The 46,441-nt window shown below is 70.4% G+C and carries 36 protein-coding genes, 1 tRNA gene and 2 pseudogenes; 10 read left to right on the forward strand and 29 right to left on the reverse strand.

What is annotated here, in order from left to right:
* Positions 1–72: 72 nt before the first annotated feature.
* Positions 73–1,374, reverse strand: coding sequence for an ABC transporter substrate-binding protein (locus ACWDX9_RS22545; RefSeq protein ID WP_449957019.1), 1,302 nt, complete (start codon positions 1,372–1,374; stop codon positions 73–75).
* Positions 1,375–1,562: 188 nt separating this feature from the next.
* On the opposite strand from ACWDX9_RS22545, the gene ACWDX9_RS22550 reads away from it, so the two are divergent.
* Positions 1,563–2,405: a hypothetical protein gene (locus ACWDX9_RS22550; protein ID WP_449957021.1), complete on the forward strand. Its 843-nt coding sequence runs from the start codon at positions 1,563–1,565 to the stop codon at positions 2,403–2,405.
* On the opposite strand, the gene ACWDX9_RS22555 is transcribed toward ACWDX9_RS22550, so the two are convergent.
* The 3 genes from ACWDX9_RS22555 to ACWDX9_RS22565 form a co-directional block, all read right to left on the reverse strand.
* Complete coding sequence (locus ACWDX9_RS22555) at positions 2,402–3,706, reverse strand: ABC transporter substrate-binding protein (RefSeq protein ID WP_449957023.1); 1,305 nt, start codon at positions 3,704–3,706, stop codon at positions 2,402–2,404. The genes ACWDX9_RS22550 and ACWDX9_RS22555 overlap by 4 nt on opposite strands.
* Before the next feature lie 229 nt (positions 3,707–3,935).
* On the reverse strand, positions 3,936–5,276 hold the full coding sequence (locus ACWDX9_RS22560; protein WP_449957025.1) for an ABC transporter substrate-binding protein: 1,341 nt from the start codon (positions 5,274–5,276) through the stop codon (positions 3,936–3,938).
* A gap of 153 nt (positions 5,277–5,429) precedes the next feature.
* Positions 5,430–6,014 (reverse strand): ANTAR domain-containing response regulator, encoded by a 585-nt coding sequence (locus tag ACWDX9_RS22565; protein WP_350726309.1) that lies wholly within the window; start codon positions 6,012–6,014, stop codon positions 5,430–5,432.
* A 113-nt stretch (positions 6,015–6,127) separates the two neighbouring features.
* Between ACWDX9_RS22565 and ACWDX9_RS22570 the strand changes: the two genes are divergently transcribed.
* Positions 6,128–6,201 (forward strand) — tRNA-Leu (locus tag ACWDX9_RS22570).
* Between the two features lie 63 nt (positions 6,202–6,264).
* Positions 6,265–7,026 (forward strand): helix-turn-helix domain-containing protein, encoded by a 762-nt coding sequence (locus ACWDX9_RS22575; RefSeq protein WP_449957028.1) that lies wholly within the window; start codon positions 6,265–6,267, stop codon positions 7,024–7,026.
* 4 nt (positions 7,027–7,030) lie between these two features.
* Here the strand turns inward: ACWDX9_RS22575 and ACWDX9_RS22580 are convergent, their stop codons facing one another.
* Positions 7,031–7,759 carry an SDR family oxidoreductase gene (locus ACWDX9_RS22580; protein ID WP_449957030.1) on the reverse strand — a complete coding sequence of 243 codons (729 nt, stop codon included), beginning with the start codon at positions 7,757–7,759 and terminating at the stop codon, positions 7,031–7,033.
* Positions 7,760–7,830: 71 nt separating this feature from the next.
* Here ACWDX9_RS22580 and ACWDX9_RS22585 point away from each other — a divergent pair, with 71 nt between their 5' ends.
* The 3 genes from ACWDX9_RS22585 to dapD are packed head-to-tail and all read left to right on the forward strand — an operon-like array spanning position 7,831 to position 10,168.
* Positions 7,831–8,835: a LysR family transcriptional regulator gene (locus tag ACWDX9_RS22585; RefSeq protein WP_449957032.1), complete on the forward strand. Its 1,005-nt coding sequence runs from the start codon at positions 7,831–7,833 to the stop codon at positions 8,833–8,835.
* Positions 8,771–9,181 (forward strand): pyridoxamine 5'-phosphate oxidase family protein, encoded by a 411-nt coding sequence (locus ACWDX9_RS22590; RefSeq protein ID WP_449957034.1) that lies wholly within the window; start codon positions 8,771–8,773, stop codon positions 9,179–9,181. Before ACWDX9_RS22585 ends, ACWDX9_RS22590 begins: the two co-directional genes overlap by 65 nt.
* 24 nt (positions 9,182–9,205) lie before the next feature.
* Positions 9,206–10,168: a 2,3,4,5-tetrahydropyridine-2,6-dicarboxylate N-succinyltransferase gene (dapD, locus tag ACWDX9_RS22595; protein WP_350726299.1), complete on the forward strand. Its 963-nt coding sequence runs from the start codon at positions 9,206–9,208 to the stop codon at positions 10,166–10,168.
* A gap of 359 nt (positions 10,169–10,527) precedes the next feature.
* On the opposite strand, the gene pyk is transcribed toward dapD, so the two are convergent.
* The 5 genes from pyk to ACWDX9_RS22620 form a co-directional block, all read right to left on the reverse strand.
* Positions 10,528–11,958 (reverse strand): pyruvate kinase, encoded by a 1,431-nt coding sequence (pyk, locus tag ACWDX9_RS22600; RefSeq protein WP_355191838.1) that lies wholly within the window; start codon positions 11,956–11,958, stop codon positions 10,528–10,530.
* Between the two features lie 35 nt (positions 11,959–11,993).
* On the reverse strand, positions 11,994–12,344 hold the full coding sequence (locus tag ACWDX9_RS22605; RefSeq protein ID WP_449957036.1) for a DUF2784 domain-containing protein: 351 nt from the start codon (positions 12,342–12,344) through the stop codon (positions 11,994–11,996).
* Complete coding sequence (locus ACWDX9_RS22610; RefSeq protein WP_449957038.1) at positions 12,341–13,993, reverse strand: S8 family peptidase; 1,653 nt, start codon at positions 13,991–13,993, stop codon at positions 12,341–12,343. Before ACWDX9_RS22610 ends, ACWDX9_RS22605 begins: the two co-directional genes overlap by 4 nt.
* 154 nt (positions 13,994–14,147) lie before the next feature.
* On the reverse strand, positions 14,148–15,662 hold the full coding sequence (locus ACWDX9_RS22615) for an MDR family MFS transporter (protein ID WP_449957040.1): 1,515 nt from the start codon (positions 15,660–15,662) through the stop codon (positions 14,148–14,150).
* A gap of 86 nt (positions 15,663–15,748) precedes the next feature.
* On the reverse strand, positions 15,749–16,330 hold the full coding sequence (locus tag ACWDX9_RS22620) for a TetR/AcrR family transcriptional regulator (protein WP_449957042.1): 582 nt from the start codon (positions 16,328–16,330) through the stop codon (positions 15,749–15,751).
* A 73-nt stretch (positions 16,331–16,403) separates the two neighbouring features.
* On the opposite strand from ACWDX9_RS22620, the pseudogene ACWDX9_RS22625 reads away from it, so the two are divergent.
* Both ACWDX9_RS22625 and ACWDX9_RS22630 read left to right on the forward strand, forming a co-directional pair.
* Positions 16,404–16,541 (forward strand): annotated as a pseudogene (locus ACWDX9_RS22625) (MmyB family transcriptional regulator); the annotation flags it as partial.
* 85 nt (positions 16,542–16,626) lie between these two features.
* Positions 16,627–16,797 carry a hypothetical protein gene (locus ACWDX9_RS22630; RefSeq protein ID WP_449957071.1) on the forward strand — a complete coding sequence of 57 codons (171 nt, stop codon included), beginning with the start codon at positions 16,627–16,629 and terminating at the stop codon, positions 16,795–16,797.
* A 40-nt stretch (positions 16,798–16,837) separates the two neighbouring features.
* Here the strand turns inward: ACWDX9_RS22630 and ACWDX9_RS22635 are convergent, their stop codons facing one another.
* Both ACWDX9_RS22635 and gltB read right to left on the reverse strand, forming a co-directional pair.
* A complete protein-coding gene (locus tag ACWDX9_RS22635; RefSeq protein ID WP_449957044.1) occupies positions 16,838–18,316 on the reverse strand; it encodes a glutamate synthase subunit beta in 1,479 nt (492 codons plus the stop codon).
* Positions 18,317–18,329: 13 nt separating this feature from the next.
* Positions 18,330–22,835 carry a glutamate synthase large subunit gene (gltB, locus tag ACWDX9_RS22640; protein ID WP_449957046.1) on the reverse strand — a complete coding sequence of 1,502 codons (4,506 nt, stop codon included), beginning with the start codon at positions 22,833–22,835 and terminating at the stop codon, positions 18,330–18,332.
* Positions 22,836–24,508: 1,673 nt separating this feature from the next.
* Here gltB and ACWDX9_RS22645 point away from each other — a divergent pair.
* A complete protein-coding gene (locus tag ACWDX9_RS22645) occupies positions 24,509–26,053 on the forward strand; it encodes a bis-aminopropyl spermidine synthase family protein (RefSeq protein WP_449957047.1) in 1,545 nt (514 codons plus the stop codon).
* A gap of 677 nt (positions 26,054–26,730) precedes the next feature.
* On the opposite strand, the gene ACWDX9_RS22650 is transcribed toward ACWDX9_RS22645, so the two are convergent.
* The 6 genes from ACWDX9_RS22650 to ACWDX9_RS22675 form a co-directional block, all read right to left on the reverse strand.
* Complete coding sequence (locus ACWDX9_RS22650) at positions 26,731–27,318, reverse strand: hypothetical protein (RefSeq protein ID WP_449957049.1); 588 nt, start codon at positions 27,316–27,318, stop codon at positions 26,731–26,733.
* A gap of 334 nt (positions 27,319–27,652) precedes the next feature.
* A complete protein-coding gene (locus ACWDX9_RS22655; RefSeq protein ID WP_449957051.1) occupies positions 27,653–28,393 on the reverse strand; it encodes a hypothetical protein in 741 nt (246 codons plus the stop codon).
* Between the two features lie 1,910 nt (positions 28,394–30,303).
* Positions 30,304–31,008, reverse strand: coding sequence for a VIT1/CCC1 transporter family protein (locus tag ACWDX9_RS22660; RefSeq protein WP_449891907.1), 705 nt, complete (start codon positions 31,006–31,008; stop codon positions 30,304–30,306).
* Entirely contained in the window at positions 31,005–32,108 is a 1,104-nt protein-coding gene (gene lgt, locus ACWDX9_RS22665) for a prolipoprotein diacylglyceryl transferase (RefSeq protein WP_449957052.1), read from the reverse strand. Before lgt ends, ACWDX9_RS22660 begins: the two co-directional genes overlap by 4 nt.
* Before the next feature lie 110 nt (positions 32,109–32,218).
* Complete coding sequence (locus ACWDX9_RS22670; protein ID WP_449957054.1) at positions 32,219–32,977, reverse strand: DsbA family protein; 759 nt, start codon at positions 32,975–32,977, stop codon at positions 32,219–32,221.
* The gene (locus ACWDX9_RS22675) at positions 32,964–33,449 is read right to left on the reverse strand and encodes a MauE/DoxX family redox-associated membrane protein (protein WP_192792298.1); all 486 of its coding nucleotides are present in this window, start codon (positions 33,447–33,449) and stop codon (positions 32,964–32,966) included. The genes ACWDX9_RS22670 and ACWDX9_RS22675 overlap by 14 nt, the downstream gene beginning before the upstream one ends.
* 175 nt (positions 33,450–33,624) lie before the next feature.
* On the opposite strand from ACWDX9_RS22675, the gene ACWDX9_RS22680 reads away from it, so the two are divergent.
* Positions 33,625–34,194: a TetR/AcrR family transcriptional regulator gene (locus tag ACWDX9_RS22680; RefSeq protein ID WP_449957056.1), complete on the forward strand. Its 570-nt coding sequence runs from the start codon at positions 33,625–33,627 to the stop codon at positions 34,192–34,194.
* Between the two features lie 39 nt (positions 34,195–34,233).
* On the opposite strand, the gene ACWDX9_RS22685 is transcribed toward ACWDX9_RS22680, so the two are convergent.
* The 11 genes and pseudogenes from ACWDX9_RS22685 to ACWDX9_RS22735 form a co-directional block, all read right to left on the reverse strand.
* The gene (locus ACWDX9_RS22685; protein WP_449957058.1) at positions 34,234–38,118 is read right to left on the reverse strand and encodes an endo-alpha-N-acetylgalactosaminidase family protein; all 3,885 of its coding nucleotides are present in this window, start codon (positions 38,116–38,118) and stop codon (positions 34,234–34,236) included.
* A 136-nt stretch (positions 38,119–38,254) separates the two neighbouring features.
* On the reverse strand, positions 38,255–39,049 hold the full coding sequence (gene trpA, locus ACWDX9_RS22690; RefSeq protein WP_397366082.1) for a tryptophan synthase subunit alpha: 795 nt from the start codon (positions 39,047–39,049) through the stop codon (positions 38,255–38,257).
* A gap of 73 nt (positions 39,050–39,122) precedes the next feature.
* On the reverse strand, positions 39,123–40,328 hold the full coding sequence (gene trpB / locus ACWDX9_RS22695) for a tryptophan synthase subunit beta (protein ID WP_449957069.1): 1,206 nt from the start codon (positions 40,326–40,328) through the stop codon (positions 39,123–39,125).
* A 38-nt stretch (positions 40,329–40,366) separates the two neighbouring features.
* Positions 40,367–41,206: an indole-3-glycerol phosphate synthase TrpC gene (gene trpC / locus ACWDX9_RS22700; RefSeq protein ID WP_192792295.1), complete on the reverse strand. Its 840-nt coding sequence runs from the start codon at positions 41,204–41,206 to the stop codon at positions 40,367–40,369.
* A gap of 130 nt (positions 41,207–41,336) precedes the next feature.
* Positions 41,337–41,768 carry a DUF2752 domain-containing protein gene (locus ACWDX9_RS22705; RefSeq protein ID WP_449957060.1) on the reverse strand — a complete coding sequence of 144 codons (432 nt, stop codon included), beginning with the start codon at positions 41,766–41,768 and terminating at the stop codon, positions 41,337–41,339.
* A gap of 23 nt (positions 41,769–41,791) precedes the next feature.
* On the reverse strand, positions 41,792–42,346 hold the full coding sequence (locus ACWDX9_RS22710) for a CD225/dispanin family protein (RefSeq protein WP_449957062.1): 555 nt from the start codon (positions 42,344–42,346) through the stop codon (positions 41,792–41,794).
* Between the two features lie 160 nt (positions 42,347–42,506).
* Positions 42,507–43,142: a DUF4190 domain-containing protein gene (locus ACWDX9_RS22715; RefSeq protein ID WP_449957063.1), complete on the reverse strand. Its 636-nt coding sequence runs from the start codon at positions 43,140–43,142 to the stop codon at positions 42,507–42,509.
* A 111-nt stretch (positions 43,143–43,253) separates the two neighbouring features.
* A complete protein-coding gene (locus tag ACWDX9_RS22720; RefSeq protein ID WP_449957065.1) occupies positions 43,254–43,856 on the reverse strand; it encodes a Trp biosynthesis-associated membrane protein in 603 nt (200 codons plus the stop codon).
* 8 nt (positions 43,857–43,864) lie between these two features.
* Positions 43,865–44,212, reverse strand: a complete 348-nt coding sequence (hisI, locus tag ACWDX9_RS22725) for a phosphoribosyl-AMP cyclohydrolase (protein ID WP_185073053.1) — start codon at positions 44,210–44,212, stop codon at positions 43,865–43,867.
* Positions 44,213–44,280: 68 nt separating this feature from the next.
* Positions 44,281–46,062: an ABC transporter ATP-binding protein gene (locus tag ACWDX9_RS22730; protein ID WP_449957067.1), complete on the reverse strand. Its 1,782-nt coding sequence runs from the start codon at positions 46,060–46,062 to the stop codon at positions 44,281–44,283.
* A pseudogene (locus ACWDX9_RS22735) lies at positions 46,059–46,346 on the reverse strand (ABC transporter ATP-binding protein); the annotation flags it as partial. The pseudogene ACWDX9_RS22735 and the gene ACWDX9_RS22730, both read right to left, overlap by 4 nt.
* Positions 46,347–46,441 lie beyond the last annotated feature (95 nt).

Below are 46,441 nucleotides of genomic sequence, written 5' to 3' on the forward strand. Positions count from 1 at the left end.
GGGGGGGGGTGATGGTAGCGAAGAGTTGGGCGCGGGGGTGGCGGCCGGGCCCTTCCGTGTGAGGCGGCGGTTCTAGCCGGCGATGTTGCCGGTGCGGTACTCGAGTGCCTTGGTGGCGTACTTGTTGTTGGCGCCGTACTGGTAGATGCCGATGGTGGCCACGGACGGGTCACCGGCCTCGTTGAACTCGACCGGGCCGCTGACGCCCTCGTAGTCGATGTCCTTGCCGGCCTTCAGCAGGTCCACGCACTCCTTGAAGCTCTTGCACTTCTCGCCGCCCTTGCTCACCTCGGCGAGCTTGGCAGCGACGTCCGTGCCGGCGTCGCTCTTGGCGGCCTCGGCGGCCAGCGCGATCAGGTTGGTCGCGTCGTAGGACTCAGGAGCGTAGCTGAAGTCCTGGAGCTTGGGGTTGATGGCCAGGAGCTTCTTCTCGAACTCCTCGGGGGCCGCGGCACCCGGGATCGTGCCCTTGACGCCGTCGAGCGTGCCCTTGGGCATCTTCACGTAGTTCGTGTTGGACGTGTTGCCGTCCACCATGTACCACTTGTGCTTGTCGGCGGGCAGGCCCTGCTTGACCAGCTCGGCCACGACCTTCGCGGTCTCCTCGAACCCGATCAGCACGATGCCCTTGGGGTTCTTGGCCTTGATCTTGGCCACGTCCGCGGAGAAGTCGGCCGCCTTGGGGTCGTAGTCGACGCGCTCGACGACCTCGCCACCGCCGTCGGTGACGGTCTTCTGGACCTGGTCGGCCAGACCCGTGCCGTAGGAGTCCTGCATGGCCAGGATGCCCACCGTGTCGTTGCCGTCGGCCACCACGAGGTCACCCAGCACGCGCCCCTGCAGCTTGTCGGGCGGAGAGGTACGGAAGTACAGGCCCTTGTCGCTGATCGTGGTGAACTTGTCGGAGGTGTTGGCCGGTGAGAACTGGATCACGCCCGCACCGGTGATCTTGTCGATCACCGACTCCGACACCGACGACGACGCGGCGCCGATGATGGCGTCGGCCTTCTGCGCCAGCAGCTTGTCCACCGACTGCGAGGCGATGTTGGTGGTGGTGTCACCCGAGTCGGTGTCGTACTTGGTGATCGGCTTGCCGAGCACGCCACCGGCCTCGTTGATCTCCTTGACGGCGGCGTCGACTCCCGCGATCTCGGGCGGGCCGAGGAAGGCCAGCGAACCGGTCTGGGGCAGCAAGGTGCCGATGGTGAGAGTGCCATCGCCCTTCGCCGCGGCGGGCGCCGACGACGACGGCGCGGCGGCAGACTCTGACGTCTGCGTGGCGGTGTTGCCGCCGCCACCGCCGCAGGCTGTCAGGGCGAGGCTGGTGGCAGCCACGACAGCCAGCGCCCGCCCCACGGGAGCAATGCGGATCATGAAGTGTCTCCTTCATTTCCAGGCCGGGATCGGTCAGCACCGCCGAGCGTTCCCGAACGAATGCAGGAAACGTATAAAACTGCTGCGTGCTCCAACCAGATGCACTGGGGAACTGTCGGCACTTGGATGCGGAGTCGTAATCAGTCCTCAACTTACGGACCTGGGCAAGCGCGCTTAATCTGCATCGAGTGAAGCGCTTTACGGTCCCCCTCGCCATGGTGCTCCTCCTCGCCGGTTGCGCCGCCTCCGAACGGCCTTCGCCGCCACCCACGACACCCCCGGCGGGCGTATCCGTCTCACTGGCGCAGTGGCGTTCGGACGAGCCCGTGCACGCGCTGGAGGTGGCCGTCCGCAATACCACGGACACACCGGTCTATTTCGCCGACGTCCAGCTGGTCACGCCGTCATTCAAAACCCTGCCGGCGCAACGGACCGACACCACCCTCAAGAAGACCGAGCGGACGGACCTGCGCATCACGTACGGGCCCGCCAACTGCCTCCCCCAGGGGCTGCCCGAGGTCCAGCCGGCCACGGTCGTGGCGCACGTCAGCACCGGCTCCGAGCAGCCGCGCAAGGTGGTCTTCACCGTCCCCCACCCCGACCCGCTGCTGGCCAGGCTGCTGCGCGACGAGTGCTCGGAGTTCCTGATCAAGGAGACGGCGGACATCGAGTTCGGGCCGGAGTGGAAGGACATCGACAAGGCCATGCGGGGCAACCTGGTGATCACCCGGCGCGGGAACGGCGCCGTCACCGTGACCGACATGGGCGGGACCACCCACTTCATCGTCACGCCCGAGCACCGGCCCCTGGGCGTGCTGGCCGCCGGTCAGCAGCGGCTGGAGGTGCCGATCGCGCTCACCCCCGGCCGCTGCGACCCCCACGCGTTCGCCGAGGCCAAGAAGGCCTTCCAGTTCCCCGTGCGGGCCAGCATCGACGGGGGTCAGGAGCGCGTGGTCATCGTGGTGCCGCCCAAGCCGCTGCAGGACCGCCTCATCCCCTGGGCGATGAAGACGTGCGGCCTGGGCTCCTAGCCCTCGATCTTGCCGGTGCGGTACTCCAGCGCCTTGCCGGGGTACTTGTTGTCGTCGCCGTACTGGTAGACGCCGATCGTGGCCACCGCCGGGTCACCGGCGTCGTTGAACTCGACCGGGCCGCTGAGGCCGTCGTAGTCGATGTCCTTGCCGGCCTTGAGCAGGTCGACGCACTCCTTGAAGCTCTTGCACTTCTCGCCGCCCTTGCTCACCTCGGGCAGCTTGGCGGCGATGGACGCGCCGGAGTCGTCCTTGGCCGCCTCGGCGGCGAGGGCGATCAGGTTCGCCGCGTCGTACGACTCGGCCGCGTACGTGAAGTCGCTCAGCTTGGGGCTGAGCTCGACGAGCTTCTTCCTGAACTCCTCGGGCGCCTCGGCGCCGGGGATGGTGCCCTTGACGCCCTTGAGCGTGCCCTTGGGCATCTTCTGGTAGTTGGTGTTCGACATGTTGCCGTCCACCATGTACCACTTGTACTTGTCCGTCGTCAGGCCCTGCTTGACCAGCTCGGCCACGACCTTGGCGCCCTCCTCGAAGCCGATCAGCACGATCGCCTTCGGGTTCTTCGCCTTGATCTTGGCCACGTCGGCGGAGAAGTCGGCCGCCTTCGGGTCGTAGTCGACCCGCTCCACGACGCTGGCGCCGGCCTCCTCGGCGGTCTTGGTGACCTGGTCGGCCAGGCCGGAGCCGTAGGAGTCCTGCATGGCCAGGATGCCGATGGTGTCGTTGCCGTCGGCGGCGATCAGGTCGCCGAGCACGCGGCCCTGGAGCTTGTCCGGCGGCGCCGTACGGAAGTACAGGCCCTTGTCGCTGATCGTGGTGAACTTGTCGGAGGTGTTGGCCGGCGAGAACTGCACCACGCCCGCACCCGTGATCTTGTCGATGATCGACTCCGACACCGACGACGACGCGGCGCCGATGATGGCGTCGGCCTTCTGGGCCAGCAGCTTGTCCACCGACTGCGAGGCGATGTTCGTGCTCGTGTCACCCGAGTCCGTGTGGATCTTGGTGATCGGCTTGCCGAGCACGCCGCCGGCCTCGTTGATCTCCTTGACGGCCTGGTCCACGCCGGCGAACTCGGGCGGGCCGAGGAACGCGAGCGAGCCCGTCTGCGGCAGCACGGTGCCGAGGGTCAGCGTGCCGTCGCCCTTCGCCGCGGGCGCCGAGGAGGCCGCCGTGGACGGGGCCGCCGACTCGGACTGCTTCGCGGCCGTGTCGCCGCCGCCACCGCCACAGGCCGTCAGAGCCAGGCTCGCCGCGGCCGCGACGGCCAGCACGCGCCCCGTTGGTGCAATGCGGATCATAAAAGAGACTCCCCCTATCTCAACGAAGGAACGATCACCTTCGCTGGGTTTTCCGAGCTCAGCATGCCTGTTCGAACAGGTGATGGGGAGTTCTTACGCGGCTTTTATGCGGATTCGTAATGTCATAAACACTGATGGTAATGATGTGTTTCGTGTGAGTTACGGTCCTGTCAGACACGACACACCCCAGATCCGGAAATTTACGGATCTGGGGTGCAATGGGCGCTCCTCAGCCCGCGATGTTGCCCTGGCGATATTCGACCGCCTTCGCCGCGTCGAACGTGTTGTCCGCCCCGTACTGGTAGACCCCGATCGTCGCCACCGACGGGTCGCCCACCTCGTTGAAGTCGACCGGCCCGCTGACACCCTCGTAGTCGATGTCCTTACCGGCCTTCAGCAGGTCCACGCACTCCTTGAAACCGGTGCACTTCTCGCCGGACTTGCTCACGGCCACCAGGTTCGCCGCGATGGCCGCCCCCGAGTCGTCCTTGGCCACCTCGGCCGCCAGCGCGATCAGCGTCACCGCGTCGTACGACTCCGCCGCGTACGTGAACTCGGTCAGCTTGGGATTGACCGCCAGCAGCTTCTTCTGGAACGCCTCGGGCGCCGCCGCACCGGGCAGCGTGCCCTTGACGTCCTTGAGCGTGCCCTTCGGGGCCCTGACGAAGTTGGTGTTCGACATGTTGCCGTCCACCATGTACCACTTGTGCCTGTCCGCTGTCAGACCCTGCTTGACCAGCTCCGCCACGACCTTCGCCGTCTCCTCGAACCCGATCAGCACGATGCCCTTCGGATTCTTCGCCTTGATCCTGGCCACGTCCGCGGAGAAGTCGGCCGCCTTCGGGTCGTAGTCCACCCGCTCCACGACCTCGCCACCGCCGTCCGTGATCGTCTTCTGCACCTGATCCGCCAGACCCGTGCCGTACGAGTCCTGCATGGCCAGAATGCCCACCGTGTCGTTGCCGTCGCCCACCACCAGGTCACCCAGCACCCGGCCCTGCAGCTTGTCCGGCGGCGCCGTACGGAAATAGAGCCCCCGGTCGTTGATCGTGGTGAACTTGTCCGACGTGTTCGCCGGCGAGAACTGCACGACCCCCGCCCGGGTGATCTTGTCGATGATCGACTCCGACACCGACGACGACGCCGCGCCCACGATCGCGTCCACCTTCTGCGTCAGCAGCTTGTCGGCCGACTGCGAGGCGATGTTCGTGGTGGTGTCACCCGAGTCCGTGTCGTACTTGGTGACCGGCTTGCCCAGCACCCCGCCCGCCTCGTTCACCTCCTTGAGCGCCAGGTTCACACCCGTGAACATGGGCGGGCCCAGATACGCGAGCGAACCCGTCTGCGGCAGCACCGTGCCGATCGTCAGCGTGCCGTCCCCCTTCTTCGCGGCCGTGGCCGACGAGGACGAAGCCAAGGCGGACCCGGCGGGGGCGGCGGTCGTGCCTCCGCCCGAACACGCGACCAGCACCAGACACGCCGCCGCGACGGCGACCGGTAAGCGGGCAGCGGCGAGCACCGGTACGCGGATCGCTGTGGCGGCGACCGGCGCGCGGGAAATACGGATCATCGAAAGCGTCTCCGTTCGAGATGAGCGGACCTTCCGTCCGCCCATCAGTTACGCGCCGGGACACCTCCCACGAAAAGCACTCGAAGCCGGTTGGATGCCCACTCGTGACCACACCACAACCCACCGGCCCAAAAGACTTGATATAGGCCTTATTCAGCCCCGCTCGGCCGCGTCATCTATAACGATCTGAGCAACCTCACGCATGCTCAACCGCCGATCCATCGACGCCTTCTGGATCCACCTGAACGCCTGCGGCTCACTCCAGCCGTGCTGCGTCATCAGCTGACCCTTGGCCCGCTCCACCAGCTTCCTGGTCTCCAGCCGCTCCGACAGGCTCGACACCTCGGACGCCAGCGCCACCATCTCCTCGTGCCTGCTGACCGCCATCTCGATCGCCGGCACCAGATCCGCCTTCGTGAACGGCTTGACCAGATAGGCCATCGCCCCCGCGTCCCTGGCCCGCTCGACCAGGTCACGCTGGGAGAACGCGGTCAGGATCAGGCACGGGGCGATCCGCTCGGCCGCGATCCGCTCGGCCGCCGAGATGCCGTCGAGCACGGGCATCTTCACGTCCAGGATCACGAGGTCCGGCCTCAGATCGGCGGCCAGCCGGATCGCCTGCTCACCGTCCCCGGCCTCGCCCACGACGACGTAGCCGTCCTCCTGGAGCATCTCCTTGAGGTCGAGGCGGATCAGGGCCTCGTCTTCCGCGATCACTACTCGCCGCTGCGTACTCACGAGCAGAAGAGTACCGATGTCCGGTAGATTAGATCCACGCCAGGTCGGAGCAGCTTCTGGTTGGGCTAAGATTCGACCAAGCGACACCCATGAGTCCGATAATCCGGACTCCTGCCCCGGTATTCCAACTGGGAGAGAAAGCGGATTCAAAACCCGCACAGTGTGGGTTCGAATCCCACCCGGGGCACGATCAGCCGCCCGGTCCTTTCGGCCGGGCGGTTTTGTCGTACCCAAGTGCGACACTCTCCGCATGTATGATCTCGCTGTCCGTGACGAAGCGCTTCGCCTGCTTGGGTCGGGACTTAGCATCAGCGAGACCAGCCGCCAGACCGGCGTCAGCCTGAGCACCATCCGCCGGTGGCGCGAGGCGCCCGAGAGCCGCTCCCCCACGGCCCGCGGTTGCGCCCGTTGTGCGCCGATTCCGCTCTCTCCGACGCCCGCCGACGGCTATGCCCAGCTGCTCGGCCTCTACCTCGGCGACGGCCACATCGTGCGCTGCCCCAAGGGGGTCCATCTGCTTACCGTCTACTGCGACGACAGCTGGCCCGGCCTCATCGAAGAAGCCGCCGCGACGATGGCACGGGTGATGCCGGCCTCGGTCGTGAGCCGGCGCAGGCGCAACGGCTGCACCGAGGTCAAGAGCCTCTCCAAGCACTGGCCGCACCTGTTCCCGCAGCACGGCCCCGGCAAGAAGCATGAGCGCCCGATCGTCCTCGAGCCATGGCAGCGGGAGATCGTCTCCGCGCATCCCGGGAGGTTCGTCAGGGGCCTCATCCACTCCGACGGCTATCGCGGCATGAACCGGGTCCGCCGTGTCCTCCCCAGCGGCGTCCGCTGGTACGAATATCCGCGCTACCACTTCAAGAACGAGTCCCCCGACATCCTCGCCCTCTGCGGAGAGGCGCTCGATCTGCTCGGCGTGGCCTGGCGGTTCAACAACCGCAACGAGCTCTCGGTCGCCCGTAGGGAGGCGGTGGAGCTGCTCGACCTTCACGTCGGCCCGAAATACTGACCGGTCACCAGGGCACGGCCCCGGCGTCGTCGTAGAAGCCGCCGGTCGGGCCGTCGGGGCCGAGGGTGGCCAGCCGGATGATGACGGCGGCCCCGTCCGCGGCCGTGCGGGTGGGTTTGTACGGCAGGTCCTTGGTGAGGTCGGTGGCGCAGGCGCCCGGGGCGGCGGCGTTGACGAGGATGCCTTCCTCGCGCAGTTCCTTGGCGTACTGGACGGTCAGGGAGTTGAGCGCGGTCTTGGACACGGGATAGGTGGCCGAGGGCGGCAGGGCGGACATGTAGTGGCCGGGGTCGGTGTGGTGGGCGAGGGAGCCGACGCCGCTGGAGACGTTCACGATGCGGGCCGCCGGTGAGCGTCTGAGCAGGGGGAGCATGGCGTTGGTGACCATGAGGACGCCGACGACGTTCGTCTCGAGCACCTCCCGGAGGGTCCGCGGGGACATGGCGCTGGGCGGGTCGCCCATGGGGCCCGCGAGGCCGGCGTTGTTGACCAGCACGTCGAGGCGGGTCAGCGTGGCGGCGGCGGCGTCGATCGTGGCCGGGTCGGTGACGTCCAGCAGGACGGGGCGCACGTCGCCGCCCTCGGCGCGGAGCCGGGCGACGGCCTCCTCCCCGCGTGCCCGGTCGCGGGAGGCGAGCAGCACTGTCATGCCCGTGCGCGCGAGTCCGGCGGCGACCTCGTATCCGATGCCCTTGTTCGCCCCGGTCACCAGGGCTGTGGTCTTGTCGGTCATGTCGGGAAGCACACCATCGCCGGCGGTTCCGGGGCCAACACCGGGTGGGTCATGGGCCATACCCTGAGGGTATGGAAACGCGCGAGCTGGCCTATTTCGCCGCTGTCGCGGAGGAACTGCACTTCGGGCGGGCGGCCGAGCGGCTGGGCATGGCGCAGCCGCCGCTGTCGAGGGCGATCCAGAAGCTGGAGCGGCGGCTCGGGGTGACGTTGTTCGACCGGTCGGGGCGGCGGATCTCGCTGACTCCGGCGGGCGAGGTGCTGGCCAGGGAGGCGGCCAAGGTCCTCGACGCGGTGGCCGCCGCGACGGTGCGCACGCAGCGGGCGGGGCACGCGGTGCCCCGGCTGGTGGTGGCGATGAAGGCGGGCGGCGACGGCGGCCTGCTGCCGGAGATCCTCGCCGCCTACCGTGCCCATCCGGACGCCGTCGAGGTGGATCTGGTCCTGTGCGCGGTGACGGAGCGGGCGCGGATGCTGCGTGACGGCACGGCCGACGTGGCGTTCCTGCACAGCCCGTACGAGGATCTGACGGGTTTCGACAGCGAGCCGCTCCGTGAGGAGGGCAGCGTGGCGATCGTGCGGCCCGGGCACCGGCTGGCGGGGCGTCCCTTCGTGCGCCGGGCCGAGTTGGCGGAGGACCCGGCTCCGTGCTGGCCGGGTCAGCATCCGGAGCCGCATGATCCGTCCATGGCGATGCAACTGGTGGCGTTGGGGCGGTTGATCGCGGTGGCGCCGGAGTCGGTGCGGGATCATCTGCGGCGGGATCTGGTGTGCGTTCCGGTGCTCGACGGCGCTCCGACGACGGTGGTGCTGGCCTGGCCGGAGGGGGTCCGGTCGCGGGCGCTGGCGGGGTTCGTGCACACGGCGACGACGGTCGCGGCCCGGAACCTGGCCGCCGCAGATGGGGATCACCTGGGCAAAACCGCGATCGAGGAGCTTTCGGGATCGCTCCCATCGGGAATATCGGTCTCAAGATCGATGAAGACGGGGGTGGGGCGGCATGCCGTTGAGCGTGGCGGCGAGGGAGGCGTTCCTGGCGGAGCCGCACATCGCGAGCCTGGCGGTGGAGACGGGTGACGGGCGCGCGCCGCTGATCGTGCCCGTCTGGTACGACTACGTCCCCGGCGACGAGATCCGCTTCCTGACGGACGGCGGCTCGCGCAAGGCCAAGCTGATCGCGAAGGCGACCAGGTTCTCGATGCTGGTGCAGCGGGTCAGCCCGACCTACCGGTACGTGTCCGTCGAGGGGCCCGTCGTGCGCTCCGGGCCCACGACGCTGGAGGACCTGACGCGCATCTCCTCCCGCTACCTGCCGCCGGACGCGGTGGAGGGATACGTGCAGGGCTCGGACCTGCACGTGCTCATGACGTTCCGGATGCGACCCGAGCATTGGCTCTCCGCCGACCTGGGCGCTCTCGGCTGACCCGGAAACGGTATTTTTGGGCCCGTGACTGCTATCGATCCCACCTCGACCGGCGCGTTCGGCGTCGGCCTCGCGACCATCGCCGCCGACGGCACCGTACTCGACACCTGGTTCCCCGCCCCCGAGCTGGGCGACGCGCCCGCGACGGGCACCGAGCGGCTCTCCGCCGGCGAGGCCGGTGAGCTGGCCGAGCTGACGGGTCCCGACGCGGCACGGGGCGTGGAGGTGGTGGCGGTGCGCACCGGCATCGCCAAGCTCTCCGAGGCGCCCGTGGACGCCCACGACGTCTACCTGCGGCTGCACCTGCTGTCCGCGCGCCTGGTCAGGCCGCACGGGGTCAACCTGGACGGCGTCTTCGGCCTGCTCGCCAACGTCGCGTGGACCAATTTCGGTCCGTGCCCGGTCCCGGACTTCGAGCGGACGCGCCTGCGGCTGCGGGCGAGGGGCGCGGTGACGGTGTACGGGGTGGACAAGTTCCCGCGGATGGTGGACTACGTGCTGCCTTCCGGCGTGCGGATCGCCGACGCGGACCGGGTGCGCCTGGGCGCCCACCTGGCGAGCGGCACCACGGTCATGCACGAGGGCTTCGTGAACTTCAACGCCGGCACCCTGGGCGCCTCCATGGTCGAGGGCCGCATCTCGGCCGGCGTGGTCGTCGGCGACGGCTCCGACGTGGGCGGCGGGGCCTCGATCATGGGGACGCTGTCCGGCGGCGGCAAGCAGGTCATCTCGATCGGCGAGCGCTGCCTGCTCGGCGCCAACGCGGGCATCGGCATCTCGCTGGGGGACGACTGCGTGGTGGAGGCCGGGCTGTACGTGACGGCGGGCACGAAGGTCGCGCTCCCGGACGGCACGGTGGTGAAGGCGGCCGAGCTGTCGGGCTCGAACGGGGTCCTGCTGCGCCGCAACTCGCAGTCGGGCGCGGTGGAGGCGGTGCCGCGCACGGGCGGCGGCATCGAGCTGAACGCCGCCCTGCACGCCAACTGACCCCCTGACCAACCCGACGGGCGGCGCCCGGCCACCGGCGCCGCCCGCGCTGGGGCACACGGTGGGGCCGCCCATCAAGACGCGCGGGCGCCCTCAGGCCCTTCGCGCGATCAGGTCGGAACGCGCGGGCACCGTGGGCGTGCCCCGTCTCCCCCTGGCGCGCCGGTCAAGCGAGAACCACGGAGATGGCCCACGGCGCGCCGTTGCGGCGGCGCGCCGGTGAGGCGGGTAAGCGTCTCCCTGGAGGGCCCTCAGCCACGGTCGGCGGGTGGTGCCCACCGTGCGCAGCCGTAAAGAATCCAAAGAGCGCCATGGTCGGCGGGTCGTGCCGACCGTGCGCAGCCGCAAAAAACTGAAGGTTAGTGCGTGTGGGAGACGGCCGAGCCGACGGTGTGGACCCGCAGGGCGTTGGTGGAGCCCGGGGTGCCGGGAGGCGAGCCGGCCACGATGACCACCTTGTCCCCCTTCTCCAGCCGCCCGGACGACAGCAGCGAAGCCTCCACCTGCCGCACCATGTCGTCGGTGTGGTGCACGAACGGCACGTGGAACGTCTCCACCCCCCACGTCAACGACAGCTGTCCCCGCACGTGCGGCGACGACGTGAAGGCCAGCAGCGGGATCGGCGAGCGGTAGCGGGCCAGGCGGCGCGCCGTCTCCCCCGACATCGTGAACGCCACCAGTGCCTTGGCCCCCACGATGGCCCCCACCTCGGCCGCCGCCCGCGCGATGGCGCCGCCGGTGGTCTCCGGCATGCGCTCCAGCGTGTGCGTGGCGTGCAGGGACGTCTCCTCGGCGGCGCAGGCGATGCGGTCCATCGTGGAGACGGACTCGATCGGGTAGTTGCCGACCGACGTCTCGCCCGACAGCATGACCGCGTCGGCGCCGTCCATGACCGCGTAGGCCACGTCGGAGGCCTCGGCCCGGGTGGGGCGCGGGGCGTTCATCATCGAGTCGAGCATCTGGGTGGCGACGATGACCGGGTGGGCCTTCTCGCGGCACAGCTCGATGATGCGCCGCTGCACGATCGGCACCTGCTCCAGCGGCAGCTCGACGCCCAGGTCGCCGCGGGCGACCATGATGCCGTCGAAGGCCTCGACGATCTCGGGGAGGCGGTCGACGGCCTGCGGCTTCTCGATCTTGGCGAGCAGCGGCAGGCGTACGGCCTCCTGCTCCATGATGTTGCGCACCACGTCGGCGTCGGACGGGCGGCGGACGAAGGACAGGGCGATCATGTCGAAGCCGGTGCGCAGCGCCCAGCGCAGGTCGGCCTCGTCCTTGTCGGTCAGGGCGGGGGCGCTGACGTTGACGCCGGGCAGGTTGAGGCCCTTGTTGTCGGAGATCATGCCGCCGATGACGACGCGGGTGGTGATGCGCTCACCGTCGACGCGGGTGGCCTCGAGCACGAGGCGGCCGTCGTCGACGAGGATCGTGTCACCGGGGCGCACGTCGTTCGGCAGCCCCTTGTAGGTGGTGGAGACCTGCTCGCGGTCGCCCGGGACGTCTTCGGTGGTGATGGTGAAGACGTCGCCGAAGCCCAGCCTGACGGGGCCCTCCTCGAACGTGCCGACGCGGATCTTGGGGCCCTGCAGGTCGGCGAGCATGCCTACGCCGCGGCCGAGGTCGGCCGCCACCTCCCTGACCCGGTCGTAGACCTCTCTGTGCATGTCATGAGTGCCATGGCTGAGGTTGAACCGTGCCACGTCCATGCCTGCGGCGATCAGCTCGCGGAGGCGTTCTTTGGAGGAGGTGGCGGGGCCTAGGGTGCAGACGATTTTCGCGCGACGAGTCACGAGTCCTACCTTAATTGGTACAGACCACTTGGCAGTCACTGACGACGGAGAACGTAGCCTATGTAAGAGAACAGAACGAGAACGGCGACCCCCAGACGTACCAAGTTCGTGTACTGCTCCGGGTAGATCACGCCCTCGATGTAGTTGTCGATGAATCCGCCGCGGGGCAGCTCGGGCAGCCCCGCGTTCCGGCGTCCCCAGTCTTCGATCACGGTGAGCGGGCACTCGACGCCGGTCGAGAGCGATAGCAGGCCCCAGCCGACCACGGCCAGGTGCGCCCAGATCGTACGCCGCCAGCGCCACGCGAGGAACCCGCCCACGGCCAGGTAGGCCAGGAACGCGAAGTGCACCACCATCGCGGCGTCCGCGATGATGCGATACATCATGGTTCGACGGTAGCCGCTTTCCATGCGTCCACGACACCGTGCCCGAAGAAGCCGTTGTCCGCCTGGTCTCCCTCGCAGACCTGCGTGACGTCCTGGCCGTAGGCTTTGTACACATATTGGCGGGGCGTGGGGCAGGCCTTGGGGGTGGCGGTCTTGTACAGCAGGTCCTCGACGGTGGCCGGGGCCAGTTCGAGGCCGCCCTTGCCGGGTTTGCCGAAGCGGCTGATGAGGATGGCGGCGACTCCCGTGGCGTGCGGGGCGGCCATGGAGGTGCCGTCGAGGTACTGGTAGTAGGCGCAGGTGTCGCCCTTGCAGTCCTTGACGACGTCGGCGCCCTTGGGCTCGCCCTTCGCGTCGATCCGCCCGGCGGCCCTCAGCACGTGCTCGGGCGCGGCGCCCAGGATCGAGCGGGTGGCCTTGGCGCCCTTGCCGTCCAGCGCGTCGCCGCCGGGCGCGGACACGTCGGCCTGCTCGACGCCGTAGTCGCTGTAGATCGCCTTGCGGCCGGAGGGGCCGAGCCCGGCCACGGAGATGACGCCGGAGGACTCGGCGGGCACGTTGACGCAGGAGTTGTCGACCTGGCGCTCCTTCTTCTCGCCCACCGGGTAGCCGGGGCTCTCCTTGTCGACCTTGGGGTGGCCGAGGTCGGTGGAGCCGTTGCCGAGGGCGGAGATGAGGGTGACGCCGCGCTGGCGGGCGTAGTCGAGCGCCCGCTGCATGCCGGTGATGATGGCCGCCTGTTCGAGCTGTTCCTTCCTGGAGTCGGCCTTGTTGTTCGTGCAGTTGAACAGCCAGGGGTCGACGTAGTAGCTCATGTTCACGACGTCCACGCCGATGTCGCCGGCGTAGGTGAGCGCGTCGAGGCTGGGCTTGAGGAAGAAGAAGCCGGAGTCCTGGCCGGCTCTGATGTTCACGATCTGCACGCCGGGGGCGACGCCGGCGATGCCGATGCCGTTGATCGGGGCGGCGATCGTGCTGGCCACGTGGGTGCCGTGGCCGTCGTCGTCCTCGTCCACGGGGTCCTTGCAGCTGCTGACCTCGCAGGGGCCGTCGAGCGTCTCGCCGTCCTCGTCCTTGGGCTTGTCGGTGACGAAGTTGCGGCTGAGTTCGCGGTTGAAGTTGGGGGCGATGTCGGGGTGCTTGCCGTCCACGCCGGTGTCGATGACGCCGACCAGCACCTGCCTGCTGCCGGGCACCTTGGCGTTGGCGCGGTCGGCGCCGATCATCCGCATGTCCCACTGGCGGCCGGCGAGCGGCTCTCCCGAGCCGCTCTTGGTGAACGACCGCGCGTCGGGGAAGGCCGCCGTCCGGCCCTTGGCTCCTCCGGTACGGCGGGTGGCGGCGCGGGCGGCGCCGGTTTCGGCGAAACCGATGCTGCGGTCCGGGGACACCCCGACGACGGACCCGTCGGCGCCCACGTTCTCGACGAACCTGCCGCCGCCGCCCGTGGCCGTCAGGTAGCCGAGCTTGGCGTCGTTCGCGAGCGTGGTGCCGCCGGCGCTTTCGACGGCCTGCTGTGCCTGTTGCTGCCCGCCTTGGGTGTAGAAGACGAGGTATTCGGGGCCTTGGGGGGTGGCGGCGCGGGGCGGGGCCTGCGAGGTGCCGGCCGAGCAGGCGGCCATCGCGACCACGGTGGCCAACGCCGTCAAGCCAGAGGTGACCCGCCGCATTGTTCCCCCATCCACCCAGTGCCGCAGATTCTGCATCTTCCCGACACTTACCAGGTGATGCAACTTACTGACGAAATTTCGGCCTAAAGGTAGCTAAGCGGACCCCGGGGACGGGATCCGCTCAGCCCTGGGCTCAGGCCCGTACGCCGGGCTCCGGGGCCGGTTCCTGCGCGACCGGCTCGGACGGGGCCTGGTCGGTCAGGCGTACGTTCCTCAGGAACGCCAGCAGCAACGCGGCGGCCAGCAGGATCGGGCCCACCCACGCGAACACCCCGCTGATGGCGTCGGAGAAGGCGAGCTGCGTGGCGTGCCGAGCGGCCTCGGGCAGCGCCTGGATGGCCTCGGGCGTGAGCGAGGCCTGCCCCAGCGCGAGCCTGCCGCTGAAGACGCCGCCCAGCACCGCCACGCCCACCGCGCCGCCGACGCCCCGGGCGAACGTGACGGCCGAGGTCGCCGCTCCCCGGTCCGCCGCCGCGGTGGTGGTCTGCACGACCAGCAGCACGTTCTGCATGACCATGCCGAGCCCGGCCCCGAAGAGCGCCATGTACGCGCCGGAGACGAACCCGCTGGTCCCGAGGTCCATGGTGGAGAACAGGAGCCCGGCGACCCCGGCGAGCGCCGTCCCCGTGACCATGAACCACTTGAACCGGCCGAACCGGTGCACGAGCTGCCCCGTCAGCGTCGACGAGACGACCATCCCGACCATCATCGGGAGCAGCAGCAGCCCTGAGTCCGCCGCGCTCGCGCCGGTGGCCAGCTGCAGGAACACGGGCAGGAACGTGGCCGCGCCGAGCATCGCGGTGGCCATGAGCACGACGGAGGCCACCGGGATCGTGAACGTCCGGTCGCGGAACAGCCGCAGCGGCAGCACCGGCTCGGCCGCCGTCCGCTCCACCAGCACGAACAGCACGGCCAGCAGCACCGCGCCGCCGCCGAGCCCGATGACGACCGGCGAGGACCAGGCGTAGAGGGTGCCGCCCCAGGAGGCGAACAGCGTCAGGCAGGTCAGCAGCCCGGAGATGAGCACGGCGCCGAGCCAGTCGATGCGGTGCGGGGAGACGCGCTTGGGCAGCTTCAGCACGGCGAACGCCACGGCCAGCGCGACCACGCCGAGCGGCAGGTTGATGTAGAAGATCCAGCGCCAGGAGACGTGCTGGGTGAGGTAGCCGCCGAGGATCGGCCCGGCGATCGAGGCCAGCGTGAAGACCGCGCCGAAGATGCCCTGGTACTTGGCCCGTTCGCGGGGCGTGACCAGGTCGCCGACGATGGTCATGGTCAGCACCATGAGACCGCCCGCCCCGATGCCCTGGAAGGCCCGGAAGGCGATGAGCTGGCCCATCGACTGCGCGAGCCCGCACAGGGCCGAGCCGAGGACGAACAGGACGATGGCCGACAGGTAGAGGTTCTTGCGGCCGTACATGTCGCTGAGCTTGCCGTAGAGGGGCGTGGCGATGCCCGACGTCAGTGCGAACGCGGTGACCAGCCACGACAGGCTCTCCAGGCCGTTCAGCTCGCCCACGATGGTCGGCATGGCGGTCGCCACCACGGTCTGGTCGACGGCGGCCAGGAACATGGTGAGCATGAGTGAGGCCATGCTCACCCAGAGTGAGCGCCGAGGTGCGGCCTCGGGCGTGGTTGTGGATAGCATTGGTCGTCTCCTTGCTTCTTTCGCGAGGGCAGGAGTGATCCGCGGCGATCGGGGGTGCCACCCCGGTCGCCGCTTTCCCTATGGGGTCAGAGTCCGTTCTCCAGCAGCGTGAACGCCTCTTCGAGCAGGTCCTCCACCGAGTCGCCGCCGGCGGTCGCCTCCTGGATCGCCGAGATGGCGGCGCCGAACGACGCGACGATGAGCAGCCTGGCGTGGATGGGGCTGGTGACGCCCGGACGGCTCCTGACGGCGTCGAAGACCGTGTCCATGATCTTCGTCTCGTCGGCCGCCCTGGACTTGGCGGCCAGTTCGGGGTGGCGCTTGCGCAGCTCCATGAACGGCTGCATGTCCGTCCAGATCCGCTGGCTCCGGACGGCGAAGGTCCGCATCACCGTTTTCAGCGACTGGAAGGCGGGCTCGTCGGCGGGCCTTTCCGCGAGCATGCCGACGAGCTCCTCGGGGTGCCAGAGAGGCTCCATGACGAGCGCCTCCTCCTTGGAGGCGAAGTAGTTGAAGAAGGTGCGCGGCGAGATGTCGGCCGCCGCGCTGATCGCCTCCACGGTCGCGGCCTCGATCCCCTCGTCGAGCGCGATCTTCACCGCGGCGACCCTGATGGCCTGCCGCTTCTCGGCCCGCCGACGGTCTCGACGCTGCTGCGGACTCTCCATACCTTGCACTGTACGCAACTCTTGCACACTCTGCAAGGCTTGCAGAGTGTGCAATTCCTTGGACATGCCGTGCATGCTCCACCCGGGCCTGCGCGACTTCTTCCGCGACAGGGAGCGCACGCTCCGCGAGGGCATCGCCGACCTGCGGGCCTCATGGGCGGCCCATCCCGATGACAAGGCGCTGACGGAGCCGGTCGACGAGCTCACCGCCGGCCGCGAGGAGGCCGGCCCGCCTGTGGGCGCTGCGCGACGTCCGGGTCAATGGCCGGGGCCAGAAGCGGCTGCGGCACGTCCGGGTGAACGGCCGGGGCCAAAAGCGGCTGCGGCACGCCGTCAAGGGCCCGCTGACCGTCGACTATGGGGTGACAGCTCCGATCCAGGCCCCCGGCCGGCGGCTGGTCATCTACCGCGCCGCCGACGCCGGCTCGCAGCGCGTCCTCGACGCCATCGCCCGCGAATGCGCGTGAAAAAGCCGGGACCGCGCTGAGCGGTCCCGGCCTCTTTGCGTTACACCAGCGGCCGCGCGGTCGGCAGGATCGGGTACGGCAGCGCCGTCTCCCCGGTCAGGTACCGGTCCACGCCCGAGGCGGCGGCCCGCCCCTCGGCGATGGCCCACACGATGAGCGACTGCCCGCGGCCCATGTCGCCGGCCACGAAGACGCCGTCCACCTTGGACATGTACGTCTTGTCACGCGAGACGTTGCCCCGCGCGTCGTAGAAGCCGTCACCGCCGACCTCGGCCAGGTCCTGCAGCAGCGAGCCCTTCTCCGGGCCGAGGAAGCCCATCGACAGCGTCACCAGCTCGGCCGGGATCTCGCGCTCGGTGCCCGGGATCGGCTTGAACCCGCCCTGCGGCCCCTCGACCTCGACCAGCCGCAGTGCCCGCACGTTGCCGTCGGCGTCACCGACGAACTCGGTCGTGGAGACCGCGTAGACCCGCTCTCCCCCGCCGTCGGCCAGCTCCTCGTGGGCGCTCTCCATCTTGAACAGGATCGGGAACGTCGGCCACGGCTGGCTGCCGGGCCTGTTCGCCGGCGGCTGCGGCATGATCTCGAGCTGGGTGACGGACGCGGCGCCCTGCCGGATCGCCGTGCCGATGCAGTCGGCGCCGGTGTCGCCGCCGCCGATCACCACGACGTGCTTGCCCTCGGCCGAGACGGGCGCGGTCTCGAAGTCGCCCTCCTGGACCTTGTTGGACAGCGGCAGGTACTCCATCGCCTGGTAGACGCCCTTGAGCTCGCGCCCGGTCACCGGCAGGTCGCGCCACTGGGTGGCCCCGCCCGACAGCACCACGGCGTCGAACTGCTCGCGCAGCTCGGCGGCGGTGATGTCGACGCCGACGTTCACGCCGGTGCGGAACTCGGTGCCCTCGGCCCGCATCTGCTCCAGGCGGCGCTCGATGTGCCGCTTCTCCATCTTGAACTCGGGGATGCCGTACCGCAGCAGGCCGCCGATCCGGTCGGCCCGCTCGAACACGACCACGTCATGCCCGGCCCTGGTGAGCTGCTGCGCGGCGGCCAGGCCCGCAGGGCCCGAGCCGACGACCGCCACCCGCTTGCCGGTCTTGACGGCCGGGGGCTGCGGGGTCACCCAGCCCTCGGCGAACGCCCGGTCGATGATCTCGACCTCGACCCGCTTGATCGCCACGGGGTCGGAGTTGATGCCGAGCACGCACGCCGCCTCGCACGGGGCCGGGCAGAGCCGGCCCGTGAACTCGGGGAAGTTGTTCGTGGCGTGCAGCCGCTCGATCGCCTCGCGCCAGTCGGTGCGGTAGACGAGGTCGTTCCACTCGGGGATGAGGTTCCCGAGCGGGCAGCCGTTGTGGCAGAACGGGATGCCGCAGTCCATGCAGCGGGCCGCCTGCTTGGTCAGCTTCTCCCGCGAGAAGTCCTGGTAGACCTCGCGCCAGTCGCTGATGCGGACGTCCACGGGGCGGCGCGCCGGCAGCTCCCGGTCGTGCGTGAGAAAACCCTTGGGGTCAGCCATTCGGTACGCCTCCCTAACCCTGCACCGCGGCGGCCATGACCGCCTCGTCGATGTCCCTGCCTTCGATGCGGGCGGCCTCGGCGGCGGCCAGCACCCGCTTGTAGTCGGTCGGCATGATCTTGCCGAACCGGCCCAGCGCCGCGTCCCAGTCGGCCAGCAGCTCCTTGGCGACCGGCGAGCCGGTCTCCGCGAAGTGCTTCTCGACGGTCTCCTTGAGGAACTCGCCGTCCTCCTCGGTGAGCGTCTCGATGGCGACCATCTCGCGGTTGACCCGCTCGGACCTGAGGTCGAGCAGGTAGGCGATGCCGCCCGACATGCCGGCCGCGAAGTTGCGCCCGGTCGGGCCGAGGACGACGGCCCGGCCGCCGGTCATGTACTCGCAGCCGTGATCGCCCACACCCTCGACGACCGCCGTGGCGCCGGAGTTGCGCACGCAGAACCGCTCGCCCACGACGCCGCGGATGAACACCTCGCCGGACGTGGCGCCGTACAGGGCGACGTTGCCGGAGATGATGTGGCCGTCGAGCGGGGCCTCCTCGTGCGGCCGGACGGTGATCCGCCCGCCGGACAGGCCCTTGCCGAGGTAGTCGTTGGCGTCGCCGGTCAGCCGCAGCGTGACGCCGCGCGGCACGAACGCGCCGAGCGAGTTGCCCGCCGAGCCGGTGAACGAGATGTCGATCGTGTTGTCGGGCAGGCCCTGGCCGCCGTACCGCTTGGTCACCTGGTAGCCGAGCATGGTGCCGACCGTGCGGTTGACGTTGCGGATGGGCAGCTCCAGCGTGACCGGGGTGCCCTCGTTGAGCGCGCCCTCGGCGAGCTGGATCAGCGTGTTGTCCAGCGCGTGCTGCAGGCCGTGGTCCTGCTCGACGACCCTGCGCAGCACGGTGCCCGCGGGCAGCTCGGGCCGGTGCAGGATCGGCGCCAGGTCGAGGCCGCTGGCCTTCCAGTGGTCCTCGGCCGCCGACATGTCGAGCATCTCGACGTGCCCGATCGCCTCGTCGAGCGTGCGGAAGCCCAGCTCGGCCAGGTATTCGCGGATCTCCTCGGCGATGAACTCGAAGAAGTTGACCACGAACTCCGGCTTGCCGGTGAAGCGCTTGCGCAGCTCCGGGTTCTGCGTGGCGACGCCCACGGGGCAGGTGTCGAGGTGGCAGACCCGCATCATGACGCAGCCGCTGACGACGAGGGGCGCGGTGGCGAAGCCGTACTCCTCGGCGCCGAGCAGCGCGGCGATGACGACGTCGCGGCCGGTCTTGAGCTGGCCGTCGACCTGGACGACGATGCGGTCGCGCAGGTCGTTCAGCAGGAGCGTCTGCTGGGTCTCGGCCAGGCCGAGCTCCCACGGCGCGCCCGCGTGCTTGAGCGACGTGAGCGGCGAGGCGCCGGTGCCGCCGTCGTGCCCGGAGATGAGCACCACGTCGGCGTGCGCCTTGGACACGCCCGCGGCGACCGTGCCGACGCCGACCTCGGCGACCAGCTTCACGTGGACCCTGGCCTCCGGGTTGGAGTTCTTCAGGTCGTGGATGAGCTGGGCCAGGTCCTCGATCGAGTAGATGTCGTGGTGCGGCGGCGGCGAGATGAGGCCGACGCCCGGCGTGGAGTGCCTGGTCTTGGCGATCCACGGGTAGACCTTGTGGCCGGGCAGCTGGCCGCCCTCGCCGGGCTTGGCGCCCTGGGCCATCTTGATCTGCAGGTCGGCCGCGTTCACCAGGTATTCGCTGGTGACGCCGAACCGGCCGGAGGCGACCTGCTTGATCGCGGACCTGCGGGTGGCGTCGTAGAGCCGCTCGGGGTCCTCGCCGCCCTCGCCGGTGTTGGACTTGCCGCCGAGCTGGTTCATCGCGATGGCGATCGTCTCGTGCGCCTCCATGGAGATGGAGCCGTACGACATCGCGCCCGTCGAGAACCGCTTGACGATCTCCGAGGCCGGCTCGACCTCCTCGATCGGGATCGAGGCGCCCTTGCGCAGCTTGAACAGGCCGCGCAGGGTCATCAGCCGCTCCGCCTGGGAGTCCACGAGGTTCGTGTACTCCTTGAAGATCTCGTAGCGGCGGGTCCTGGTGGCGTGCTGCAGCTTGAAGACGGTCTCGGGGTTGAACAGGTGCGGCTCGCCCTCGCGCCGCCACTGGTACTCGCCACCGACCTGGAGCCTGCGGTGGGCGTTCTCCGCACGCGGGTAGGCGTGGCGGTGCCGCTGCGCGACCTCCTCGGCCAGCACGTCGAAGCCGACGCCGCCCAGGCGGGAGGTGGTGCCGGTGAAGCAGGAGTCGATGACCTGCTGGCTCAGGCCGAGCGCCTCGAAGATCTGCGCGCCGGTGTAGGAGGCCACCGTGGACACGCCCATCTTGGACATGACCTTGATGACGCCCTTGCCGTACGCCTTGATCAGGTTGCGCACGGCCTTGCGCTTGTCCATCTGGAGGGCGCCGGTGTCGACCAGGTCCTCGATGGTCTCGATCGCGAGGTACGGGTTGATCGCGCCGGCGCCGTACCCGATGAGCAGCGCCATGTGGTGGCACTCGCGGGCCTCGGCGGTCTCGACCACGAGCCCGATCTTGGTGCGGGTCTTCTCCTGGATCAGGTGGTGGTGCACCGCGCCGGTCAGCAGCAGCGCCGGGATCGGCGCCAGCGTCTCCGACGAGCCGCGGTCGGACAGCACGATGATCCGCGCGCCGGCCGCGATCGCCTGGGACGCCTCGGCCCTGATCTCCTCCAGGCGGCTCAGCAGCGCCTCGCCGCCGCCGGCGACCTCGTACAGGCCGCTGATGACGTACGGGTGGAAGCCCGGCAGGTCGTGCTCGTCGTTGATGTGGATGATCTTGGCGACCTCGTCGTTGTCGATCACCGGGTACGGCAGCACGAGCTGGCGGCACGACGACGGACCCGGGTCGAGCAGGTTGCCCTCGGGACCGATGGTGCTGGCCAGCGAGGTGACCAGCTCTTCACGGATGGCGTCCAGCGGCGGGTTCGTGACCTGCGCGAACAGCTGCGTGAAGTAGTCGAACAGGAGCCGCGGCTTCTCGCTCAGCACGGCCACCGGCGTGTCGGTGCCCATGGAGCCGATCGGCTCCTGGCCCGCCTTGGCCATCGGCGACAGGATGATGCGCAGCTCTTCCTCGGTGTAGCCGAAGGTCTGCTGCCGCTTGACGAGCGCCTCGTGCGTGGGGATCTCCCGCTGGCGCGCCGGCAGCTCCTCGAAGCGGACGAGCCCCGCATGCAGCCAGTCCTCGTACGGGAGCTCGGCGGCGAGCTCGGCCTTGATCTCGTCGTCCTCGATGATCTTGCCGCGGGCGGTGTCGATGAGGAACATGCGGCCCGGCTGCAGGCGGCCCTTCCTGACCACGTCCTCGGGCTTGAAGTCCAGCACGCCGGCCTCGGAGGCCAGCACGACCAGGCCGTCGGCGGTCACCCAGAAGCGTCCGGGGCGCAGGCCGTTACGGTCGAGCACGGCGCCGGCCAGGGTGCCGTCGGTGAACGTGATCGACGCGGGGCCGTCCCAGGCCTCCATCATCGAGGAGTGGAACTCGTAGAAGGCCCGGCGCGCGGGATCCATCTCGGTGTGGTTCTCCCACGCCTCCGGGATCATCATCAGCACGGCGTGGGGCAGGCTCCGGCCGCCGATGTGCAGGAGCTCCAGGGCCTCGTCGAAGCTGGCGGTGTCGCTGCCATCTGGGTCGCAGATGGGGAAAAGTCGTGAAATATCGCCCGGGATGTGGGCGGACTCCAGCATCGCCTCGCGGGCCCGCATCCAGTTGCGGTTGCCCTTGACCGTGTTGATCTCGCCGTTGTGGGCGATGTAGCGGTACGGGTGGGCGAGCGGCCAGCTCGGGAACGTGTTGGTGGAGAAGCGCGAGTGCACCAGCGCGATCGCCGTCTCGTAACGCTCGTCGCTCAGGTCGGGGAAGAACGGCTCGACCTGGTCGGGCGTGAGCATGCCCTTGTAGACGATCGTCCTGGCGGACAGCGAGGGGAAGTAGACGTCCGCCTCGTGCTCGGCCCTCTTGCGCAGGCAGAACGCCAGCCGGTCGAGCTCCAGCCCCTCCCGGCCCTCAGGGTCGGTCACGAACAGCTGGGCGAAGTGCGGCATGACGGCCCTGGCGCTGGGCCCGGGCAGCTCGCGGTCGACCGGCAGCTCGCGCCAGCCGAGCACGGTGAGGCCCTCCTCGGCCGCGATCTCCTCGATCAGGCCGGTGGCGATGCCCCTGGCCTGCTCGTCGAACGGCAGGAAGGCGATGCCGGTCGCGTACGCGCCGGCCGGGGGAAGCGCGAACGGCACGCTCGCGCGGTAGAACCCATCGGGAATCTGCGTCAGGATCCCGGCTCCGTCGCCGGTGTCCGGCTCGCTACCCTTGGCCCCCCGATGATCAAGATTGCACAGAGCCGTCAGCGCCTTGACCACGATCCCGTGCCCACGGCGTCCAGCGACGTCGGCAACCATGGCGACACCGCAGGCATCATGCTCGTTGGCGGGGTGGTACAGGCCCTGGGGCTCGGGGAACCCGAGGTGGGCAGCAGGCATTTAATCCCTCCCGTCGTCATCGTCTGTCTCTAACTGCGCTACAGGCGGGGACGACGTTGGCCCTGCTGCATATCGTGGGTAGAGGTTACCGCACGCTGCCGGAATGGTGCCCGGCACGTCCGCATTGCGAACATTGGGGCCTATCCCAGCATCCGAACTCCCTATCCCAAACCCCGGACGTAGGCAAAGAAATTCCCGCTACACGTCCACGATTTACGGCATGGGGAGCGAGTCGTCCCCACTTCACCCCCCACCCAAACCCCAACCCGACCAATCCGCCCGTACACCACCCCACCCACCCCCCGATTTCACCCACGCGCCGCCCCGCTCACCCGACCACCTCACCCACCCGCCACCACGATCACTCCACCACCCCACCCAAGCCTCGCCACATTCCCCCGCCCGTCACCTGAGACACCACCACCCACCGCCCCATCCTTGCCCTGCCACGGCCCCCGCTCCTCACCCGATGCGCCGCCACAACCCCACCGCCCCACTCCCGAGCCACCCCAATCCGCCGGTCCTCAACCGACACACGGCACGATCACCCACCGCCTCACCCGCGCCCTCCCCAATCCCCGGCTCCCCACCTGAGGCACCGCCACAACCGCCACCGCCCCACTCCCGAGCCACCCCAACCCGCCGTCCCTCAACCGACTCACCGCCACGATCACCGCACCGCCTCACCCACGCCCTGCCCCCGGCTCGTCACCCGGATGCGCCGCCACAAATCGCCCCACCGCGCTACCCACGAGCCACCACAACCCGCCGTTCCTCAACCGACACACCGCCGAACTCACTCCCCCGCCTCACCCACGCGCCATCGCCGGCGACCCTCAGGACTCCCACCCACCACCCCAGCCACCCCGCTTTGACTGCCACCACGTGTCGCGACGCCCGCCAACCCCGCGACGACCTCCCTCACCACGGAGCCACCTGCTCGGACCTCCCTCACCGCCGAGCCACCCGCTCGAGCCACCCGCTCGAGCCACCCGCTCGGGCCACCCGCTCGGGCCTTCCGCTCGGACCTCCCTCACCGCGAACCGCCTGCTCAGACCCCCCACCGCCGAACCACCCGCTCACGCCATGACCGCGAGAGAGCGGGGCCGCCTTCCCGCACGCGCATGGCCGGGACACGGACGACACCACCTCGCACGGACGGGTGGCCGGGCCGGGACACCGCCGCCTCGCACGGACACGCACTCGGGCTGTCCACCCTTGCACCTCGATAGGGTTGCCCTCGTGACTCCTCCGCTCCTCGAATGGAGCGGCTTCTCGCCAAGCCGCCTGCGCAGCGTCGCGAAGCTCGATCGACGCGCCGACATCGCCGTCGACATCGACGCGCGCACAGAGCCGGCGACAAGAACACATGCGGGAGATACCGGCAGCCCCGTGCACAAGCGCCGTCACCAACACCCCCCGACCCACCTCCAGGATCGATCCGCTCAATCTCGATCCAGACGTGCCGACGACGTCACACCCGGTCCGATCGATCACGCCGTACGCCTGCTCACCGGTGGGGCGCAGCAGGAACGCGGACGATCCGTGCACCACCACCTCCCACCCTCAGTAACGAGACCATCACGCTATCGGCATGCGCCGACAAAATCTGGAGGGAGGGAGCGCGGACTCCTCCGCCGGCCGAGGCAGGCAGCGGGGTCCGCGCGGATCTGATGGAGCGTGACGGGGTGGAGCGCCTGCTCGCGGAGGCAGGGCCGGACAGCAGGCGGTTGCGGCACGCCCTGACCCTCCTGTGCGACGCCCAGTGGTGGACGCTGGCCGACCTGGTCAGGGAGACCGCCACGTCCAGGCGTACGATCGAGGCTCTCCTGCGCGAGCTCCCCCTGGAGCGGAAGGGCGACGCGTTCCGGATCCCGCTGACCCACACCAACGACTACCAGGACCTCCTCGCGCTGGCCCCGCCGCCGGAGGATCCGGTGGCCCACCTGCTCCCCCACTACGCTTCCGAGCTCGCCCGCCTCAAAGACCTCGTGGCCCGGGCTCCGCGCGCCCGACACGTACTCGACCACGTCTCGGCCACCCCCGAAACGATTCTGAGGCGGGCGCTGCTGCTCGGCGCCCGCTTCTGGCTCCCCGGCACGCGCCTGCTGTGCGTCGGCGACCACGACCTGACCTCGCTGGCCGTCAAGCTGATCCATCCGGAGACCGAGGTCACGGTGGTCGACATCGACGAGCGCATCCTGGCGTACATCGACGCCCAGCGCCTGGGGGTCCGCACCCGCTGGGCCGACCTGCGCCTCGGCCTGCCCGCGTCCGCCCGGGACCACGACCTCGCGCTCACCGACCCGCCGTACACGCCGGAGGGTACGGGCCTGTTCGTGGCACGCGCCGCCGAGGCGCTGACGGACAACGGCCGCATCCTGCTCGCGTACGGCGCCAGCGAACGTACCCCGATGCTGGCCTTCAAGGTTCAGCAGGCCCTGGGGGATCTCAACCTCGCCTACGAAGCCATCTATCCCGACTTCAACCGATATTTCGGGGCAGAAGCCATCGGCTCGGCCGCCGACATGTACATCCTCCGCCCCACCACCAAGACGCGCCCGGCCGTGACGTCCCGCCTGAGCCGCCAAACCACCACTATCTACACTCAAGGCCCACAATCGGTCGAAAGCGCCCATAACGCCCTCTCAGCCCCGCAGGAGGCCATCCAGGGCTTCGACCCCGACCTGCTGGTGGGCGAGTGGCCCAAGGACCTCACCGAGCCCCGGGTCCGGCTCTCGACCTGGCTCTCCAAGCCGTACGCCGCGACCCTGGACCGCGTTGCCGTGGCCCTGCCCCCGGGCCTGGAGACCGCCCTCCCCCGCGTCCTCCTGGCGACCCGCGCCTCCCACGTACGCGTCGTGGGCTCCGACCTCCCGCCGCTGCCTGACGTGCTGTCCACCGTCTACAAGCTGAGCGCCGGCGGCGACGTCCTGGACGCCGTACGCCTCCCACAACCACCCGGCGACGCGGCCTCGGTACTGCGCAGGATCCTGGACAACGGACACGCCAAGCTGGCCAACACCTGGCGCGAGGCCCTCATCGCGGTGGCCCGTACCCAGGGCTCGACCCTTACCAAGAACGAGGCCCGCACCCTCATCGCCGAAGCCGCCCCCTGGTCGGAAGCCCTGACCCCCCTGGACGCCCCCCTCCACCGCCTGTCCGCCCTCCCGGAAGCAGTCACCACAACCATCTCCGCCCTGACCACAACCACCTGACCCGCCGCAGGAACCCCGCCCTCCGAGGGGTCCGAGCGTCCAGTCACTGCCAAAGCCAGGCCAATGCGCCACGGCCAAGTCCAGCCGAGGCCGGGTCCAGTTAGGCGGAGTCCAGCCAGGTGGAGTCCAGTGGAGGTCGAAGCCAGTGGAGGCCGAAGCCAGCAGCGGCCCAATGCCGCAAGCCGGCCTGATCGCCATCCCAGTCACCCTGGCGAGTCGCCGTCAGGGTCGCCTGTAGCGATCGCCGTCCTGATCATCGTGGCGGCCATCATCCGGAGTCGCTGGCCCTGGCCACCGTCGCGGGCTGCCGCCCCGTCGCGGGCCCGGCCACCGTCGCGTGTCGTGGTTACCGTCGCGCTCGCGGATCGCCGACGCAATCCCGGCCCCGGCCGCCGTCGCGAGTCATGAGCCCGGCCACGGTCGCTAGCTCCGACCACCATCGCAGTCGCGAGTCCTGATCACCGTCGCGCTCGCGGATCGCCGACGCAGTCCCCGCCCTCGTCGCCGTCGCGAGTCATGCACCCGGCCACGGTCTCGCGTGCCAGTCGCCGTCGCGCTCATGGGTTGACATCGCAGTCGCGGCCTCTGCCTCTCTCAGGGGTTGCCATCGCGGTCGCCGGTCCGAGTCGCCATCACAGGGGCGGGTCGCCATCGGAGGCGGGTGGGCGGCGGTCGCTTCAGGTTGCGGCGACGATGCGGCCCTGGACCACGCGCCCCAAACCGTCCAGCGCCACGAGGGCGGCAACCAGGTCCTGGGCGGGCGCCGATCCTCCGGCCCAGCTCACGGTCACGTAGTGGCCCATCGCCCGCGCCTGGGCCCGGCTGCCGACCGGCTCGAACACGATGTTCTGCCGTACGAACCCGTCCTTGCCCAGCGCCGACACCAGCGCGTCAGCCGCCCGCCCGTCGCTCAGGTTGAAGATGACGAACTGACCCGCCACCGTACCCCCCTTGTACGTGGCCTGGAGCGCCTGCGTGCAGCCCGTGGCCGAGACCCCCCAGAGAACCTCGTCACAGTCGCTGAACTGCTGCGTGGCGTCCAGACGCATCGCGCCCAGGGTCTGGGCGGCCGGGGTGAAGACCTCGTTCAGGGTGAGAGGCGCGGTGTCGTTCTGGCGTTTGTCGATGGCGGAGTAGAAGGCGGAGGTGGGCTCGGCGTGGAAGCTGGCGGGCCTGGGATCCTCGCGCCGCAGCCACAGCCAACCGGCCACCGCGACGACCGCCACGACGGCGAGCCCCAAGGGGATGACAACACGACGCGACATCAGCAGGCCACCTCCGCAATCGCGACGACATCCCGAGGCCTCAGGCGGCCACCCTCCGCCATCGCGGCAACTCCCCCAGGCCTCAGTCGACCGCCCTCAGTAGTCGTGACGACATCCCGAGGCCCCGGGCCACCGCCCTCCGCCACCGCGGCAACTCCCCCAAACCTCAGCCGACCGCCCTCGGCGATCGCGACAACATCCCGAGGCCCCGGGCCACCGCCCTCCACCATCGCGGCAACTCCCCTGACCCTCAGGCAACCGCCCTCGGCGATCGTGACGACGTCACGGGACCGGTGCCAGGGGCGGGTGTTGTTCGGGGGTAGGTGGTTCGGCATCAGGAGGACGGTCCGGTGATCGTGACGACGCGGCGGTAGACGGCCTTCTCCGCGCCGCGCAGCGCCAGAGTGAGTGAGACGAAGTCGTCCTTGGGGCCGGGATCCGCGCCGTCGGTCTTCCCCAGCCACACCAGGCCGACATAGTGGCCGAGGGCGTAGCCGCCCGCCTCGGAGTAGCCGCCGGCGGGGAAGGCGGCCTTGGCGGACTCCAGGGGACGCGTCCAACCGCCCCGGTAAAGCGTCTTCAACGACTCCACCAGGCCGGCGGCCGACTTGCCGTCCTTGAGGTTGAGTAGCGTGTACTGGCCGATGTACCGGCCGTCGGAGCTCGCGTAGAGGCCGCGGGCGACTTGGGTACATCCGGCGTCCGACACCAGTTCGAGGAGGTTCGCGCCCCACAGCGCCGCCGAGCAGTCGGCGTCGAGTTTCTTGGTGACCAGCTTGAGCTTGAGCTTCTTGGACACGGCAAGCTCGCTCTGCCCGAACACCTCCTTCTCGGTCAGGGCCCGCTGGTCCTTGGCCCTGTCCGTGACGGGGTCGAACAGCTTGGGCGAGCCCCACCCTCGGAAGACGTGCGGGAGCGCTGTGTCCGGCGCGATCATGGAGGAGCCGGCCTGCCGCTGCGGGGAGTAGCCGCCGATGGAGTTGATGGCGACCACCAGCCCGGTCCCGCCCGCCAGCACGCCGACGATCGTGGCGATGATGACGATCAGCCGCTGCTGCTTGGGCCGCAAGCCCATGTGGGTGAGCAGCGGGAGTTGCCAGTCGGAAGGCGGCGGACGCCGTCGCGTACGCGAGAACTTCCCCGGCCGCCCGGCGCCATCGGCCTTCCCGTCGCGAGTCTCAGAAGTCGAAAATCCACCGTCGGCCCCGAAGTCCAATGGACCGTCGGCCAACCGGTCATCCTCGGCCCCGAGCACTGACCAACCGCCATCGGCGCCGGCCACCAATCGGCCACCTTCGGCGGCTGTTGCCGAGCGGCCACCTTCCGCCCCAGCCACCGAGCGACCGCCGTCGGTCTCAGCCGCCGAACGGCCGCCTTGGGCCGCCGCCGAACGACGACCGCGGCCTCCGGATGCCGAACGACCTCCATCGGTCTCGGCCGCCGAACGTCGGCCGCCGGCTCGGCGGGGTCGGGTCCCCTCGGTGACGGACCGCATACCGCTGACCGCCCAGTCACCACCGACCGCATCGGGTGCGGACTCGTCGCCGCCGGCCGCCCAGTTTCCAAGGTCGCCGTCTGCTGCCCAGTTTCCGCGGTCGCCGCCGCTCGCCGACTGGTCATCGGCGCCGTGGTTCGCCTTCGCTCGCCTGCGCCCGGAACGCCTTTCACCGCTCTTACCGGACGGCAGCCGCCCGCCGCCGGTCGCCTCGGCCAACAGCTGACCATCGTCGCCCTGGCCTCCGGCAGTCCAGCCGCCGGTGCCGACGCCAGCCCCGCCCGTGGCACCAGCGCCCGCCCCGCCAGCCGCACCAGGACCGCCGCCGCCAGTGGCACCAGGACCGGCACTGGCACCGGCACCGGGCCTACCCTCGTCGCCAGCGTGGCGGCCACCTGCACCCGGTGTCGGCTGGGCGTCGCCACTCGACTGCCAGCCACCGTCCGCGCCTGCCGCCGGCCAGCCGCCAGCTGCGTGGCCTCCACCGTCCGGGTCTACGGATGGCCGGGCGCGACCGGCCCGCCCGGAGTCGGCCGCGCCCGCAGACCGGCGACCACCGGCACGACGGCTGCCTCGCCCCTCCGACGCGGGCCGACCACCGCCGCCAGTACGGCCGGCGTCATCCGAGCCTGATGCCCGGCGCCCCCCGGCACCGCCGGTGTCCTGCGCCTCTCGAGCGGGCCAGCTGCCACCCGCGTCCTGGACATCCCGAGCAGGCCAACTACCACCCGTGTCCCGCAGGTTCCGCGCAGGCCAGCTGCCTCCCGCGTCCTGCACATCACGGGCCGGCCAGCTACCGCCCGCGTCCGGAACGTCCCGTGCCGGCCAGCTACCGCCGGTGTCCTGCACATCACGCGCCGGCCAACTGCCACCAGCGTCTTGAATGTCTCGCGCCGGCCAACTGCCACCAGCCGGGCCAGCGCCATCCGAACCCGCCGCCCGGCGACCACCAGCACGGCCGGCATCCCGCGCAGGCCAACTCCCGCTCGTGTCCTGCACATCACGGGCCGGCCAACTACCACCCGCGTCCTGCACATCACGCGCGGGCCAACTGGCACCAACCGGGCCAGCACCATCGGCACCCGCCGCCCGGCGACCACCAGCACGGCCGGCATCCTGCACATCCCGCGCGGGCCAGCTACCGCCGGCGTCCTGGACATCCCGAGCGGGCCAACTGGCACCGGCCGGGCCAGCACCATCCGAACCCACCGCCCGGCGACCACCAGCACGGCCGGCATCCCGCGCAGGCCAACTCCCGCTCGTGTCCTGCACATCACGGGCCGGCCAGCTACCACCGGCGTCCTGCACATCACGCGCAGGCCAACTACCGCCGGCCCGGCCGGCGGCGGCGTTCGGGTCTGGGGTCGGCTGGCCGGGGGTGGGGGTGTCCTGGTCTCTGCCGGGCGAGTGGCCGCCGCGGGTGCGGCCCGTGCCGTCCTGGCCGGAGGAGGATCTGCCGTGACCGCCTGAACCGGCTCTCCTGCGGGCCATCACAGGCCCGCCGCCCCGATCAGGTTGCCGAGGCCGAACGTGACCGCCGCGGCGATCACGCCCACCACGAGCTGGCGCAGCCCTGAGAACCACCAGCTGCGCGCCGTCACCGCCGAGACCAGCGCACCCGCCGCGAACAGGGCCACGCAGGACACCGCGGCCGACAGCGCCAGGTCCCTGGCGCCGAGCAGGTACGGCAGCAGGGGCAGCACAGCCCCCAGGCTGAACGACAGGAACGACGACACCGCGGCCACCACCGGTGAGGGCAGGTCGCCGGGGGCGACGCCCAGTTCGTTCTGGGCGTGGACCTCCAGCGCGCGGTCCGGGTTGCGGGAGATCTGCCTGGACACCTCGGCGGCCAGGCCGGGCTCCACGCCCTTGTCGACGAACGTCTGTGCCAGCTCCGCCTGCTCGTCGTCAGGGTGGCGGGCGAGCTCGCGCCGTTCCACGGCGATCTCGGCCTGGGCCAGCTCGCGCTGGCTGGCGACCGAGACGTACTCGCCGCCCGCCATGGACAGCGCGCCGGCGGCGAGCCCGGCGACGCCTCCGAGGGCGATGACCTTCGTGTTGGTCGTCCCGCCCGCGACACCCGCGATGAGCGCGAAGTTCGACACCAGGCCGTCCATCGCGCCGAACACCGAGGGCCGCAACCAGCCTCCGGTGACGTCGCGATGCTGGTGGTGGATCTCCGCGCGACCACTCATCGCGAGTTCTTCTCCTTCGTCACGACTTCGGCGTCAGATGCCTCTACCCCGTCGGCGGGGGTCACATCATCCGCCGGCGGCGGGGCATCCTTCGCTCCGTCGTCCTCGGCCTTCTCGGCCTGCTCAGGCTTCTCGGCCTTTTCGGCTGCCGGCGCCGGACCGTCCGTGACTTCTGTGACTTCCGCGTCCGTGGTCTTGTCGGTCTCCGGAGCCGGGTCGTCCGTGGCTTCGGGGTCCTTGGACGTATCGGCTGATGGTCGAGGGCTCGGATTGTCCTCGCCGTCGTCGGTCGAGGTGGTCTCCTGCGGGTCCTCGGAGTCGGCGTCCGCCTGGTCGGCGGGGTGAGCCGGGTCGGCCGGGGCCACGATCTCCACGCTGTCCCGGTTCCTGGACAGCCAGAAGTACGCCAGCGCCGCCACGAACAGCACGATCGACGTCCACTGGTTGATCCGCAGCCCGAGGAACGTCACCGCGTGGTCCACGCCGCCGACCGGGTCGATGCGCAGCCCTTCGATCCAGAAGCGGCCCAGCGTGTAGCCGGCGACGTAGAGGGCGAACAGCCGCCCGTGGCGCAGGGCGAAGCGCCGGCCCGCGAAGAGGAGCACGAAGCCGAGCGCTACGTCCCACAGCGACTCGTACAGGAAGGTCGGGTGGTAGAGCACCCCCGGCTCCCCCCCGTGGTCGGCGTCGATCTCCAGGCCCCACGGCAGCGTGGTCGGCGAGCCGTAGAGCTCCTGGTTGAACCAGTTGCCCCAGCGGCCGATGGCCTGGGCGAAGGCGATGCCGGGCGCGACCGTGTCGGCGACGGCGCTCATGGAGATGCCGCGTTTGCGCACGGCGAACCAGACGCCGAGCGCGCCGAGTGAGATCGCGCCCCAGATGCCGAGGCCGCCCTCCCAGATGAACAGCGCCTGGATGGGCTCCTTGATCGCGCGGCTGCCGAAGTAGGTCTGCCAGTCGGTGATGACGTGGTAGAGGCGGCCGCCGATCAGGCCGAAGATGACCGCGGGGACCGCGATGTCGACGATCGTCCCCTTCTGGCCACCGCGGGCCTGCCAGCGCCGCTCGCTCAGCCAGACGGCGACGATGACGCCGAGCACGATGCATAGCGCATAAGCCCGGATCGGGATGATTCCGAGATACCAGACCCCCTGGGAAGGGCTGGGAATCGAGGCAAGGGGCATGTCACGTGAGGGTAGCGGAAGAGAGACTACTTGGCCGCCTTCGTAATCGCTTCGCGCAGATCTTGCGGGCTGAAGAGTACGGGATTGTCGATTTCCTTGCCGTTCAGTTTCACCGTCGGCGTATGGTCGATCTTCTGCGCATCGATGATCTTCTTGCTGTACGAGAGCTGCGCGGCGGCGTGCTTCTGCGTGGCGACGCACTGGTCGAAGTCCGGCGCGGTCACCCCGGCCTGCTTGCCCCAGCTCTTCAGCTGGTCGACCGTGAAACCGGCCTCGGTCTCGGACGGCTGGTTCTGGTAGAGCAGGTCATGGAAGGCGACCCACTGCTTGCCGTCGGCGACACATCGGGCGGCACTGCCCGCGCGTACGGAGTTGGACTTGGTCGGCTCCTGGGAGAAGATCGTGATCGGGTGGTAGACGACCTTGGCCTTGCCCTCGGCGGCGAGGTTCTTGAAGGTCTGGCCGCTGACCCGCTCGAGCTCCTTGCAGGCGGGACACTGGAAGTCCTCGTAGATGTCGACCACGGGCCCGGCGACGCCCTGGTTGGCCATCACGACCGAGCCGTCGGGCTGCACCGTGACCGACGCGAGCGCTCCGGCGGCCTGCTCGGACTGCGAGTTGCTGGCCGCGTACCACCAGCCGAGCCCGACGGCGGCCACCGCGACCGCCCCGGCGGTCACGTACGTGGCGATGCGCCTGCGCCTTTCGCGCAGGCGTGCCTCGGCCTGCTGTTCCCTGATCTTCTCGCGCGCGCTCTTCGTCTTGGTGCGCTCAGCCTTGCTCATCGTCGTCATCCCCTTCAATACGATTGTCGCCCCCCAGTCCAAGGGCGCCGTCGAGCGCGAAACGGCCCGGCGGGAAACGCACCGCCCAGGCGCCGAGCAGCACGAGCCCGAAGTCGCGCAGGATGTCGAGCAAGTACGTCGGCTCCTCCCCTACCCCCAGCTGGCCGCCGCCACCGAAGCAGCCGCAGTCGATCCGCAGGCCGTGCGCCCAGGCCCAGGCGATGCCGAACACGAAGGCGAACATGAGCAGCCCGGCGATCACCGCGGCCACCCTGGTCAGCAGACCGACGACCAGCAGCAGGCCGACGACGATCTCCAGGATCGGCAGGGCGTAGCCCACCGTGACGGCGATCGATTCGGGCAGCAGCTGGTAAGCCTTGACCGCCACGACCGAATCGGCCGGGTTGCCGATCTTGAGCCCACCCGCCGCGATCAGCACCCCGCCCAGGACCAGCCGGGCGACGGTCGTCACCCAGGGTATCGCCGAGAACTCACCGCGTGACGATAGTGACGCGTCCACACGCCATCTCCTCTTTCTCTGCGCCGGGATGGGCACAGTATCGGGAATCCATATGACCACGCGGCGGATAAGCACCGGCTAAGCCGTGTTTCTTGCGGGAATTACGCAGTCAAGTAAAAATTTACGCATGCAAGTAACGGTCACGGGCTCCGCCAGACGGGCGCAGATCGTGACGGCGACCATCGCGACGATCGCCGAGCTCGGTTACCATCAGGCGTCGTTCGCCCGGATCGCCCGATCTGCCGGGCTCAGCAGCACGCGCCTGATCTCGTACCACTTCGCGGGCAAGGACGAGCTGATCGCCCAGGTGGTCGCGACGATCCAGGGGCGGCTTTCGGCGTTCATGACCGAGCGGGTGAGCACGCAGCGCACGGCCGGCGCGGCGCTGGAGACGTACATCCGCTCCCTGGCGGAGTACGTCAGCGAGCACCGCGCCGAGATGCGCGCCGCCACGGAGATCCTCATCAACCACCGCCCCGAGGCCACCGGCCTGTCGGCTCTGTCCCACCTCGAGCGGTTACTGGTCTGGGGGCAGGAGAGCGGCGAGTTCGGGGCGATCAACGTGCGGGTGACCGCGATGGCGGTCCAGCGCGCGCTGGACGGGCTGCCGTTCCTGCTGGAGGCCGACCCCGACGCGGACCCGGCCGAGTACGCCGACGGGCTGGCCGCGCTGTTCACCAGGGCGGTCCGGGCCTGAAGGGCCCGCTCAGCCGCACGCGAACCTGGCCGGGCCCGCTCAGCCGCACGTGAACCTGGCCTCCCCCCAGTCGGCGTGATCGTTGCCGTTCCCGTCGCCGCCGTCCCCGGCCACCAGGTCCACGTAACGGGCTCCGGCCAGGTCGGCGCTCAGCTCGTACGCCGCGTCGGCGGCCCGCAGGACCGGGCTGCGCGCCTTCTCCACCCCGTCCGCCACCACGGCGAACTGCACGGACCCCCGCGTGGCCTGCACGTCGTCGACCCCCACGAACGCCGTGAACCCCGTGCACGCGCCGCCCAGGTGGAAGCGGACCCTGGCCGGCGCGTGCGTGCCGAGCCCCTTGGCGAACGTCCGCCCGCCGATGACGATCGGCCCGCCGTCGGCCTCGCCGGTGTCGCCGTTGGACCGGTCGCGCTCCACCGGCCCCCAGCCGTTGTCCGCGGTGACCCACTCCAGGTCGCTGGCGTAGGCGTCCTCCGCGGGCGGCCGGGGCGGCGTGCGCACGGTCGCGGACGCGGTGAGCCGCTTCGCCACGCCGCCCACGGAGTAGCCCACAGCGGCCCCGAGCTCGTAGCTCCCGGAGGCGTCCACGGGCGGGGTGACCTGCCAGGTCGTGGTCAACTTGGCGCCCGGCTCCACGACGCCGGTCCCGTCGCCGGTGGCCGTCCACCCGTCCGGTACGTCCAGCGTCACCCGCACGTCCTGGGCCGTCGAGTCCTCGTGGTTCGTGAACGTGGTGACGACCTCGTTGGCCCTCCCCTGCTCCAAGACGCCCGCGGGCGCCACCTCCAGCGACCCGCACGCCTGCGCGTCCGGCGCCGCGCCGAGGTCGGTCACGGAGAAGTCGTCGAGGACGAAGTCGGCCCCGGCCTGCTCGGCCTTGAGCGAACGGAGCCCGACCCACACGTCCCCGCACCCCGCGACCACCCGCTCCCTGAACGTCCCCGTGGTCCGCCGCTCGGGGATGGGCGTGCGCCGGGTCTCGACGCCGGCGCCGCCCTTGTCGTAGCCGGTCACCCACTGGTACGCGTCCGCCTGCGCGCTCTGGTAGGCGAAGGACACCTCGTACGCGTGCCCCGGCTCGAACCGCGCGGTCCACGGCAGCGTGCGGTAGATGAGCCCCTGGCGCTCCTCGTGCGCCTTCAGCGACCAGTCGCCGTTCAGCACGTCGTCGATCGTCTTGCCGTTCCACCCGGCCTGCGTGTACGGCTCGTGCCGCTCGGACAGGTGCGTGCGCGCGTCGAACGACCCGCCCGCGTCCCCCTTCACGAACGGCCCCCAGCCGGGCTCGTTCGACTCGAACGTCTCCACGTCACCGGCCGGCTCCCGCTCGAACAGCCTCACATCGTCCACCCGCACGTCCCCGTCCGCGGCGGCGGCCGTGATCCGCAGGGTGGCCGACGTGCCGGGCGCGGTGAAGGTCACCTTGGCCCGCTGGAAGAAGGTGTCGTGCTTCTCGTCGGAGGCGATGTAGTTCCTGGCCGTGGACCGGCTGACCGTCACCGCCTGACCGGCGACCTCCAGGGTGGTCTCGCGGGTCCTGCCCGGCTCGACCTCGACGAAGGCGGAGGCGGTGTAGGTGCGGCCGGGCCGCAGGCCCGTCAGCCGCTGCTCCAGCCGCGCCCGCGCCCCGCCGCCGAGCAGCGCCACCCGCTGTCCCAGGTCGTTCTCGCGGACGCTCACGGGGCCCGTGACGGTCCATCCGGCGAGCCGGTCGCCGTTGAAGCCGGGGTCGCGCACGCCGCCACCCTGCCCCCAGCCCGGGTCCGGCTGCCGGGGTGCCTTGCCGGGGTAGAGCACGTACGGCACGCCCGCCTCGGCCCGCAACGTGATCTTCCCGTGCTCCGGGGTGACCGTGCCGACGGCCACGCGGCCCTGGCCGGTGAGCCGGTAGACGGTCATCGGCCGGTCGGCGTCCCAGGTCGTGACCCCTCCCGCCGGGTTGTAGTGGTAGTACCTGCCCTGCCACGGCAGCAGGTAGGTGCCCCCGTCGAGCACCTTGTGCCCGCCGGCGAACAGTTCGCGCCTCCCGTCCCGGTACGTGCCGCGCACGCCGCCGGTGAAGACGATCTCGTCCGCGTTCCAGTCCATGATCTTGTAGTGCTGCAGGAACTTGACCGGCAGGTTGTGCTCCCAGATGTTGCGGTAGAACGCGGTGAAGTCGTTCTTCGCCTGCCAGCCCTCGAACTCGACGATGCGGGCGTTGCCGAGGATCGGGTGGGCGTTCCAGACGTCCTTCTCGTCGTTGCGGATGAACCGGATGATCTGGGAGTTCAGCCCCTTGTTGGTGACCCCGCCGTAGTTGAGGTCGTTGGCCCAGTGGGACCACAGGGAGGCGCGTTCCAGCTTGTCCGACCACTCCGTGGTCACCTGCCAGCCCTGCTCGCGCAGCTCGGCCAGCATGCGGTCGGCGACCCAGCCGAACGGCCTGAACACGTCCACGTACAGCACCGCGAGGTTGCGGTCGGTCTCGGCGCGCAGCTGCGCGAAGCGCCCGGCCAGGGTGCCCCTGGTGAGGTCGCCGCGCTGGTCGATCAGGTACGCCTGGTCGAGCCAGTTCCAGCCCTTGGCGGCCTTGTCGACGAGCTGCTCGCTGAAGCTCCTGGCCTCGGGGTAGGACTCGGTGGCGTTGACGTGCACGCCGAACGTGGCGTTCCAGCCCTTGCCGGCCTTGAGCAGCGTGTTCAGGTCCTTCAGCCCGCCCGCGCGCCGGTTGTAGTTGCCGCCGTAGTCGGGGTGCGCCGCGTCGTGGCCCTCCGACTGGTAGCCCTTGAGCAGCGCGAGCTGCCCGAGGCCGTCGGTGGCCAGCGAGATGCGCTTGACGTCGTCCAGGGTGCGCAGGAACGGGTGCGTGGCCTGGCTGGAGAAGTTGAACGGGATGTGCGTGACCACGCGGTCCCTGGTCCGTTCGGCGCCGGGGGCCTTGACGGCGACGGCCCTGAACGCCACCGCGCCGTCCTGCCAGTCGAGCGCCCCGTCGCCGTTGGCGTCGGGCGTGATCACGACCTTGGCCCAGGGCGGCTCCTCGGTGAACGGCGAGCCGGTCGCGCGGTGCGTCCACTGGCCGCTCCACACGCCCACGGTGACCGTGCCGCCGGCGTCCTTCCTGGCCTGGTGCCAGAGCCTGGCGGCGTCCCGGTCGGTGACGCCCGAGGGGCGGTCGTAGGTGGAGTTCGTCTCGATCGCGGCGGCCAGCCGGTCGGTGTTCACGATCGCGTACGTGGCCCCGACCGGGCCATCGTCGGGCACGGTGCCCGGCGTGACCTGGGCGAAGACGTCGGCGGTGCGGGTGGAGTTGGGATCCAGCCGGGTGAACGCGGTCGCCGCGCCCGGCTGCGCGCTCGACACCGACACCAGGTCATGGCCGGGCAGGTCGATGGTGTTGACGCGGAACGCCTCGGTGTCGGCCACCGAGTCGATCCGGAACGTCGTCACCCGGCCCTTGACCCCGATGCTCGCCCCGAGCGCGACGCCGCCGAGATCGGGGAAGGTCAGCCGGTAGCGGGCGGTCGCGCCGTCGTTCCCGGTCAGCGCCACGGTGGCGGCTCGCGCCTGGCCGTTGAGGACGACGGCGGGCACGCCCGCGCTGCCCCCGAGCGTGGCGCCGCTCGCCCGGTCGGTGTAGCCCAGGACACGCGGGAAGTCGGGGTCGAGCTCCACGCGCAGCGCCGGGGACGAGATCGCGATCGGGCGGGCCACCCGCGCGGGCCTGGGCGGCTCGTTCTGCGCGGTGGGGCTGGGCGGGGGTGTCCCGGTGAGCGGCGTCTCCGGGGACGGCAACGCGTACGTCGGGGTGGGTTCCGGGCTTGCAGACGCCGGTTCGGGGCCTACCGACGCCGGGGCAGGACCGGCGGACGCCGGGGCGGTCATGGCCGTGACCGCGAGTACGAGGGCCGCTGCGAACGTGAGAGGGCTGGGACGCATCGGTGTCCTTTCGGGGTCGTGCGTCACACCGCTTCGGGGCCCCGATCATCACCCGCCCCGGACCGCACGCCAAGGACCTACGCGCCAGATCCTTGCACCAATCCCGAAATTTCGTCACATAGGCGGTAAAGCGCCCTTACCGGCGGACCCCCTGGGCCATGTCCCTGGCCAGGGCTCCGATGGAGGACCGGCCCTCGGCCTCGTCGGACGCGTCGAGGATGCGGCGGATGAACGCCGACCCCACGATCACCCCGTCGGCGTAGGTCGCCACCTCGGCCGCCTGCGCGCCCGTGCCCACGCCGAGGCCCACGCACACCGGCAGGTCCGTGTGCGCCCGGGTCCGCTCGACCAGGCCCTCGGCGGCGACGTTGACGCTCTCCCTGGCGCCGGTGACGCCCATCAGCGAGGCCGCGTACACGAAGCCCGTGCAGCAGTCGACGACGGCCTTGATGCGCTGCTCGGTCGAGCTCGGCGCCACCAGGAACACCGTGTCGATGCCCGCGGACGCGGACGCCGCCCGCCACGGCTCCGACTCCTCGGGCGTCAGGTCGGGCGTGATCGTGCCCACGCCGCCCGCGTTGGCGAGGTCGCGGGCGAACCGCTCGGCGCCGTACTTGTCGATGGGGTTCCAGTAGGTCATGACGAGCGTGGCGGCACCGGTGGCGGCGACGCCCTCGACCGTGCGCAGCACGTCGGCGATGCGCGTGCCGTTGACCAGCGAACGGTGCACCGCGTCCTGGATCGTCGGCCCGTCCATCAGCGGGTCGGAGTAGGGCAGGCCGATCTCGATGACGTCGCAGCCGGCCTCGACCAGGGCCGCAGCCGCGGCGACGTCGCCGCCCTTGGAGGGGAAGCCCGCGGGCAGGTAGCCGACGAGCGCGGCCCGGTTGTCCGCCTTCGCCTTTGCGAAAACCGTCTGAAGAGTCGTCATGTCTGTCCGTTTCGAAGGTCGAGTCCCACCAGTTATCCCCCGGCGCGGGACCCCACGCCGGGGTGGCGGCTCGTCAGAGGTTGAAGTATTTCATCGCCGTGCCCATGTCTTTGTCGCCGCGGCCGGAGAGGTTGACCAGGATGGTCGCCTCGGGGCCGAGCTCGCGGCCCAGCTCCAGCGCGCCCGCCAGGGCGTGGGAGGACTCGATGGCCGGGATGATGCCCTCGGTCCTGGCCAGCAGCGAGAACGCGGCCATCGCCGCGTCGTCGGTGACGCCGTGGTAGGTGGCGCGGCCCGAGTCCTTCAGCCAGGCGTGCTCGGGGCCGACGCCCGGGTAGTCGAGCCCGGCCGAGATCGAGTGGGACTCGATGGTCTGGCCCTCGTCGTCCTGCAGCACGTACGTGCGCGAGCCGTGCAGCACGCCGATCGAGCCGGCGGTGAGCGTGAGCGCGTGCTCGCCGGACTCCAGGCCGCGCCCGGCGGCCTCGTAGCCGTGCAGCTGGACGTCCTTGTCGCCGAGGAAGGCGTGGAAGATGCCGATCGCGTTGCTGCCGCCGCCGACCGCCGCGCACACCGCGTCGGGCAGGCCGCCGGTCAGCTCCTGGATCTGGCGGCGGGCCTCGACGCCGATGATGCGCGCGAAGTCGCGGACGATCTCGGGGAACGGGTGCGGCCCCGCGATCGTGCCGAACAGGTAGTGGGTGGAGTCGACGTTGGTCACCCAGTCGCGGAACGCCTCGTTGATGGCGTCCTTCAGCGTCTGGGAGCCGTTGGTCACCGGCACCACGGTGGCGCCGAGCAGCTTCATCCTGGCGACGTTGAGCGCCTGGCGCTCGCAGTCGACCGCGCCCATGTAGATCACGCACTCCAGGCCGAGCAGGGCGGCCGCGGTGGCGGTGGCCACGCCGTGCTGGCCCGCGCCGGTCTCGGCGATCACGCGCTTCTTGCCCAGCCGCTTGGTCAGCAGGGCCTGGCCGAGCACGTTGTTGATCTTGTGAGCGCCGGTGTGGGTGAGGTCCTCACGCTTGAGCACGATCCTGGCGCCGCCGGCGTGCTCGCTGAAGCGCGGCACGTCGGTCAGCGTGGTCGGCCGGCCCGCGTACGTGCGCAGCAGATGGTCGAACTCCCGCAGGAACTCCGGGTCGTTCCTGGCCTTCTCGTAGACCGCGGCCACCTCGTCGAGCGCCGGGATGAGCGCCTCGGGGACGAACCGGCCGCCGAAGATGCCGAACTTGCCGTGCACATCTGGGTCGTCGCCGAGCGGGCCGTTGCCCGTCAGGTCGGCGGCGGTCAGGATGGAGCCTTCGTGTGCCACTGCTATCCCTCTGCTGAGTGGTCGGGGCGCGTCGCTGGATGGGCGCCGGCGGTCACCAGGGCCTCCACTGCCTTGCGCGGGTCCTTGCCGGTGACCAGGCTCTCCCCGACCAGGACGGCGTCGGCGCCGGCCCTGGCATAGGCGAGCAGGTCGTGCGGGCCGCGCACGCCCGACTCGGCAATCTTGATCACATTATCGGGGATCTTGGGCGCCAGCTTCGTGAAGACCTCGCGATCGACTTCGAGTGTCTTGAGGTTGCGCGCGTTGATCCCGATGACCCGGGCACCGGCGGCGACCGCCCGCTCGAGCTCCTCCTCGGTGTGCACCTCGACCAGCGGGGTGAGCCCGATCGACTCGGCCCGCTCGATCAGCGACACCAGCGCCTCCTGCTCCAGGCAGACGACCATCAGCAGCGCCAGGTCGGCGCCGTGGGCCCGGGCCTCCCAGAGCTGGTAGGAGGTCAGGATGAAGTCTTTGCGCAGGATCGGGATGTCGACCCGGGCGCGAACCGCCGCCAGGTCCTCGAGGCTGCCGCCGAACTTGCGCCGCTCGGTCAGCACGCTGATGACGTGGGCGCCGCCCTCTTCGTAGTCGGCCGCCAGCGCGGCCGGGTCGGCGATGGCGGCCAGCGCGCCCTTGGACGGGCTCGACCGCTTGACCTCGGCGATCACCGAGATCCTGTCGCCCCCGAGCGCGGCCATGGCGTCTCTGGGCGCGTGGGCGCGCTCGGCCCGCCGCTTGAGCTCGTCAATGGACACGGCCTGCTGACGTGCGGCGAGGTCGGCGCGCACCCCGTCGAGGATGTCGTCGAGGACACTCGGCCCTTCCGTCCGCTCACTCACGCGCTTGAGGTCCCTCCGGTCGACTGTGGGGGCGGCGGAGAGTTCGCGTCGCGTCCGCTCTCTGCCTTGTCCTGCGATGGTATCGGCCCGCACGGGGTCACCTCACCACAGGCCCCCCGGCTGGGAGTCCCTACGGAGCGAGGAACGCCCCGAACGGCAGGTTACGTACGACCCAGTAGACCACGACGAGGGCGAGGAACGCCCACAGCCACGCCGGATGGGCGAGCGTGGTGCGTCTCGGCCTGCCCTGCCAGGCGCGTACGACCCATCTCCCCCACCAGAACAGCAGGAACGGCATCATGGCCACGGCGAGAGGGTTCATCCCGAGCGCGGTGGCCGGGTCGAGATGGGCGAGCGCGTGGATGGTCCGCAGCGTGCCGCAGCCCGGGCAGTAGAGGTGGGTGAGCGCCAGGAACGGGCAGGTCGGGTAGTGGCCCGGCTGGTTGGGGTCCACCATCCCGACGAACGCGAACACGGCGCCCGTCACGCCCGCAACACCGAGCGGCGCGAGCAGGCCCTTGAGGCGCGCCGCGCCGCGCCACTCGGTTGTTGCGATGCTCATGCTCTCAGTATCCGCCTTCCGGCTCAGTAGCTCGAGCTCGGGACACTGGCGGCCAGGAGGACGAACACCACCACGTAGAAGAGGATGACCAGCACCCACCAGATGATGCCCGCGATCAACGACCGCTTCCACCAGGTCTTGGCCTCCTCGCTCGCCAGCGCGGCACCCTGGAAGTCGCCGACCTGCCACTTCGAGTTGACCTGCGAAGACTTGACGATCGACACGATGCCCAGGGGAAGGCAGCAGAACAGGGTGGTCAGGATGGCCGCGACCAGGTGGTTGTCCGGCGGGTTGCCACCGGCCGGGGGCTGCTGGCCGTAACCGTAGCCACCGCCGCTCGGAGGCTGCTGGCCGTAGCCGCCACCGCTGGGGGGCTGCTGGCCGTAGCCGCCACCGCTGGGGGGCTGCTGGCCGTAACCACCGCCGTAGCCACCGCCACTCGGGGGCTGCTGGCCATAGCCACCGCCGCCGCTCGGAGGCTGCTGGCCGTAGCCGCCACCGCTCGGGGGCTGCTGGCCATAACCGCCGCCGGGCGGCTGCGAGCCGTAGCCGCCGTCGCCCTGATTGCCGTAACTCATGAAGGACCTCTCATGTTGTTATTCGTGGCAAGTTGCGCGCGGCAGCCTAGCGAGGATACGCCCCCTACGTGGAAGAACGTCCATTTTGCGGACAATTCGTAATCGGACCGCAAGCGGCTCGTCACGGTCCGGCCACACTCGCGGAGGGTTACCGGCCGGTTCAGTAGTCGTACGAGGACGACGTGGCGGCGGCGCTGAGCCCGATCATCGACAGGATGAGCCCGCCGAAGATGAGCCAGCACAGCACCCAGATCACGACGGTGATGTAGGACGTGACCAGACCGCCGACGGCCATGCCCGAGCCCTCCTCGCCGGTCTTCTTGATCCGGTTGAGGGCGATGTGGCCGAGGATCACGCCCGGGATGCTGGTGACCCCGCAGAAGATCAGGCCGATGATGCCCAGGACGAGCGAGGCCACCGCCATGCCGTTGGTGGACCTGGGCTGCTGGGGCGGCGCGCCGTAGCCGTAGCCCTGCTGGCCGTAACCCTGCTGACCATAGGCCTGCTGGCCGTAGCTGGGGGGCTGCTGGCCGTAGCCGCCGGCGCTCGGGGGCTGCTGGCCGTAGCCGAGCGGCTCCTGCGGATAGCTGGGCGGCTGCTCCCCGTACCCGCCCTGGCTGGGGGGCTGCTGCCCGTAACCCCCGCCCCCGGTCGGGGGCTGCTGCCCGTACCCACCCCCGTAGCTGGGCGGCTGCTGGCCGTAACCGCCGCCGCCGCTGGGGGGCTGCTGGCCGTACCCACCGCCGGGCTGCTGCGCGCCGTAGCCGCCGCCGCTGCCCTGATCCCCGTAGCTCATGCGCCTGGCTCCTAAGTGTTCGTGGCGAGTTGCAACGGCAGCTTATTGAGGAAACGTTTGCCAAGCAGACAGAGGTTCAGAACAGTAAAGAAATCGTCATAGCGCGGAGAGTCAGCGGGAGTCGGTGGGGTCGTCGCCGCGGTCGAGCGCGTCCCACAGCGCCCGGTCGTCCTTGACCTCGGCGCGGGCCTTGCCGGCGCCCTCATTGGCGCCCTCATTGGCGCCCCCGTCGGCGCCCGGCTCGGTGCCCCTGTCGTAGCGCGCCGACATCCCCGCCCACCTGCCGCCGCGCACGATCGCGACGATCCCACCGACGATCACCAGGACCGCTCCGGCGGCGGTGACCGCCGGCCAGAGCGGGGCGGCCTCCCAGGGGAGGTCGGCGGCGCCGCGCAGGACGTTCTGCTCGCGCAGCCAGCCGGTGACGGTGTCGCCGCCGAGCGCCGTCCACGTCCCGGCCGCCGCGCCCGCCCCGCACAGGGCGACCAGCGCCCCGACGACGCGGCGCCCCGCGCCCTTGGTGGCCAGCACGGCCACCACCCCGGCCAGCGCGGCCAGGGCGACGGGGGTCAGGACGGGGCTGAGCTCGGCTCCGGTGGGCGCGGCCACGCCCGCCTCCAGGATCCGCACCCAGGCCCGGCTCGCGCCGAACAGCACGAGCACGCATCCGAGGACTGTCGCCCCCAGCCAGCTCCACAGCTCTCTGTGCCCCATGCGGCCTGCTATCCGAGCGGGATCTCGAGCTGGTCGGCGTCGAAGCACGTGCGGTCTCCGGTGTGGCACGCGCCGTCGACCTGGTCGACCTTGACGAGGACGGCGTCGCCGTCGCAGTCGAGGGCCACCGCCTTGACGTGCTGGACGTGGCCGGAGGTGTCGCCCTTCACCCAGAGCTCGGCGCGGCTGCGGGACCAGTAGGTGGCCCGGCCGGTGGTGAGCGTCCGATGCAGCGCCTCGTCGTTCATCCAGGCCAGCATGAGCACCTCGCCGGTGTCGTACTGCTGGGCGATGGCGGCGACCAGGCCGTCGGCGTCGCGCTTCAACCGCGCGGCGATCTTGGGGTCAAGGGACATGCGTCCATTCAACCAGCCTGCCCGCGTGCCCGGTTTATCGGGCACGCGGGCAGGGACGTCACGTTCGGTCAGGAGCGGGCCGCGGAGATCCACGACGCGTGCAGGTCGGCGTACACGCCGGGCTCCCCCACCAGCTCGGCGTGCGGGCCGCGCTGCACCAGGCGGCCCGCGTCGAAGACCAGGACCTCGTCGGCGTTCTCCGCCGTCGACAGGCGGTGCGCGATCGAGACCGCCGTACGGCCCCGCGTCACGCCCTCCAGCGCCCGCGCCAGCCGTACCTCCGTGGCCGGGTCCACCGCCGAGGTGGCCTCGTCCAGCAGGAGCAGGTCGGGGTCGGCCAGGTACGCCCGCGCCAGGGCGACGAGCTGCCGCTCGCCCGCAGAGAGGGACTCGCCGCGCTGGCCCACGGGGGTGTCCAGCCCGGCGGGCAGGCCCTCCAGCCAGTCGGCCAGGCCCAGCTCGGTCATCGCGAGCCGGATCTCCTCGGTGGTGGCCGACGGCTTGCCGTAGCGGACGTTCTCCTCCAGCGTCCCGTCGAACAGGAAGCCGTCCTGCGGCACCATGACGATCCGCTCGCGCAGCGAGGAGAAGCGGACGTCGCGCAGGTCGTGGCCGTCCACCGTGACGCGGCCCGCGCCCGGGTCCATGAGGCGGGTCAGGAGCTTGGCGAACGTGGTCTTGCCCGACCCCGTCTCCCCCACCACGGCGACCCGCGAGCGCGGCGGGATGTCCACGGTGACCTCGCGCAGCACGGGCGCGCCGCCGGGGTAGGAGAAGTGCACGTTCTCGAAGGCGACCGAGATGGGGCCGCGGGGCAGCGTCACGCCCTGGTCGCCGGGGTCGGCCACGTCGGCCGGCGTGTCGAGCACGCCCAGGATGCGGCGCCAGCCGGCGATGGCGTTCTGGGCCTCGTTCAGCACCTCGGTGGCCGTCTGCAGCGGCGAGACGAACAGCGTCACCAGGAACAGGAACGCCACCAGCTGCCCCTGCGTGATGTCGCCCGACAGGCCGAGCCGCACGCCGAGCAGCACGATCGCGCCGATGGCGACGGCGGCCACGATCTCGGTCAGAGGGAAGACGAAGCCGACGATGGTCTGCGCCCTGACCTGGGCGCGGCGGTTGGCGTTCACGGCGGTGTCGATGCGCTCGGCGGTGCGGCCCTCGGAGGCGTACGCCCTGATGACGGTGGCCCCGACGACGGACTCGCTGACCGCCGCCAGCATGTCGCCGGTGCGCTCGCGCACGATCGTGTACGCCCGCGACAGCAGGCGCTGGAAGCGCGGCAGCGCGATCATCAGCGGGATGAAGCACGCCCAGACGAGCAGGGTGAGCTGCCAGGAGTAGACGAACATGAGCACGGTCGCCACGAACAGCTGCCCGAACGCCACGATGATCATCAGCCCGCCCCACTGCATGAACGCGCTGATCTGGTCGATGTCGTTGGTGACGCGCGAGACCAGGGAGCCGCGCCGCTCGGTGTTCTGGGTGAGCACCGACAGGTCGTGCACGTGGCGGAAGCCGCGCACGCGCAGCGTCGCCAGGGACGACTCGGTGGCCTTGTAGAGGCGGACGTTCATGATGTACGCGGCCAGGGCCGTGAGCAGCACCGCGGCCGCGCATATAAGAACAGCCTTGGTGATGTACGGAATGTCCGGCGAGCCGCCCTTGAGCCCCGTGTCGATCGTCTGCTGGACCGCGATCGGCACGATGATCTTGCCGATGGTCGCGACGACGGCCAGCGCCAGCGTGCCCGCCAGCCCCTTGCGGAACTCGGGCGTGAGCGAGAGGCCATGCCGGATCGTGGCGAGCGCGGAACGTTCAGAGTTGCCCTGGATGCTCTGCGCCGTCATGCGCTGACCCCTTCTTCCTCTTCTGCCTGCAGGTCGATGGCGGCGCGCTCGGCTTCCTCGCGCTCGTAGGCGGTCACCAGGTTGCGGTAGCCCTCGCAGCGTTCCAGCAGCTCCTCGTGCGGGCCCCGGTCCACGACCCGGCCGTGGTCGAGGAAGACCACCTCGTCGGCCAGGGCGATCGTGGCCATCCGGTAGGCGACGACCACGACGGTCGAGGACTCGGCCGCGTCCCGCAGCCCGTACAGGATCCTGGCCTCGACCTGCGGGTCCACGCTGGAGGTGGCTGGGCCTGCTCGCCCTCTTCTCCGGCTCCTCCTTCGCCGGCCAGTGGGAGACGAGGCTGAAGTTCGTCAACGTCGAGTCGTTCGGCAAGCAGGAC

Source organism: Nonomuraea sp. NPDC003201, from assembly GCF_053590415.1.

Bases quoted from the DNA above. Each gene is read 5' to 3' on its own strand.
- ACWDX9_RS22650 (WP_449957049.1), bottom strand. From the start codon at position 27,318: ATGTCGCGTCGTGTTGTCATCCCCTTGGGGCTCGCCGTCGTGGCGGTC.
- ACWDX9_RS22605 (WP_449957036.1), bottom strand. From the start codon at position 12,344: ATGATGTATCGCATCATCGCGGACGCCGCGATGGTGGTGCACTTCGCG.
- gltB (WP_449957046.1), bottom strand. From the start codon at position 22,835: ATGCCTGCTGCCCACCTCGGGTTCCCCGAGCCCCAGGGCCTGTACCAC.
- ACWDX9_RS22585 (WP_449957032.1), top strand. From the start codon at position 7,831: ATGGAAACGCGCGAGCTGGCCTATTTCGCCGCTGTCGCGGAGGAACTG.
- ACWDX9_RS22560 (WP_449957025.1), bottom strand. From the start codon at position 5,276: ATGATCCGTATTTCCCGCGCGCCGGTCGCCGCCACAGCGATCCGCGTA.
- ACWDX9_RS22720 (WP_449957065.1), bottom strand. From the start codon at position 43,856: ATGGGGCACAGAGAGCTGTGGAGCTGGCTGGGGGCGACAGTCCTCGGA.
- ACWDX9_RS22555 (WP_449957023.1), bottom strand. From the start codon at position 3,706: ATGATCCGCATTGCACCAACGGGGCGCGTGCTGGCCGTCGCGGCCGCG.
- ACWDX9_RS22655 (WP_449957051.1), bottom strand. From the start codon at position 28,393: ATGGGCTTGCGGCCCAAGCAGCAGCGGCTGATCGTCATCATCGCCACG.
- ACWDX9_RS22670 (WP_449957054.1), bottom strand. From the start codon at position 32,977: ATGAGCAAGGCTGAGCGCACCAAGACGAAGAGCGCGCGCGAGAAGATC.
- ACWDX9_RS22645 (WP_449957047.1), top strand. From the start codon at position 24,509: ATGGAGCGTGACGGGGTGGAGCGCCTGCTCGCGGAGGCAGGGCCGGAC.
- ACWDX9_RS22730 (WP_449957067.1), bottom strand. From the start codon at position 46,062: ATGACGGCGCAGAGCATCCAGGGCAACTCTGAACGTTCCGCGCTCGCC.
- ACWDX9_RS22680 (WP_449957056.1), top strand. From the start codon at position 33,625: ATGCAAGTAACGGTCACGGGCTCCGCCAGACGGGCGCAGATCGTGACG.
- ACWDX9_RS22615 (WP_449957040.1), bottom strand. From the start codon at position 15,662: ATGCTATCCACAACCACGCCCGAGGCCGCACCTCGGCGCTCACTCTGG.
- hisI (WP_185073053.1), bottom strand. From the start codon at position 44,212: ATGTCCCTTGACCCCAAGATCGCCGCGCGGTTGAAGCGCGACGCCGAC.
- ACWDX9_RS22580 (WP_449957030.1), bottom strand. From the start codon at position 7,759: ATGACCGACAAGACCACAGCCCTGGTGACCGGGGCGAACAAGGGCATC.
- ACWDX9_RS22705 (WP_449957060.1), bottom strand. From the start codon at position 41,768: ATGAGCATCGCAACAACCGAGTGGCGCGGCGCGGCGCGCCTCAAGGGC.
- ACWDX9_RS22635 (WP_449957044.1), bottom strand. From the start codon at position 18,316: ATGGCTGACCCCAAGGGTTTTCTCACGCACGACCGGGAGCTGCCGGCG.
- ACWDX9_RS22545 (WP_449957019.1), bottom strand. From the start codon at position 1,374: ATGATCCGCATTGCTCCCGTGGGGCGGGCGCTGGCTGTCGTGGCTGCC.
- trpA (WP_397366082.1), bottom strand. From the start codon at position 39,049: ATGACGACTCTTCAGACGGTTTTCGCAAAGGCGAAGGCGGACAACCGG.
- ACWDX9_RS22620 (WP_449957042.1), bottom strand. From the start codon at position 16,330: ATGGAGAGTCCGCAGCAGCGTCGAGACCGTCGGCGGGCCGAGAAGCGG.
- ACWDX9_RS22575 (WP_449957028.1), top strand. From the start codon at position 6,265: ATGTATGATCTCGCTGTCCGTGACGAAGCGCTTCGCCTGCTTGGGTCG.
- ACWDX9_RS22710 (WP_449957062.1), bottom strand. From the start codon at position 42,346: ATGAGTTACGGCAATCAGGGCGACGGCGGCTACGGCTCGCAGCCGCCC.
- ACWDX9_RS22660 (WP_449891907.1), bottom strand. From the start codon at position 31,008: ATGAGTGGTCGCGCGGAGATCCACCACCAGCATCGCGACGTCACCGGA.
- ACWDX9_RS22715 (WP_449957063.1), bottom strand. From the start codon at position 43,142: ATGAGCTACGGGGATCAGGGCAGCGGCGGCGGCTACGGCGCGCAGCAG.
- ACWDX9_RS22685 (WP_449957058.1), bottom strand. From the start codon at position 38,118: ATGCGTCCCAGCCCTCTCACGTTCGCAGCGGCCCTCGTACTCGCGGTC.